Source organism: Caryophanon latum (assembly GCF_001700325.1).
GTDB classification, from domain to species: domain Bacteria; phylum Bacillota; class Bacilli; order Bacillales_A; family Planococcaceae; genus Caryophanon; species Caryophanon latum.
In genome coordinates this window covers 1-44,041 of record NZ_MATO01000050.1, presented here as the reverse complement: position 1 = coordinate 44,041, position 44,041 = coordinate 1, and the positions used below count along the sequence as shown (strand labels likewise).

The following is a 44,041-nucleotide window of genomic DNA, read 5'->3' as shown; positions in this document are numbered from 1 at the left end:
GTTCTTTCCCATGCTCCCTTTTCTTTAACGCCACTTTCACATCTCTCCCTATTAACCGCGCTCGTTCACGCTCTGTTTTTTAATTTCCCCTCTGTGTTCCTCTTCGTTGTACGCGGATCAACACCCCTGTGTCCGCTTCTCTTTCATACAATGCCGCAAAATAAATGTAATCCTTTTACCGCTAGAAGAACATCTTCCTTATACAGTTAAAACTTCATTACCTCCTTTTTTCTATTATTCTGATAATTACTAAAGCTATCGTAACCCGCCATTTATAAGGGATAAAACGACATATACATATATCTAAAGGAATAATTTCCCTACAATTAATTCTATACTAAAAAATAACTTAAATCTACAAGAAAAATGATTTTTAGAGATTTTTCGTTAATAAAATAGCGAAATAATATTCTCGTATAGAAAAACGACTTCTCCACATAGTGTGAAAAAGTCGTTTTGTTATCTATTTTGAAGCGACTAAAATTTTAATTTGCTCTTTATCGTTCACTAACGTTTCGAAGCCTTCTGTCACGACGTCGTCTAACGTAATGCGTTTTGTCACTAGCTGCTCGGCTGGGAAGTACCCTTTTGTCATTAAGTTCATGACCGCTGGGAAAATATCACGGTATGCAATAATACCTTTGACGCTGCGCTCTGATAGTACGATATTGTTCGGCTGAATCGACGCTTCCGTTTCCCAAATCGATACGATAATCGTTTCGCCTTCAAATGAAGTGGAATCAATCGCTTGCTTTAGAACAACCGGTACGCCTGTTACTTCAAACGCCACATCTGCACCGCCGTTTGTTAACTCATGAATTTTCGCTGCAACGTCCGCTTCTTCAGCCGGATTAATAACCGCCGTTGCGCCAAGCTCTAACGCCTTTTCGCCGCGCGACTTCGATAATTCGACCGCGTAAATTTCTGCCGCACCTGCTACTTTTAATGCTTCGATCACAAGTAAACCAATCGGACCAACGCCAAACACAACCGCTTTATCGCCCGCTTTTAGCTTACTCATACGAACAGAATGTAGTGCTACTGCAGCAGGCTCTACTAAAGCACCTTGCTCTAGCGATAATCCTTCTGGCATTTTATGTACCCAACGCTCATCGACTACAGTAAATTCAGAGAAACCACCGCCGCCACCTGATAACCCGTGGAAGCCTAAATGCTTACAAATATTATATTTCCCTTTTAAACATGCAGCACATTCGCCACAAGCTAAAATCGGTTCAACGACAACTAAATCACCAACATTGACGCTCGTTACACCTTCGCCTACTTCAACAACCGTTCCCGAAAACTCATGCCCCATCACAACCGGTGCAACTTCTTTACTTACTGGGTGAGGCGCGTCCACTGGAACAAAAATTGGTCCTGCTACATATTCATGAAGGTCACTACCGCAAATCCCTGTCCATGCGACTTCGATTTTCACACGACCAGCCGTTACTTGTGGCTCTTCAATATTTTCAACGCGAATATCCTTTGCTTTATACCAACGTGCAGCTTTCATCAACATCACTCCGTTAAAAGTAGTTACCGCCTATGCAGTACTTCCTTAATTATACATAAATCCACCAACCAACTTTATGAATATAATGTTAATTTTTGATAAATAAAAAGAAAAAACAGTATCTTTTTAGCAGGAAAAAGCAGCTGTATGCGAGAATAGATTCGCATGCAGATGCTAGGATTTGGGAGTGATATAGGTTTAATAACGTAAAGCCTCTTTCATCTTTAAGAGAAAATGGCTGACGTTTACGAATTTAAATTATTAATCTAAGTTGTTTTCTTTTAGGAATTTATTAATAATAACGTGTTTTGGATTTTGCCGTTTCACCACAACACTTAATTAGCTATAGCAACTAAAATTTTAAGTTAATCTTTATCGTGCACTAACGATTCAAAGCCGTATATTTACGTTGATAAGCACTCTTCTATCTTTTAAAGTATATATTATTTTGGCTTTATTCTAAAATCCATGCTTTCTATATCTGAATGCGTTTCTGAAATGTAAGCGTCGGCTGCTACAAAAACAGCACGAGCCATAAGTTTACCAACAAAGACTAACTTTCTCACGTTCACCCAAAGGAAAGAAACATCTAGAACATATTTTGATCAAAATCCATTATTTTTAGAGAAATAACCATAAGTATAGTAAAATATTCAAGAGGTGATTTTATGGCTGCCCATTCGGAAAACACTACAGAAGAAAGTACTTATACATCTGTTGAAATTTACTATGATGAAGCTAAGGCTGTTTACGAATATGAGCGAGAGCGAAAAAAAGAACTCGAAACCCGAGCTGGCATATTTATAGCAATAATAGGAGTATTGATAAGTATAATGATTACTACTCTAAATTATGATCTTTGGCTTCAAGGAGTCTCAATTTTAGAAAAAACATTTTTAATAATATTACAAGTTTTAAATGCTTCTCCACTCATATTTGTTTTACTAGCTTTTCACAAATTTATATTGGTGTTAAAAACCGAACAATATTTTTCTATAATGCCCAATAAATTTAAAGATACAGATTTAGAAAATCCAATTGAAGTTAGCCAACAGAAATTATTTAAAAGCTATCAAGCTTTATATGAACGTAACTATTTAGTCATTGAAGAAAAAGCAAAAAACTTTAATAAAGGTGTATTTTGGATATCTTTTTCTGTATTCTATTATTTAAGCACTTCAATTCTTTTTAATATCATAAAGGAGGTTCTAATTTATGCAAAATGATGACGAATTATATATCGGCTCTAACTCTCCAGTTGATCATCCTAATAATACAAGTACATCTGATTTACCTATCGGAAGTGTAACAGAAGGAACTGAACATACAACCGATTTCCTAGGCTTATCTACTAATTCAAAAAATAATAATAACTTAGAAAAGAAATAATTCATGTGTTGAAACATCAGTTTGCTTAATACAAGTTGTACATAACTAATATTTAAAAGCAGATTATTTAGTAATACATTTTATTGTTTCTAAATAATCTGCTTTTTTACCAATAAATATTCTTTTAAAGGAGTTTATATATGCCCAAAATTATCCCATCTCCCAAAAAAAGTGGTGAATTTGCGGAATATTTAGTTTTCTTGGAATTATCATTAAAGGGACACATACTTAAATTTCCTAAAGTCAATCAACCAGGATATGATTTAAAAATATTAAATAAAAATTTAAAAATTGAAATAAAGCATATTCAATATACAGCTGATAGTAGCAAAGATAGTTTTAAACTTTCTAAATTACAAGTAAATAAAAATGCGTTCGATTTCCTTATATTAGTAATAAGTGACTGCACCCTTAATACCATTTCCAATATAAGCTATTATATTTTTTCTCAAGCAGAAATTCTTACCATTAAAAATCATTCCGGTCGATCACGAGAATACACATATAACTTAAAACAAGATGGTCTTTCATTATCTGGTGAGTTATTAGATCCATATCATAACAAATGGAATAAGATATAAATTAATCAGCTAACTCCAACCACGCCACTGCTTCACAATGCCTTGAGTGCTGAGGGTGGATAAATAAATAAAATAGATGTAGTAGAAAACACCTTAATTTAAATTTGAGAATCAGATATACGCTTTTTTCTACTCATTTTTTCTATCTTGATTTCAATATAAAAATCATATAGACCTTTCTATTTTTATAACATCTAGCATTCCATCAAGAATTTCGTTTCTCTTTTGGTCCGATATGTATAACTCAAACCTTACTAATCTATCTAACTTAGACACCATCAAAGTGCCTTTAATTTTCATTATACTGTTCTCTAGTTGGTTTTTATATTTATTAGGCAGTATGATATAAATCTCTCTAAATAAAGATTTAGAATAATCATCCCATGTATATATACCTTCATTATCTTCAATGAATTCTTGCAACTTTTTTAAAATTGAATTATAAAGTTTATTTTTACTAGACTTATCGCCATGTCTCCTTGTTCTAACTGATTTAGTAATAAACAAAACAATATAAAGATCATCTAACTGTCTTATCTTATTCGATTTAATCTCAGTAACCAAGTCATCTACTAATTCAGATTTCATAATTTCTTTAGCTAAAAATGTAAGTATACTGTCTGCTCTTTTGTTTGTAAGAAAATAATTTATTAACATTTCAGCTTTGAAGTTTAATGGTATATCATCAAATATTACATTAAAATTATTTACTTTATTATTAAAATCAGTCTTTGATTTTCTTGAATTTACACCAGTCGCTACAATTCTTTCAATCGGTTCTATGAGTATATGAAACCCTACATTTCTTCTTAATCCACAAGTTTCATTCTTTAAAAGTCTCTTTATAAATCCTTCACTAATAATCCAACCTTCTTCTCCATGTAAAAAGTTTAATAACAAGAGATTAGTAGAATCTTTGATCAATAGATTTTCGAATTTTTTCGAATCTGTTTCTATTAATATTGAGGATGTAATAATTAAATCTATAAAATTCCAATGTTCGGGTACTGGAAATCTTTCAATAAATTCATATTTATTTTCATAAGAATCATAATTCCATTGAATTTCAATTTTAAAGGTTTCCGATTTACCATCTAATAGTTTTATTAATCCTCCATAAAGTAAATTAATTAAATTATAGTCACTTAATAAGTTTTGTAATTCATGTTTGCAATCCAAGTCTCTTCTAATTAATGCTAACGTAGTTATTAGAACTGCTTTATTTTTATCTGCAAAAACACCAGTTTTTATAGCTTCAGATAAATTTAATATAACTTTTCTATTAGATCTTCTTCTCAATAAACCATTGAGTGTTTTTTTTATATTAATGTCTCTTTCTTTCCAATTATTTTTTAGTTGGTCATTTAACTTTTGTAGTAATTCTCTATCCATAAACTATCCCTCTCAAATTTTAAAAAATCCCTTCACGTTTTCATCATCTAAAAAATCACTTAATTCATTTAAAATCGTTTTTGTGGAGTTATGATTCAAATGGTTAATACAAAAATGATTGGTATCAACTGAATTTAGAGATGTACCTACAGTTATCCCTGAAAATTGACCATCGCTAGCTTTAGTTAAAATAAATCTATCATGTATAGCTGACTTCGTTTCTATAAATGTCCAGTTCAACGTTTTATTTTCTATTATGTTATCTAATAATGCATTTTCTACTACTTCTGTCTCTAATGCATTATAACTGTATGCGTTGTCCTCATTCTTACAGTAAAAAAGAAAATTAATTTTCTTTAAAGGTAGTTCACTAAAGATTTTTAACCAATCAAAGGTTTTATTAAAACGAGTTCTATCTGTAAAGTATGGATCAAAAATCCATACTTCTTCAAAATTTTTATTTAAAAATTCAGTTATTTCTTTCAAAGCTCTATTTGTCTCACCAGGTTTTATAAACGTAATGTTGTTTACTTCTTGTTCATTCCTAATCTTTCTAGACATTTCAAAGTTGGACTTTGCATATAAATCTTCAATTTGATTAATTTCTTCACCAATAACTGACTCAACCCTGGTAGGTTCAGTTGGTATATCTAAATACGAAGATAAACTATTCAATTTTACACTTTTAGGTCTGTTAGAAATGCCCATACTTAAACGCATTGATCCAAAAAAAAATAAATCTGAATCACAGAAAATCAATTCATTGTCCTTATAAAACTCAATATCAAAGAATGTCCAATCTATCTCTGGATTTATTTCTACTTCTAAAACTTCATCTTCAAACAATCGTTTATAAGCATAAACTATCATGCCGTTATTTCTAAATCTTATAACGATTTCAGAATGTGCTTCTATGTTTCTTATAGTTAGGCCTTTACTTTCATTCTTACATAGATCAATCTCAATCGGTTCAAATATAAATGTATCACCATAAAAAATAGGATTTTTATTTAAATCTAATCCAGTATATTTTTTTATAAACTCATTGATATTAATTATTGTTTCTATAGACAAATTGAATTCGAATTTATCTTCTAAAGTTTTTATAATCTTTCTAGGCTTAACAGCTGAAACATACCTTGTAACTCTTGCACACACTCTGCTTGAATAAATATTTAAATTATCCTTAGGTGTTAAAAATCCCTCTTGTACTGATAATGTGGAAGTTATATTATTTAAATCATCTACATTCACTTTATATTGTTCAAAACATAAATTATATTGATTTATTTTTTGCTTAATTATTTTTCTTTCATAAGACTCTACTTCATCTTCAATTCCTCTATGATAAACTGTAACTAAGTTTTCCCCACCATAAGATACTTTATTAACTATCAACTTTTTACCTCCTATGCGGTAATTATTAAAAAATCGACTATCCTTTAAAACTTGAACATTTCAATGAACAATTCCCTAAAAGGCTCATCAAGAGTTGCACAGACAAGTTTACTCCAAGTGCTTATTTCAATGGTTTCACTTTCAACACACCATATTTTATAATGCTCATCACCATATTTATCAATAGGTATATCTGTATCTGTCACAGCGTCTTTATATTTTTCTTCAAAAATACCTGCTGAATATTGATTTACCGAAAAATCGATATGATTAAATATCCTTTTATCCGGATAATACTTTGCATGCACATAATTTGTAAGCACAAAATTATCTTTAACCTTTTCAGGGTTCCATAATTCCTCAACCTCAATATGATAAAAATTCCTACCATCTGGATCTCTATCTGGTTTAATTATCATAACTACTTTATCCAAAAATTTAGGATCATAATGTACTATAATTTCTTTCTTGTTGATTAGTTTTTCTAAATCACCAAAATCAACTGTTATACCACGATATTTTTGGAAATCTATAGTTGCAGTGCTTATCATTTTATCTGCTGGTACAGCAACTTTTTCATCACACCTGAAATATAAATTAGCTTTAGAAATCTCCTTATTTATTATCTTAATAGTATATGGAACGTCATCATTAGCTGCTCCGATAGTAGTATCAAAAAATATATTGTAAAGATAGTATCGATTTTCAAGAACAAATCCTTGCCTCAAAAATTTCGCATCATTTACTAAACTTAATCCGTATTTGTTATGTGGAGTCCGTAACACTTCATATCTTCGAATTTCTTCAATACCTTTTATTTCAATCATTCTACTTTTTATTAAATAACATACTAATGCATATATTAAGAGCTTATTATCTAATTCAAAATAATCTTGAAATCTTGACTTCGATGATATAACAGAACAGATTAGCGGTACATTTTTATTCCTCTCTTCAAACTCTTGTTTAGGTATCAATAATCGGAAACCAACATACCAAAAATTATCGTCATCAAAACATAACCAACATAATTCTTCAATATCTACTTCACTCGTTAGATATTTATAATAAGCTTCCTCAACTAGTGCTGTTAAAAAATATGGAATATTATATGGTTCATGAGTAAATAAACGAAATGTATCTGCTGTATAATATTTCAAATATACGTTTGGATGGAGTATACGTGCTACCCCACCATGTGGCTGCTTCTTCATACTCCTAAAATAATAATTTGCCTCTCGAAATAAATCGGAGGATACTATTCTATCAATCAAATAAGATAAATCTTTATTATCATCCATTTTTAAATATCCTCTCTTTACACATTTAATTTTTTAGTATATATTACTACAATTACCTATATTATTACTTTTAGAGAAAAAACTTAATTGATTCATTATTTGGCTCAACGCCAAAATCTGTTCTTGATTTAAAAAAGCATACAAAAAAACATCTGTACCCGTTAATGTTGAGAGTACGACCAAACAACAGAACGAGGTATACAGATGCATTCCCATTCTATCAAGGATTTACTCGATTTACCAGAGTTAAATGTACGTACGATTCAAAAAGAACAAGATCAAGTGCTCATTAAAGTGGCACCAGTTGATGTGACACAGCCTTGTCCGGTTTGTGCATCGACGCAAACGATTCGTCGTGGCACGGCTTATGTGCGAAAGGTGCGTCATCTCGATGCGTTTGGTCAGCGTGTGTATTTGCTGCTGCCCGCCATCCGTTTAACCTGTAAAGATTGCCGTGCTCATTTTGTGTGGCTATACGACTGTGTGGCACCTAAAAAGCGCTATACAAAGGCGTTTGAGGCGACATTACCGAAACAAGCGATTGGCGCGACCATCACGCATGCAGCACGCCTTTCGGAAACACCACCAACAACTGTTCATCGTGTTGTGCGTCAGTGGATGGCAACGGAATCGGTTCTCGTTCAAAATCAGTGCGCACAACAGGCGAAAGCGAGCACAGGACTTGTACTGGGCATCGATGACTTTGCGATTCGTAAAGGGCATCGCTATAACACCGGCTTACACGATTTACGTGGCGGCACCTTTTTAGACGTCATTCCCGGTCGTACCATTGCGGAATTACAGACTTATTATCAAGAACAGCCGATTTGGCAAACACTGAACCCAGTCGCTGTCGTCATGGACTTAGCACAGGGCTATCATACGTTTGTGAAGGAAATGTACCCAGATGCCCTTCGTATTGCCGATCGTTTTCACGTCAATCGTTACGTAACGGACGCCCTACAAATGATGCGAAAACACGTTCAGAAAAGCCTTTCTCCCTTTGCGAAAGCTGATTTAAAGCAGCACTTCCGTATTCTTGGGAAGCGCCATGATCAGCTGACAAACGACGAACACGTGATTTTAAACCGACTGTTAGGTTATGCGTCATTACTTCGCCAAGTGTATGAATGGAAGGAAGCCTTCATTGTCTGGTATGACTGTAGTCCAACCTATACCATCGCGCAAAGAAGCTACAAAAAATGGCTAACACAAGGCGAGGCTATTGGTCATCCGATTATCGAGACGTGTTTAAAAACGATGCATAATTGGCAGGAAGAAATCTGTAATTATCATCAATTGCGCTTTACGAATGCGGCTGTTGAAGGCAAAAACAATAAAATCAAAGCACTTCAGCGTCGCCACTATTTCACGCGCAATCCAGCGTGCTATAAGCAGCATATTTTACTGGAGTGCAATGAAGAATGGATTCAATACGGCTCTTAGTCAAGAACATGTTTTGGTAAAGAGCCCATTATTTCTATCTTAAAATATTGACTGTTCATTAATTTAACTAAATCATCAACGAAAACTGGTTCATCATACCCAATAAGGTTTATCAATAGTTTTAAAAATCCTTTGACTCCTCCTCGTTCTATTAAGTCCTCAATGAATATATTCTTTTTCAGATGCTTAGATTCCTTTGTTTCAAATAGGTTCTTTTTATTAGTGAGATAAACTTTTTGAAATTGAAAACTGAATTAGCTCTTTTAATTTAATTGCACGATGTGAGGTTATAAATAGTTTATTCGAAGAAGCTCATATACAATCACACTTAGATTCAAAAGAATTATTAACTGAACTGACATCAGAAATTATGGCTCGCTTCATCAAAGTAATAAAAGTAAAAGCAAACGGTTTAGAAGTGCATTATCGCACTTCTAAACCGTCTGCTTTTTTATGTTTCAACAAATATTCAATTACCTATACCTAAGAATCGGCGTGAAAATCGGTCTTAAATTAAATTTAATCAGCTAGTTCAAGCCACGCCACTGCTTCACAATGCGCGGTATGTGGGAACATATCAACTGGCTGTACTTCCTGCGTTTTGTAGCCGCCGTCCTCGAGTGTGCGTAAGTCGCGGGCAAGGGTTGCTGGGTTGCACGATACGTACACGACACGCTTTGGCTTTTGTGTCAGGATTGTTTGTAATAGGGCGTCGTCACAGCCTTTACGTGGTGGATCGACGACAAGTACGTCTGCCCCTTTACCTTCTTTGTACCAGCGTGGGATGACTTCCTCAGCTGCGCCTGCTTCGAAGTACGTGTTCGTAAAGCCGTTTAGCTCGGCGTTGCGTTTGGCGTCCTCGATTGCTTGTGGCACGATTTCTACGCCTGCTACGTGCGCAGCTGTTTGGGCAAGGAATAGTGAAATGGTACCGATGCCGCAATAAGCGTCAATGACACGCTCGCCGCCTTGAAGTTGTGCGTAGTCAAGCGCTTGCTTGTATAGCACTTCCGTTTGCGTTGCGTTTACTTGGTAGAACGAGCGCGCTGAAATTTCGAACTGCACGTCGCCGATCGTATCGACAATTGTTTCTTTGCCGAAAAGTACGACTGTTTCTTCACCGAAAATGACGTTCGTTTTTTTGTTGTTAATGTTTTGTACAATCGATACGACGTTTGGTACGATGTCGCGAATCGCTGCGATAACCGCTTCTTTTTCAGGTAATGCAGCTGTACGTGTTACGAGTACGACCATCACTTCGTTCGTTGCGTCGCCTTTACGAATGACAACGTGGCGCAAAATGCCTTTATGTTTTTCTTCGTTGTACGGGCGAATGCCAAGCGTTTGAAGCTCTAGCTTTAAGTCGCGTAAAATGGCGTCGGATTCCGTGTTTTGGATTAAGCAGCGATCCATGTCGACGATGTCATGTGACTTCGTTTTGTAGAAGCCTGCCATAATGCGTCCGTCTTGCTCGGCGAATGGGATTTGCGCTTTGTTGCGGTAGCGCCACGGTTCTGCCATGCCTTTCGTTGCGTGAACAGGTGCGTCGATTTTACCGATACGGCGCATCACGTTTTCGACCATTTTTTGCTTCCATTTTAATTGCCCTTCATACGTCATGTGCTGCAATTGACAGCCGCCGCATTGTGCGAAATATTCACACGGTGCGTCGACGCGTTCTGGTGATGGCGACGTAATGCGCACAATTTTTGCGAAGCCGTAGTTTTTTAATGTTTTTAAAACGTGCACTTCTGCCGTTTCGTCAGGGAGTGCACCTTGAATGAATAACGGGTAGCCGTCGACTTTAGCGACACCGTTTCCGTCATGTGTTAAATCTTCTATCGTTACCGTTAAACGGTCGTTTTTTTGTACTGGTGTAGACATCATATATCCTCCATTTCAATTTTTTTATTGTAACATGTTTTCGGAGGAACTTGAAACGTAAAAGAGGATTGTGCTTCGTCCGCACAACCCTCTTTTGTTTACATATCAATACGATCCTCGTCACGAATGTCTTTTAGTGAGACGAACACATCGAGGTGACGGTATAAGTTATCAAACACGACTGGTGCGTCACCGCCATACTCCCCGTCTAAATTAATGTGTACCGTCTCATCTGATTCGACTTTCACGCGCTTTGCTTTGACGTAAATGAGGTTCGGGTTTTCTAAATGCTCCCCACGAACGGCATCTGAAACGATTTTCAGCATTTCAGCTAAGCTGCACTTCTTTAAAATGAGCAGTGTGAAATGACCGTCGTTAATGCTTGCGTCTGGTGCTAGTTTTTCAAAGCCGCCGACTGAGTTTGTCAGTGCGCATAAAAACATGAGCGCCTCGCCTTCAAATACGTTGTCGTCGTACTCGATGCGCATATGCGTCGCCTTAATTGACGGTGCCATTTCGACCGCCTTTAAGTAGTACGCAAGCTGACCGAGCATCGTTTTCATTTTGCTTGGTACTTCATACGTCAGCTCGGTAATGCGTCCACCTGCTGCGATGTTAATGAAGTAGCGATTGCCATCGACAACACCGACGTCGACTGGAATCGTTTCACCTTTAATGATGATGTCGAGTGCATCTTCAATTTTGCGTGGAATTTGTACAGCTCGCGCGAAATCGTTCGTCGTCCCCATTGGAATAACACCGAGCTTCGGTAGCTTTCCTTCGTATGGACTCATGCCTGCCACGACTTCATTTAGCGTACCGTCACCACCGACTGCGATAACGATATCATAGCCTCGCTCGACCGCGATCGCTGCTGCTTTCGTCGCATCACCTTCACCTGTTGTGGCGTGACAAGACGTTTCATAGCCTGCTACTTCTAGTTTCTCTAACACTTCAGGTAAATGCTTTTTAAATAGTTCACGACCTGACGTTGGATTATAAATAATTCTTGCTCGTTTTAGTTCAGTCATATGATTTCTCCATTACTGCGTTTCTCCAAAAATACATGCGACCGCTTATAACGCTTGCTCCACTGTACGTTTCACATCGTCATATACATACGCCCACATGCTTGGGTCTTCTACATATTGTTGACGTAATTTTCCATACATCGTTGCTTGTGCTTCGTCAAACGTCGGGTCTTCCTTATCCGGTAACGTCGCGCGTGCGTCCATTACCATTTGCTGAAGCTGTGGTGCGCGCGGTCCCCATTTTGCTACAACGTCGCCTGCTTCATTGAAAAATAAATAAATCGGAATCGCACGTCCACCGTTCGTTAAATAACGGTCGATTAGCTCTGTATCGGCATCGCGGTAAGCTGCGCGCATGTCGATGTGTGCTGCTTCTGCAATTTTTTGCACGATTGGGTTGTTCAGCATCGCATCGCCGCACCAATCTTCGGTAATCGCTAACACACGTAAGCCGCTTAATTTTTCCGCAAAGCCGTCTTGTGGCACTGTGAACGCGTTATAAATTTTTTCGCTGCCTGCTTTTAAATCGTCTTGCGTCATGCGTGCAACGTACTCCGTCATCGGTAACGCTTCGTTGAAAAATTCGATATCTTTCTTCATCATTCATTCCCCCAATTTCGATTGTTTCTCATTCTATAATGCCTGTTTCGGCGGCAAAAAACAATTATTCGTACGAAAAAACTATGTTGCTATGAAAGGAGTTATGTAGCCGTTGATTGTCACTATTCGTTCTTTTGTTTCGGCGGACGCTTTTCGCGGGCGCTGCCTCAACTAATTTTTGTCGGACAAGCCGCCAAAAATGGATTTTCGGCTAGGTGCTCCTGCGATTACTCGTCGCAAAAAAATTTCGCTGTTCCCGCAGAAGTCGCCGCCTACACGTCAGAACGATACTTTCCTCATACCATATTTAAAAGTTCAATCTATTTAGCTACCTTTTCATAGCACCATCTTTATTGCGATCACCTACTTGTAAAAACGCACCACATTATTAGCAAGCCCGCCAACGATGTGGAGTGCAGTAGCTGTTGCTCGAAGCGAGAGGCGGACTCCTGCGGGAAAAGCGTGAGCGAGAGACTACAGGCTCGAGCCACGCCCGCGGAAAGCCTGCCTCGACACGTAGAGCAACTGATGATACTCACTGGTAATGGAGTCAACTCACCTAGCGCACATATAAGCGTGCCTCGACGCGTAGAGCAATATTTCGTCCACGCAAAAAAACTGCCTAGCACGTAGCTAGACAGTTGTTTGCAATTAGCGTTTATTAATTTCTTCAAGAAGAATTTGGTTCGTTAATTGTGGGTTCGCTTGTCCTTTAGACTCTTTCATAATTTTACCTAAAAGGGCTTTCAGGGCACGCTCTTTACCACCTTTGTAGTCTTCTACAGATTGTGGGTCTGCATCAAGTGCAGTCGTTACGAATCCGCGGATTACTTGTGGGTCAGAAATTTGAACTAAGCCTTTTTCTTTCACGATTTTCGCCGCATCGCCACCGTTAGTCACTAATTCAGTGAATACTTTTTTCGCGATTTTAGACGAAATTGTACCGTCAGAAATTAACTTGATCATACCTGCTAAGTTTTCTGGCGTTAACGCTGTATCTTTTAATTCTTTTTGCTCAGCGTTTAAGTATGCAGAAATATCACCCATTAACCAGTTAGACGCTAATTTCGCGTCAGCACCAGCGTTTACTGTTGCATCGAAGAAATCAGAAATGTCTTTGTTAATAACTAATACGTTTGCATCGTAAGCTGTTAAGCCAAGCTCAGAAATGTAGCGCTCTTTACGTTGGTCTGGAAGCTCAGGAATTTCTTTACGAATGCGCTCGATCCACTCGTCAGAAATTGAAAGACGCACTAAGTCTGGCTCTGGGAAGTAACGGTAATCGTCCGTACCTTCTTTAACGCGCATTAAAATTGTTTTACCTGTTTTTTCATCGAAGCGTAATGTCTCTTGCTCGATAATGCCGCCTGAAGATAACACTTCTGCTTGGCGAATTTCTTCGTACTCTAAACCTTTACGCACGAAGTTGAATGAGTTTAAGTTTTTCAGCTCTGCTTTTGTACCGAACTTTTCTTGACCATATGGACGTAATGAAATGTTGGCGTCACAGCGAAGTGAACCTTCCTCCATACGCACGTCAGAAACGCCTGTATATTGGATGATTGATTTTAACTTTTCTAAGTATGCATACGCTTCGTCTGGCGTGCGGATGTCTGGCTCAGAAACGATCTCAACTAATGGCGTACCTTGACGGTTGAAGTCAACTAATGAGTAGCCGTTTGCGTGCGATAATTTACCCGCATCTTCTTCCATGTGTAAACGTGTAATACCGATTTTTTTCTTGTAACCAGGTTTTCCGTCTTTTTCTGGAATTTCGATTTCGATCCAGCCGTTTTTACCGATTGGCTTATCGAATTGTGAAATTTGGTAAGCTTTCGGATTGTCCGGGTAGAAATAGTTTTTACGGTCGAATTTCGTTTCTTGCTCAATTTCCATGTTTAATGCTAAAGAAGCGCGAATTGCGTAATCAACAACTTGCTTGTTTAACACTGGTAAAACACCTGGGTAACCTAAGTCGATTACAGATGTGTTTGAGTTCGGCTCAGCACCGAAATGGTTTGGTGAGCTAGAGAAAATTTTCGACTGCGTTTTTAATTCAACGTGCACTTCTAAACCGATAATCGTTTCAAAGTTTGTCATTTATTTTCCCTCCCATAGTGCTGGTGTTTGTTTTGCAAAATCTGTGTTTTGCTCGTAAGCGTAAGCAACGCGGTATAACGTTTCCTCGTCGAAGTGCTTACCGATTAATTGTAAACCTAATGGTAAACCGTTTTCGAAACCACATGGGATTGAAATAGCTGGTACACCTGCTAAGTTCATTGGAATTGTTAAAATATCGTTTGCGTACATTGTCATTGGATCATCTACGTTTTCACCGATCGCGAATGCTGGTGTTGGTGCAGTAGGTCCGATAATTACGTCGTAGTTTTCAAACACTTTGTCGTAGTCCGCTTTAATTAACGTACGTACTTGTTGTGCTTTTTTGTAGTAAGCGTCATACGTACCTGCTGATAATGAGTACGTACCAAGCATGATGCGGCGTTTAACTTCGTCACCGAAACCTTCAGCACGCGTTTGTTTGTAAAGCTCCATTAAGTTTTTCGCACCTTCTGCACGGTAACCGTAGCGAATACCGTCGAAGCGAGAAAGGTTTGAAGAAGCTTCTGAAGATGAAAGAATGTAGTAAGCTGCTAATGCGTATTTAGAGTGAGGAAGAGATACTTCTTCAACTGTTGCGCCTAAGCCTTTTAATACTTCGATTGCATCAAGTACAGATTGCTTCGCCGCTTCGCCAACGCCTTCACCTAGGAATTCTTTCGGTAATGCGATTTTTAAGCCTTTAATGTCGCCGTTTAATGCTGCTGCGTAGTTTGGTACTGGCACGTCAGCTGAAGTTGAATCGTGCTCGTCCACACCTGCGATTGCTTCAAGTAATAAAGCGTTGTCGCGTACGTTGCGAGTAAGCGGCCCGATTTGGTCTAATGAAGATGCGAATGCAACTAAACCGAAACGTGATACACGTCCGTAAGTTGGTTTCATCCCTACAACGCCACAGTAAGCTGCTGGTTGACGGATTGAACCACCTGTATCAGAACCTAAAGAAAATGGCACTTCGCCTGCTGCTACTGCTGCTGCAGATGCACCTGAAGATCCACCTGGTACGTGGTTTAAGTTCCAAGGGTTTTTCGTCGCTTTAAACGCTGAGTTTTCGTTTGAAGAACCCATTGCGAATTCGTCCATGTTTAACTTACCGACCGTTACCATGCCTGCTTCGCGTAATTTTTTTACAACAGTTGCATCGTAAATTGGCATGAAGCCTTCTAAAATTTTAGACGCACAAGTTGTTTCTAAGCCTTCTGTTACGATGTTGTCTTTTACGCCAATTGGCATACCGAAAAGTGGTCCGCGGTTTTCAGTTGGCACTTTATCCATTTCAGCCGCTTCTGCTAATGCTTTTTCTTTGTTTAACGCTAAGAAAGCTTCTACGTCGCCATCTAATTTCTCGATGCGGTCAAACGCTTCTTGTGTTAATTGTGTAATTGTTAACTCACCATTATGTAAGCCTTCTTGTAGTTCTGTTGAAGAACGTTCAAATAATGTCATGGTCTGCGCCTCCTATTCTAAAATTGATGGTACTTTTACTTGTCCAGCTTCTTGCTCTTTTACGTTTAGCATCATTTTTTCACGAGCTAACCCTTCGCCTGCTACGTCTTCGCGCATTACGTTTACGATTGGGAATACGTGTGAAGTTGGTTCAACGTTCGTTGTATCTAACTCGTTTAATTGCTCTGCAAAGTCTGTAATTTTACCTAGCTGCTCCGCAAATTTCTCCGCTTCTGCATCTGTAATTGCAAGACGTGCTAAATGAGCAACGTGCTTTACTTCTTCTGTTGATAATTTCGCCATGTTTTTACACCTCCGAATTTTAAAACCTGCCAATAATCATATCATTTTTTACATGAAAAGAATAGTACAGTATGCGCTACTGCACTATTCTACTAAAGTAAAATTGACGTGCCGATGTCAAAAAATTTCGACGCTTTTGCGACGACAATTAGTTATAAATATGCACGAGTGGCTCCTCTACATCTGGCTCTTTTAAAATAAGCGCCTCCGCTCCGTTAATCGAATGAATATCGACTTCAATCGTTAAATCATTTGGGAACTCGCTATAAAGCACACCTGTCAAATATTGCGTAAAGCCGATAATTTCTGCCTTGCTGAAAAACTGCACCGGCACTTCAATCGTTAAATATTTCGCCTCGTTATCTTTGTAGAAAGCACGTCCGATGACACTCGTATAGTTTGAGAAGTACTCGTCGATATCTTGCTTAAAGTTACGGAAGCTCGTATTTAGCTCGCGGAAGTAATCGCCTGGACTTGACATCGGAAACGTTACGTACTGCTCGTTTAACGTCGTCCATTCGCCAACTTGCTCGTTGCCGCTATCTGCTACAGCTGTTGCCATATACGTACCTGGCACAATCGAGTTACGAGATAGCTGCTTAAATAAGCCGACCATAATTGGCACATCGCCGACACCTTCCATGTCACGCAAACGCTTCACGACTTCATTTGCCATACGCTTCCCTTCTTCTAACAGCTTCGCATCTGGAATTGGTTCCTCGTAATACTCACCGTACTGCTCTTTTTGATAATAATAAATCGAGTTCAGCGCAAGCCCAATCGAAATACCGCCGAGTGCAACTTTGCCTTCCTCTGTTTTCGTTAAATAATTTTGCTCCACGATATGCGCTAAATATTTCGGTGCTTCCTTCGCGCGCGTCGTCGGATCCATTCCTTCTGGTACGGCAGGGTTTAACCCCATTTCCTTTTGGCTAAGCGGCGCTAACCATTCATACACCGCATCATACGAAATGAACTGCCCTTCTTGAAAGTAATAATTGTCTGTATCGAACACATTTTGTGATAAACGCATTAAGCTCGTTTCTGACTCCGCCACGTCGTACTTCGTATAAATGTTCGATACGACCGCGCCTCGTGCAGCACTTTCCTTATATGGCACGAGCGTTTTGTAATACGTCACATCCAGCTGATTGCTCGGTATAATCGTCGTCTCAACTGTTTCTTTATTTTGTATAACTTCTTCCTCTTCTTGTTGCTTTGGCGCACATGCTGACAGCAATAATGCAGAAGCAAGTGCGATTGGTACGATTTTTTTCATAGCCTTCTCCTTACGCAAATTGTTCAATTAAGCGTGCTTCATCCCACACTTCAATGCCTAGCTGCTCCGCCTTTGCGAGCTTAGAACCCGCATCCTCACCAGCGACAACTAAATGTGTCTTTTTGCTAACACTGCCTGACACCGTTGCTCCGAGCGCCTCTAGCTTTGCCTTTGCCTCGTTGCGCGTTAATTGCGTCAGCTTTCCTGTTAGTACGACCGTCTTCCCTGCAAAGAAGCTATCGATTGCTGAAACATCGACCTTTTTACCAGTATACGTCATGTTGACATTCGCTGCCGCTAGCTTTTGTAACAATTGTTGAACATCTTCGTTTTCAAAGTATGCTACGAGCGACTGCGCCATTTTATCGCCAATTTCATGGATCGCAATGAGCTGCTCAACGTCTGCCTCACGCAGTGCATCAAGCGTTTCAAATTCCGCTGCTAATATTTTGGCCGCCTTCTCGCCGACGTGACGAATGCCTAAGCCAAACAGCAAACGCTCTAGCGAATTTTCTTTTGATGCGGCAATCGCTTCGACTAAGTTCGTCGCCGATTTTTGCCCCATACGCTCAAGCTCAAGTAACGGCTCGACTTCAAGCGTATATAAATCTGCCACGTCGGCAATGTAATTCTCTCGCAGCAACTGCTCGACAACTTTTTCACCGAGCCCGTCAATGTTCATCGCATTGCGCGACACGAAATGCTTAATGCCCTCTGCTAGTTGTGCTGCACATAACGGATTGACGCAGCGCAGCGCCACTTCTCCTTCAGCTCGCACAAGCTCACTATTACACGCTATACAATGAGACGGCATTTCGTACGGCTTTGTTTCGTCTCGTCGCTGCTGTAGCACGACTGACACAACTTCTGGAATGATGTCGCCTGCCTTACGAATAATGACCGTATCGCCAATGCGGATATCTTTTTCACGAATTAAATCTTCATTATGGAGTGATGCACGCTGCACGGTCGTTCCGGCAACTTGCACCGGCTCTAAAATGGCAGTCGGTGTGAGCACGCCTGTACGCCCAACCGTTAGCTCAATATCGAGCAGCGTCGTCATCACTTCTTCAGCAGGGAATTTATACGCAATTGCCCAGCGTGGACTTTTCGCCGTAAACCCGAGCTCATCCTGCTGCGCGAAGCTATTTACTTTCACAACGATGCCGTCAATTTCATACGGTAAATTCGGGCGCGCATCTGTCCACTTTTCGATGTACGTCAGCACGTCGTCAATTGTGTCACATGCTAAGCGTTCGTTATTCGTTTTAAAGCCGAGCTCACTTAAATAATCGAGCATTTTTGCGTGGCCGCTAATGCCGTACTGCTCCCCATCTCCACCGACGCTATAAATGAACGTCGATAAGTTACGGCTTGCCGCAATTTTCGGGTCGAGCTGACGAAGCGAGCCTGCTGCGGCGTTACGTGGATTCGCAAACAGCTCCTCGTCCTGCTCTGCTCGGCGCGCGTTTAGCTGCTCAAACGATGATTTTGGCATAAACGCCTCGCCGCGCACTTCAATTGTCACCGGCTTTGTTAGGCGAAGCGGAATCGCATTGATCGTCTTTAAGTTCGCTGTAATGTCCTCGCCGACCGTGCCGTCACCGCGTGTTGCCCCTTGCACGAATATACCGTTTTCATAGCGCAGCGCAATCGCTAAGCCGTCAATTTTTAGCTCACATACGTATGAAAAGGCATCACCAATCGCTTGTCGAATTTTACGGTCAAAGTCGCGTAAATCATCTTCGTTAAACGCGTTTGAAAGACTGAGCATGCGCGTTGAGTGCGCCACTTTTTCAAACCCTGCAAGCACCGCCCCACCGACACGCTGCGTTGGCGAATCCGGTGTGACGAATTGTGGATATTGCTCCTCTAACGCGATTAACTCATGCAATAGTTGATCATATACGCTATCGGCAACGAGCGGCTTATCGAGCACGTAATACGCATGCCCGTACTTGTGCAGCAGTTCGTTTAATTCGTTTACTCGTTGTTGAATTTTCTCCATCGTTGTCACCTACACTTTCTCAATCGGCGCAAATTTCGCAAGTAGTCGTTTAATACCTTCACCTGGGAATGCGATGTCGAGCTCTAAATCATCGCCCTCACCCCGCACACTTACGACCGTACCGACACCCCATTTTTTATGCGATGCTTTACTGCCGACTTGCCAATTTGCACTCGGCTTCGCAGCAGGCTTGGCAAACGACGGCGATGCAGTTTGCTGTGGCGAACGGTAACGATCAAACGTCGCTGCTCGGCTCGGTGCCTTCGATACGTGTTCAATGAGCTCCTGTGGAATTTCATTTAAGAAGCGAGATGGTCGATTGTACTGGCTGCGACCGAAAATGGTACGCGAGCCTGCGCAAGAAAGGTAAAGACGTTCCTCTGCGCGCGTTGTGCCGACATACATGAGGCGACGTTCCTCTTCCATCTCATCGTCATCATCAAGCGAGCGCGCATGCGGGAAGATGTTTTCCTCTAAACCGATAATGAACACGACTGGGAACTCAAGCCCTTTTGCGGCGTGCATCGTCATTAAAATAATCGTCCCTTGCTCCTTCGCTTCTTCATCGAGTGAATCGATGTCGGCAATGAGCGCTAAGTCCGTTAAAAATGCGACGAGCGATTGATCCTCGCTGCGCTCTTCAAATGCTTTCGTTACCGTTAAAAATTCTTGTAAGTTTTCTAATCGGCTTTGTGCTTCAATTGATTTTTCCGCTTCTAACATCGCGCGGTAGCCCGTCTTTTCAATCACTTGTTCAACAAGCTCTGTCACCGATAAAAACTCTGACTGCTGCGTGAAGTTTTCGATTAACGTGCGGAATTCCAATGCCGCATTGGCTGCGCGCTTCGTCAGCCCCATAAAATCGACTTCCTGCAACGCATCGAAAATCGAACGGTCGTATTGCAGCGCGAAGTCTAGCATTTTATCAAATGATGTGCCGCCGATGCTGCGCTTTGGCTCGTTAATAATGCGAGCAAGCGACAAGTCATCATCATTGTTCGCAATTAAACGTAAATACGCCAAAATGTCTTTAATTTCTTTTCGGTCATAGAACTTCGTGCCGCCGACGATTTGATACGGTAAGTTCGATTTCACGAGCGTTTCTTCCATGCCGCGTGACTGCGCATTCGTGCGGTATAGCACCGCAAAATCATCGAGCTTGCGACCTTCCGTTTTCATTAAATGCTTAATCGTTTCAACGACGTGGCGCGTTTCTTCAAACTCATTTGACGCTTTAAATAGCTGAATGCGCTCACCTGTTGCGTTTTGTGTACGCAGCGCCTTTTTGTAGCGACTTTTATTATTTTCAATGACCGCGTTCGCCGCTTCTAAAATCGTTTTCGTCGAGCGATAGTTTTGCTCAAGTAAAATAACTTTCGCGTTCGGGTAGTCTTTTTCAAACGATAAAATATTGCCAATGTCCGCCCCTCGCCAACGATAAATTGATTGATCCGAGTCACCTACGACGCAAATGTTTTCGAACTTTTGCGCAAGCAGCTGCACGAGTTGATATTGGGAATTATTGGATATGGATAGGTAAGCCTTTGAAGTTATCTCCAGCTTTTCCCCCCATTCACACCGTACGTGAGAGTTTCCCCTCATACGGCGTTCCATCAATTGTGAATCTTTAAACTAATATTTCATTTCCAGCTATAACTCGAAGTTTGTTTACTTTGTCTTTACTTTCTTGTGTTAATTTAAAAAGTTGAAGGTATTTTGTTATTGTTTCTTTTGTTGTTGCGTGTATCAGTTTGTGTATGGATTTAGTAACGAATACTAAGTTGTTATATTCATCTGTTCCGCCTAATGCTTTTGGCTTTTTGTGATGTAATTCCATATTGTTTAGAAGAAGTGGTTCACCTGTAACGAAACATATCCCCTTTTGAGCGATATATTTTGAGATACGATTGTCATTGTATTCAATACTTTGATTGATTACAGGATTTCTGACTAAGTATCTGACGATTCCTTCTGACACTGATTTTTGCGTTTTGTGTACAAGACTTCTACCTTCTACCGTGTAATTATTTATTTCTTGTGTAAAGTTCTTCGGGTTTTTGTGTTTTACACCATCAATCGGGAATATTGCTACTTTAGCGACAAATATTTTCTTTTTGCCTAGGTAGTCTTTGTAATGTGTTTTGTAATATTTGCTAGGCTCCCCGTTTTCAGATGACACATGTTTTAAGCTGTTATATAAGGTTCGTTTGACTGAGAATGCAATTTCACTAAAGTCCTTCGATACCATTGTTGCTTGCTGATAGAAATTTTGAAGACCTAATATTGTTGCGTTAAGTTTGGACACTTCTACAGCGGTGGTATTTTTCTTAATTCTTTTAATGTGTGTTTTAATCTTTTGTTTCGCATTCTTTTTTGCCTTTTCCGTCATAAATGATTTTACAGTGTGCTTTTCTTTGTTCCTCATTACTTTCATTTTAAATCCGAGAAACTCCGAAAAGTTTTTTCTTAAATTAATTACCTTCGATTTTTCGTTACTAATCTCAAGATGTAATCGTTCTTTTAACCATTTCTTTACGCCTTCAAATATTTTGAATGCACTTTTATGGTCACGACAGAAAATTTTAAAGTCGTCTGCGTAGCGAACGATGAACATTTCTTTTAATTTTGAGGCTCTTTTTAAGGCGCGGTATTTGGAAGACCTGTCAAGTCGCCTTTTACCACTGATAATTCGTTCTGTTTCATAGTTTTTCTTTGTTTCAAATGTCTCCCATTGATTGCTTATCCACCAATCTAATTCATTTAGAACGATATTAGATAGTAATGGTGATAAAATACCACCTTGTGGAGTGCCCTTTTCTGGCTTACCTAATCCCACAATTTCTGCTTTCAATAGTTTACTTATGATAGAGATTACTTTCTTATCTTGAATTCCCATACTCCACATTTGTTTTAGAAGTTTGCCGTGATTGACATTATCAAAAAATCCTTTGATGTCTATGTCAACTACATAATGCAGTTTGTTGATGTTTGCTAATGTCACTGCTCTTGAATATGCATGAAGTGTTCCTCTGTTAGGTCTGAAACCATAACTGTGATTGTGAAATTTCGCTTCGCATATCGGTTCAAGAACTTGTTTGATACATTGTTGTATAATGCGGTCTTCGATTGTCGGAATACCGAGTGGTCGAATGCCGCCATTAGCTTTTGGTATTTCTTTTCTTCTAATTTTGTGTGGAATAAAGTTTTCCAATCTTCTTCTAACATACCTCACGAGTTTTTCGGGTTCTAATTCACCTATTGTAACGATTGTTGATTCGTTTATACCTTTCGTAAATGACCCTTTATTTTTCTTGATGTTTCTATATGCTAGTAAGATATTTTCTCTATCTACTATGAGTTCGTAGAGATTTTTGAATTTCTTGTTGTTTTGACTATCTTTGTAAAGCTTGTCGAAGGTTTCTTGCATACTGTAATACTCATTATTTCGTAAAGACTGTCGTTTTAAAACTTTTTCGTTTGCTGTATCAGTCAATACTTTCACCACCCATTTAGAGTTTGGTGATTGCATTTCTTTTAGTCATACGAGAACCTGATAAGATAAAATATTGTTTTAGTTATCCATTCAATTGACTAGTGGCTATCCCTCCACCGCTTATTATCACGGCTTCAACGGTACTGTGCCACCACTTTCACGGGCTTAAAATAGGTTATACAAATGAGCTTTCCCTATACCTTTTCATCGAGTGCAACCTCTCCAAGTAGCCTCGCTTACCACGTTCCAAGAAATCATATCTGTACATATAATACTTTTAGGTCGTTCCTCTAACCCTGTTAGCTTGATCGTGCCTGTAACACGATAAGGTGTTTCATAAAGACAACTCTTACTCCACCTCACTAACCCAAACAATGTTGGACTGCCCTTTCGAACAGCTATATCTCTAGAGCCGTACATTCGGAACTTCGTCAGCAGGAAGTTTTGTTTCCTACATTCTAACCATGAGCATTTTTATAGAACCCCAGCCTATCTACCACACAAAGTGCCTCCACTCCGCTTTCCTGTAATTAGGGTGATATTCAGCTGACTTCACCGAGCTTATAACATGTTCAATGTTGCAATTTACTTATGCTATTCGGAGGATTAGGTCGAGCCTTTCAGAGCGTTACCTCATCATTCGACTCATCTGATTTCTTAGTTCTCCTAACGAAATGACGTTAGTGGCTAATCTTTTCAATTAGCAACGTGTCGCACTATCTTGATACTCGTCGACATGAATGTACTGAAACTTATTTTGATAAAACTCTAGTACGTCTGGCGCTTCCTTGAATAAACGAATCGTCATCATAATGAGGTCGTCGAAATCTAATGATTGATTGCGCTTTAATCGTTCTTGATAGCTTTCGTACACGCCCGCTGCAATTTTTTCAAACGGATTGTGCGCGTTCATGTTTTCCTTGAACGTACGCACGTCAATGCACTCATTTTTCGCCGAGCTAATCGTATTTAAAATGGCGCGTGGGTCGTATTTTTTCGGGTCGATATTTTGCTCTTTCAACACGTTTTTCACAACCGTTAATTGGTCGGTCATATCTAAAATCGAGAAGCTTTTTGAAAAGCCAAGTCGATCGATGTTGCGTCGTAAAATGCGTACGCACATCGAGTGGAACGTCGATACCCACATGCGCTCGCCCGTTCCCGCACCTAAAATTGAATCAATTCGCTCGCGCAGTTCACGCGCCGCCTTATTCGTAAATGTAATCGCTAAAATGTTAGAAGGATATACTTCCTTTTCAACAATTAAATAAGCAACGCGATGTGTTAACACACGCGTTTTCCCTGAGCCTGCCCCTGCCATAATGAGCAGCGGTCCTTCCGTCGTCTTTACTGCTTCTGCTTGCTCTGGATTCATACCGGCTAACAAATTATTCGTAATATGCTCCATATGCACACCTCTTTCACGTTTAAAATCGAACATTCATTCTTATTTTAGCACATCTTTTACAGCTTTTACGGTTTTCAATGCTGCCTTTAAGTCGTCGTAAATAATGTTGCCGACTACGACTGTATCTGCAAACTTCGCCATTTCTGCTGCCTGCTGTGCGCTCGTAATGCCACCGCCGTAAAACAATTGCGTGTTCTCTAATACGTTGCTTACCGCTTCGACATACGACACATCGCCGTACGCCCCGCTATATTCCATATAAAAAATCGGCAGCTTGAAATAGTTTTCCGCTAGTCGCGCATACGCAACAACGTCGTCTACATCTAAATCCGTTTTCGCACTCGTCGCATGTGCCACTTTACAATCAGGGTTTAATACGCAATACCCTTCCGCAAACAACTCGTCCCATACCATAACGTCACCGAACTGCTTCAGCGCCTCGTGATGCATTCCTTTAATCCACGTCGGGTCCTCGCTGTTTAACACAGTCGGAATGAAGTAATAGTCAAACGCTGGTGTAATCGCGTCGATCGTTGAAATTTCAAGCGCGACTGGCACACTGTAACGGCGCACGCGCACTAAAATGTCGAGCACGTTGTCGAGCGTAATGCCGTCCGTGCCGCCGACAAGGATTACGTCCGTGCCTGATTCACACACTTGCTCAAGCGCCTCGTCTGAAATTGTTTTTGCTGGGTCTATTTTGAAAACATGTCGCCATTGTTTAAAGTCCATTGTTGTTCCCTACCTTTATCCATTTATCATGTATGTTGAAAGCTACTGCATTTCATATTAAACATACTTAATCCCATCGTTTTTATAAAAGCGGTGTAATGCCTCGTCTGTTGATTAGCCATTCACTTGAAAGGCGCGTTGGCAGTTCGCGTATTGCGGCTCGCGTTCCTGGGGCTCGCCGCACGCTTACTGCCATTAACATGCCGCATTTATTTCCAATTCGTTGCTAAAAACAGCTAACTCGACTGTATATAAATGGATAATCAACAAATCTGATGCCGTACATTACTTTGTCTATAGAGCGAAGGTGGCGACTCCAGCAGGAAAAGCGCGAGCTGAAAATCCATTTTTGGCGGCTTGTCCGACAAAAATTAGTTGAAGCCGCGCCTGCGGAAAGCGTCCACCGAAGCGAAATAGACAGCTTGCACACTTAACCTTTATAAAACGGAATGTATGTTACTTGCATTAGTATAGCGGAATTTGTGCTCAGATGCATTTGTGTAAAACGCATAAAAAAGAGCCGCACTAACATGACGTTAGTACAGCTCTTCATTTTATTTCGTCCCTTTGCCTGGCTGGAACGGCTTTTCATCTGGATACAGTCGCCCGAGCATTTCGTCGTATGTATCGTTACCATAATCGAAGCAACGGCGTACACGTGAAATCGTCGCTGTTGACGCACCTGTTTCTTTTTTAATCGTTTCATACGTTTTCTTTAAACGTAATAAATGCGCGACTTCAAATCGTTGCGCGAGTGATTGAATTTCACTAATTGTGCATAAGTCATCGAAAAATTTATAGCATTCTTCAATATCTTTTAGCTCTAACACAGCTTTAAATAATTGCTCTGTTTGATGCCCGCGAATTTTTTCAACTTGCATGCGCTCTTCCTCCTCTAGTTACTGTATAAAGCAACTACATATCAATATGAGCAGCGCGTTTTTACTGCTCCACCACTTTAACTGTTCGTTCTTATTCTAAATCATCACTTTAACATAATAAAGTAAAATAGCTTCTGATGCAAAATTTACATAATTGCAGCAACATATTGTGGAAGCTGCCTCATGCGACTCGCTCCATATATTCATTATTCACGCATCATCGCAGGTAGTAAAATATTTTTCTTCATGACATCGTACAAGCCTTTTGGTGTAATGCGAATGTATGGCAAATGCGTCGATTGTAAAAATAATAAGCTATAAATTGCATCACCTTTATCAAAGCCACGTTCTCGCAGTTTTGCAATGAGCTCCTTCTCCTGTTCAATAAGCTGCTCCATCGGTAAATCGCTCATTAAGCCACCAACTGTTAGCGGAATGCTCGCGATTACTTGCTCGTTCTCAATTAACACGATCCCACCGCCCAGCTTTTTCACCTCGTTAAACGCTTGCATCATCGCCTCGATGCTTTTACCGATCAAAATAACGTCGCCCGTTGTCGAATACGTCGATGCAAAGCCTTGTACGTTTTTCGCAAAGCCTTTTAAAAACGTGTTCACATGCCATTTGCCAAACTTATCAATTAACATTAAGTAGCATTCGTCCTCGTTTTGTACGACTGCTTGCTTATTTAAATGTAAGTTCACGCTGTACGGCTTCGTAATAACATCGTTCACAAGCTGAATGCCAAATGGAATTGAAAATTGGAAGTCGCTTTCATGCAGCTCAAAATCGAGTGCAAGCGGCGCAAATTCCTCAAAGCGTTCCTCTGGCCAATCGAACACTTCCTCGCCATCGCGCACCATCCATTGCCCTTTCGCCATAACCGCTTCTGGCACTGGCGTAAACTCGTCAGTTAACACGTTAAGCGTCGCAAATCGCCCTGTCGCAATCATGCCGTGCAAGTTCGATACGCCGTAATATTTCGCCACATTGTAGCTTGCCATATTGTACGCATCGATTGGAGTAACTCCGGCTGCTAACGCGGCGCGAATACACTTATCCATTACGCCGTCTTCATGAAACATCGGCGTTGAACCGTCCGTCGTCATCATTAAATGGTGGAAAATGTTCCAGCCTTTCTCAACAATATCTTTTAAAATGTTCGGCAAATCTGGGCGAATCGACGAATAGCGCAGCGTCACCGCATAGCCTTGGTTCAGGCGCTTTTCGACATCGTCAACCGTTATCGCCTCGTGATCGCCGTTTGCCCCAAATAAACGCATTTTCGCTAATGTTTTTTCCGATGCCCCTGGTAAATGCGCCTCAATTTTTTTGCCTTTTAACTTCGCTGCTTGAATCCAATACAGCATTTCGTCGTCGCCTGCCATTAAACGTGGCCAGCCCGTCACCTCACCGCCCATTAACACATCTGGGCGCTCAATCCACTCAAGCACATTTTCCATCGAGAATACGTCATGCTCATGCTCAAGCTGCGTCTGCGAATCGAAGCGCACCCACCAATATAGCTGCGTCGGTAATGTTTTCCATCGATCCATCATTGAAAACGCTTTCTTATTTTGTAAAGCTAAAAACATCGCTAAATTATCGCAAAGCATTGTCGAAGTGCCCGTCTTCATCGCATAGCGTGCAAACGACACCGGATTATATAATTGATGCGGGTGTACGTGCGGCTCAATGTATCCTGGCACGATCGTTTTCCCCGTCATATCGATTATTTCTGTATTTTTTGTATTTTGTGGTAACTCATCGCCAACGTAGACGATGCGGTCTTCTGCTATCCAAATGTTTCCATGACGCCAATCGCGGAATACACTATGTAAATATCGCGCGTTTTGTAGGACGATTGTTGGTGCGCGAAGCCCATCAATTACAGCTACTTGATTTCGAATATCATTCATTTTCCAAATTGGTTCAAACACACAACAGTCCCCCTTTTGTCGGTTCTTTTCTTCATAGTACCATACCGCGCTTTATCATAGCAAAGTACGATGAATAACAATATGAAAATTTTACATATAGTATACATAGTCTGTTGATTAGCAAATTAATTAGCAGGAGCGTATTGCGGCTCGCGGTGCTCCTGCGGTTACTCGTCGCAAAAGTCCTGGGGCTCGGCGCACGCTCCATGCCATTATAAAACCACATGTATTTCTGTTTTACTGCTAAAAATAAGCAATGTAGCTGTATACACTGGACTAATTAACCAACCTGATAGTATACGAGAGTAACTGCTTATCATTCATTAAGCTCATCGAATTTCATGAAACAAATAAAACAGAGCTGCGTTGAAAGTCTATTCGACTCCTAACACAGCTCCACTCATCATTTATTTAAATGTACGCCAGCCGATATCTGTGCGGCAGAAGAAGTTGTCCCACTTCTCGCTGTTAATACCTGCGTATACTTTTTCTTGCGCTTCTTTTAACGTCGCTGCTTTTGCACCAACTAATAGTACGCGTCCGCCATTTCCAACGAATGTGCCATCCACTTCTTTCGTACCTGCGTGGAATACTGCGTGTGATGCGCTCAGTGCGTCTAAATTCGGTAATGCATTGCCTTTTTCCACATCACCTGGGTAACCTTCTGATGCGATGACAACACCTAGCATCGCTTCTTCAGACCATTGTAAGTCAAATTTTTCTTCGTTCATTAATGCTGTCATAAATAAACCGAAGTCTGAAGCCATACGTGGTAATACTACTTGTGTTTCTGGGTCGCCAAAGCGCGCGTTGAACTCGATTACTTTCGGACCGTTTTTCGTTAAAATAAGACCTGCGTATAAAATACCTGTGAATGATACGCCTTCTTTTTCCATCGCTTCAACAGTTGGTACAACGATTTTGTCGTATGCAACGTCAATTACATCTTGACCAATTTGTGGCACTGGAGAGTACGCACCCATACCGCCCGTGTTTGGCCCTTTGTCGCCATCGTATGCGCGTTTGTGGTCTTGTGCAATGACCATTGGGTAAATTTGTCCTTTATGTACGAATGACATGAATGAGAACTCTTCGCCATCAAGGAATTCTTCTACTACTACTTTCGATGAAGAATCACCGAAGCGTTGGTTGCCGATCATATCTTGTACAGCGTCGATTGCTTCTTCTTCTGTCATCGCAACGATTACACCTTTACCTGCTGCTAAACCGTCTGCTTTAATTACGATTGGTGCGCCTTGCTCTTTAATGTACGCAACCGCTTTGTCAGCCTCTGTGAACGTTTCGTGCGCCGCTGTTGGAATGTTGTATTTGTTCATAATGTCTTTTGCGTACGATTTTGAACCTTCAATTTGCGCTGCTGCCTTCGTTGGACCAAAAATGACTAAACCTTGCTCATTGAAGTAGTCTACAATTCCTTCTGCAAGTGGTTGCTCAGGACCTACGAATGTAAGTGCTACGTCGTTTTCCTTTGCGAAGTTCGCAAGTGCCGCAAAATCAAGTGCGTCGATTGCGACTACTGTTGCGTCGCGCTTCATGCCGTCGTTGCCTGGTGCTACGAAAACGTTTGTTACTGATGGTGACTCGTTAAACTGTTTTGCGATCGCATGTTCACGACCGCCGCTTCCGATTACTAAAATGTTCATATGTTTTCCTCCTGTTTTCTATAAATACTAACGTAACTTATGCTTTTCACGTCGAGGCAGGCTTTCCGCGGGCGTGGCTTGAGCCTCCTCGCCACTCCTATGTCGTGGCTGTGGGGTCTCAAGTCTCATGCTCCTGCGATTACTCGTCGCAAAAGAAACTTTCGCTTTTCCCGCTGGAGTCCGCCTCTCGTTTCAAGCAACTATGTTTCGCTACTTTTAGCTATTTTTAGTGCAAAAAAATATAGTACCTTGTAATTTTACATATAAAAAATGCCCGCCTAATAACTAGGCGAGCGTTTTTTATTATGAGCGATGCATGCGTAGTATCCGACCAGAATAGTATGCATACACCACTTATAATAGTTACTACGGTGCAATCCCCCGACCAAAGTTGATTGCAGTAGTAGTTGCGGTTTGATTGAACGTCCGGCCAAAGCCGTTCAATCGAGAGTGCGAACACTCCGTTTGTGAAACGCTTCTGCCACTATCCGGCCAGAATAGGTGCGAAACATTATTCTATTATACTGTGAATGTGTTGTTGTTGCGAGAAGTTTTACATTTTTTCATGCGTGCCGACAATACGTCGACTATTCGCGTATTACGGCTCGCTTTACTTGAACATGTAGTTTCAAGCTCATGCTATTTCCCTAAAAGTTTAGTTGCCACATATCACTGCTTAAAAATTAGTGCTTGAAGTGACGTACGCCTGTGAACACCATTGCGATACCTGCTTTGTTTGCTGCATCGATTGAGTCTTGGTCTTTTACAGAGCCACCTGGTTGAATAATTGCTGTAATGCCCGCCGCTGCTGCTGCTTCAACTGTGTCGCTCATTGGGAAGAACGCGTCAGATGCAAGTGCTGCACCGTTTGCTTTTTCGCCCGCTTGTTCGAACGCGATTTTCGCTGCGCCTACGCGGTTCATTTGACCAGCGCCAACACCTAATGTCATTTGCTTGTCTGTTACAACGATCGCATTTGATTTTACGTGTTTTACTACTGCCCAACCTAATTTTAACGCTGCCCACTCTTCTTCTGTTGGCTCGCGGTCTGTTACAACTTTAATGTCTGCGTCTTTGAAGCCTGCGCGGTCTGGCTCTTGTACTAATAAGCCACCTTCAACTGATACAACGTTGAAGTCGTCTTGCTTCGCTTGAGAGAAGTCGATTGTCATTAAGCGAATGTTTTTCTTCGCTGTTAAAATCGTTAACGCTTCTTCTGTAAATGAAGGCGCGATGATGATTTCTAAGAAGATACCAGCTAATTGCTCAGCTGTTGCTGCATCGACTTCTTTGTTTAACGCAATGATGCCACCGAAAATTGACGTTGGGTCTGCTTCGTACGCTTTGCCGAATGCTTGTGCAATCGTTTCGCCCGTACCAACACCACAAGGGTTCATATGCTTCACTGCTACCGCTGCTGGAATATCGAATTCCTTCACGATTTGTAGCGCTGCGTTTGCATCTTGAATGTTGTTGTAAGAAAGCTCTTTACCGTGTAGCTGTGTAGCGTACGCGATTGAGAAGTCAGAGCCTAAGCGCTTTTGGTAGAACGCCGCTTTTTGGTGTGGGTTTTCGCCGTAACGTAAATTTTGTTTTAACTCGTATGTAAGCGTTACGTTTTCTGGGAATTCTTCACCGATTGCTGCTGTTAAATGGTTTGAAATGTATGAATCGTACGCTGCTGTATGACGGAATACTTTTGCTGCTAAACGTTGACGAGTTGCAAGCGTCGTTTTGCCGTCTGCTTTTAATTCACCAAGTACCGCTTCGTAGTCGTTTGCATCAACGATTACTGTTACGTATGCATGGTTTTTCGCAGCAGAGCGTAACATCGTTGGACCACCGATATCGATGTTTTCAATTGCATCGTCCCACGTTACGTTTGGCTTTGAAATTGTTTCAACGAATGGGTAAAGGTTTACACATACGATTTCGATTGGCTCGATGCCGTGCTGCTCCATTTGTGCAACGTGGCTAGGCTCGTCAAATTTCCCTAAAAGACCACCGTGGATCATTGGGTTTAACGTTTTTACACGTCCGTCTAAAATTTCAGGGAATTTTGTTACTTCGTCAACAGCTGTTACAGGTACGTTGTTGTCTTGTAATAATTGCTTCGTACCGCCTGTTGATAATACTTCATAGCCAAGAGCGACTAGTTCTTTGGCGAATTGTAAAATACCATTTTTATCTGAAACACTAATAAGTGCACGTTTCGTCACGATGACGACCTCCTTAAAGTTTGTTGCTTAGTTTATCGTTATGTTGCTTGTCGCTTTCGAGGCAGGCTTTCCGCGGGCTCGGAGGCTAACACGATGTTAGTCATGAAGGTGATGCCACATGGACGTGGCGCTTATCACCTTCCTCAAGCCTCCTCGACACTCCTACGTCGTGTCTGTGGGGTCTTGAGACGCGAGCTGTTCCCGCTGGAGTCCGCCTCTTTCGCTCCAAGCAACTTTCTATAATAACACTTCGATCAATCATTTCTGCAAACATATTGAAAAACCGCGCTGAACTTTCACAGTACTGTTACCGTTTCATCACAGCGATACTTTCAATGAGTGCGAACTAAAATGGAGGGTGCGCGGCGGCGAGACTCCTTGGGGATAAGCGTGAGACTTGAGACCCCGCAACCGCTTGCGGTGAGGAGGCTCAAGCCACGCCCCAGGAACGCGAGCCGCAAAGCGCGACCCTCCATTAAATTATTTCGCTTGCACTTTACCTGCAAATAGCTGCTGTAGTGCGGCTGTGTATAGGGCGTGCTCTGCTTTATGAATCGCTTCTTCTGTTTGCTCGCGGTCACCGTCAATTACGTTCACAGCTGTTTGTGCGATAATTGGACCTGTATCCATTCCTTCATCGACAAAGTGCACTGTCACACCTGTTACTTTTACGCCGTGTGCAAGCGCTTGTCCGATTGCATCTTTTCCTGGGAACGACGGTAAAAGTGACGGATGAATGTTCACGATTTTTGATTGGTATGCACCAAGTAACGTTTCCGATACTAAGCGCATATAACCTGCTAACACGATCCACTCGATGTCTTGCTTGCGTAACTCGTCGACAATCGCTTGCTCGTATGCCGCTTTTGAATCAAAGCTTTTTGGGCTAAGTGCAAGCACAGGAATGTCAAACTGAGCGGCGCGTGTTTCGACGTAAGCACCTGGCTTGTCTGTTACAACGAGCTTAATGTTTGCTTGTAGCTCGCCACGCACGATGGCTTCTTGAATCGCTTGGAAGTTTGAGCCGCTTCCTGAAGCAAATACAGCAATGTTCGTCATTACACTAAGCTCCCGTCATGCTCCCCGTTGAAAAGAACCCCTTCGCCTTTTACAACGCGGCCGATTGTGTATGCTTTTTCACCATTTGCTTCGATTGCTTCGATAATTTTTGCTGCTTCAGCTTCTGGTGCTGCGATCACGAAACCGATGCCCATGTTGAAAACGTTGTATAAATCTTTATCTGCAAGCTGTCCTTTTTCTTTTAGGAATTCAAAAATGCGTAGCACCGGCCAAGAGCCTAAGTCGATCTCAGTTGCTAAACCTGCTGGCATCATGCGTGGTAAGTTCTCGTAGAAACCGCCACCTGTTACGTGTGCACAGCCGTGTACATCTGCTGCTTTTAACGCTGCAAGTACAGGTTTTGCATAAAGCTTTGTTGGAACTAATAGTGCTTCGCCAATTGGACCTAAATCTTCATAGCCTTCCACTACTGCATCGACTGCATAGTCATGATCTGCAAATACAACTTTACGCACTAATGAATAACCATTTGAATGTACACCGCTTGAAGCGATGCCGATTAATACGTCACCTTCTGCAATGCGCTCACCTGTTACGATGTTTGCTTTCTCACAAGCACCTACTGCAAATCCTGCTAAATCGTACTCGTCTTCTTCGTAAAGACCTGGCATTTCTGCTGTTTCTCCACCGATTAATGCTGCACCTGATTGTACACAACCATCCGCTACACCTTTAACGATTTGTTCAATTTTTGCTGGTACTGCTTTGCCTACTGCTACGTAGTCAAGGAAGTAAAGTGGCTCTGCTCCTTGTGCAACAATATCATTTACACACATTGCTACACAGTCGATTCCAATCGTATCGTGTTTATCTACCATAAACGCTAACTTTAATTTTGTTCCAACGCCGTCTGTACCTGAAATGAGTACAGGCTCTTTTAAGTTTAATGCTGATAAATCAAACATGCCGCCAAAACCGCCGAATGTTCCCATAACTCCTAAACGATTTGTGCGCTCCACGTGTGATTTCATACGTTGAACTGCTTCATAACCTGCTTCGATATTTACGCCTGCTTGTTCATATGCTTTAGACATCTGAATCCTCCTAAATTTTAAAAAGCATGTAGTACTTTAAAAAAACGCATTCGTGCACGACGCACGAATGCGTTTAACTTAACATTCTTTTTCGTGTGGTAAAACTGTATCTGAGAAAATTTCTGTTGGGTATTCGCCTGTGAAGCATGCTAGGCAAAGACCGCCATTTGGATCGTTAAATGGACGAGCTGTTGCACGCACCATGCCTTCTGGTGTTAAAAACGTTAATGAATCTGCTTCAATCGCAACACGAATTTCTTCGACGCTATGGCTTGAAGCGATTAATTGCTCTGACGTTGACGTATCAATACCGTAGAAGCAAGGGTTTGTCATTGGTGGTGACGTAATCATTACGTGTACTTCTGCCGCACCTGCTTCTTTTAACATGCGTACAATACGTTTTGACGTCGTACCGCGAACGATTGAGTCATCTACCATAATAACGCGCTTATCTTTAACAACTTGCACAACTGGCGATAGTTTCATTTTTACGCCGCGCTCACGTAGCTCCTGCGTCGGTTGAATGAACGTACGACCAACGTAGCGGTTTTTAATTAACCCAAGCTCGTACGGAATGCCGCTTTCTTCTGCAAAACCGATTGCCGATGATAACGATGAATCCGGTACGCCTGTTACAACGTCTGCTTCAATGCCCGCTACTTCACGTGCTAGCTCGCGACCCATACGTTTACGCGCCATATGGACGTTTACTGTATCGATGTTTGAGTCTGGACGCGCGAAGTATACGTACTCCATTGCACACATTGCGCGTGGTGCCGCTACTTCGTCAGTAATGCGGTCTACTTCAATACCGTTGTTTGTAATGTATAATAGCTCACCTGGTTCTACATCGCGCACGTATTCTGCACCGATTAAATCGAATGCACACGTTTCTGATGCAACGACCCAAGCATCGCCTAATTTACCTAATGATAGAGGGCGTAAACCATTGCGGTCACGCGCGACAATCATCATGTCTTTCGTTAAAATCATAAGGGCAAAGGCACCTTTCAATAAAGAAAGCGCATTTTTCACCTTTGCTCGAAACGGCGAATGTGACGACTTTTTAATTAAATGGATTACTACTTCTGTATCCGATGTCGAATTGAAAATACTGCCCGAACGCTCTAAGTTTTGCTTTAAATGATTCGCATTCACTAAGTTCCCGTTATGCGCAATCGCAAGTGAGCCTGTTGATGAACGGAATAATAACGGTTGAACGTTTTCGATTCCGCCACCACCAGCTGTTGGGTAACGTACGTGTGCGATCGCTGCATGACCTGTAGCGGCACGTAATTTTTCCTCGTTGAAAATGTCGTTGACTAACCCTTCACCTTTGATCGGGCGCAAAGAATTGCCGTCTGTTACGACAATTCCTGCTCCTTCTTGACCTCGGTGTTGTAATGCGTGTAAGCCGTAATAGCTTAGTTGCGCACTTTCAGTATGTCCCCATATGCCAAAGACGCCACATTCCTCGTTTAAGCCTCTGATTTCAGTAAACATGGGATTGCTCCTTTCCAAGCAGAACGGAATTCCTCCACTGAACCTTCTACTAACACGCCAGCGTCTCCGTTAATTGTTAGTGTTGCATCATTTGTTACGACACCAATTTCTTTTGCATCTGTTACGATTTTTTCAAATGCTTCTTTGTTTTCTGGTGCTACTGTTACGATGAAGCGAGATTGTGATTCTGAGAATAAAGCAGTTGTCGCTGAGCCTGTTAATGTAACGTTTACACCTAAGCCTTTTGCGCCAAATGTTTTTTCTGCAAGTGCCACTGCTATGCCGCCTTCAGATACGTCATGCGCTGATGCTACTACGCCTGCACGGATTGCAGTAAGTAACTCCTCTTGACGTTTCGCTTCTACTGTTAAGTCGATTGATGGTGCTTGACCGAAAATGCGACCTTCCACTAATTTTTGAAGCTCTGATCCACCGAACTCCGTTTTCGTTTCGCCGATTACGTAAACGATGTCGCCAGCATTTTTCGCATCTTGTGTCGTTACGTGAGCTAAGTCTTCTACTAAGCCGACCATACCGATTGTTGGTGTTGGGTAAACCGCTTCACCTGAACGCTCGTTGTACATCGATACGTTACCGCCGATTACTGGTGCGTCAAGTGCTAAACAAGCTTCCGAAATACCGTCAGCTGATTTTTGGATTTGCCAGAAGATTTCTGGTTTCTCTGGGTTACCGAAGTTTAAGCAGTCAGTAATTGCTAACGGCTTACCACCAGTTGCTACGATGTTACGAGCAGCTTCTGCAACGGCAATTTTACCACCAGTTGTTGGATCTAAATAAATGTAGCGAGAGTTACAGTCCGTTGTCATCGCTAACCCTTTGTTCGTACCACGCACGCGAACTACTGCCGCGTCAGAACCTGGTGCTACAACTGTAGACGTACGTACTTGGTAGTCGTATTGGTCGTAAACCCACTCTTTAGATGCTACTGTTGGTGCTTGTAATAACGCTGATAACGTTTCTTTGTAGTCTGTTACAGCTGGCTCTGCGTTTTCCATCGCTTGATATTCAGCGAAGTATGCAGGCTCTTCGTCTGGCATGTTGTACACTGGTGCGTCTTCTGCTAATGCGTCTGCTGGCACTTCTGCAACAACTTCACCTTTGTGTAATAAACGAAGCATTTTGTCGTCTGTTACGCGACCTACTGATACTGCGTCTAAATCGTATTTTTCAAAGATCGCTTTAATTTCTTCTTCACGACCAGCTTTTACAACGATTAACATGCGCTCTTGAGATTCAGAAAGCATCATTTCGTAAGCTGTCATACCTGTTTCACGTTGAGGCACTAAGTCTAAGTTCATTTCTACACCAGTACCAGCTTTAGAAGCCATTTCTGCTGAAGATGAAGTTAAGCCTGCTGCACCCATATCTTGAATACCAACAAGTGCGTCTGATTTTACAACTTCTAAACAAGCTTCAAGTAATAGTTTCTCCATGAATGGGTCACCAACTTGAACTGCTGAACGTTTTTCGTCCGCTTCTTCTGATAATTCTTCAGATGAGAATGTTGCACCGTGGATACCATCACGACCAGTTTTTGCACCTACGTACATTACTGTGTTGCCAACGCCCGCTGCTACACCTTTTTGAATGTCTTTATGGTCGATTAAACCAACACACATTGCGTTTACAAGTGGGTTACCTTCGTAGCAAGGGTCGAATTGAATTTCGCCGCCTACTGTTGGAATCCCGATACAGTTACCGTAACCTGCGATACCGGCAACAACTTCTTCAAATAAATATTTACCACGCGCTGATTTTAATTCACCAAAGCGTAATGAGTTTAACATCGCGATTGGACGCGCACCCATTGAGAATACGTCACGGATAATGCCGCCTACACCTGTTGCTGCACCTTGGTACGGCTCAATTGCTGAAGGGTGGTTGTGTGATTCCATTTTGAATACAACCGCTTGCTCATCACCGATATCCACGATACCAGCACCTTCACCAGGACCTTGTAATACTTGAGGACCTTTTGTCGGGAACTTGCGAAGTACCGGCTTTGATTTTTTGTATGAGCAGTGCTCAGACCACATTACTGAGAAAAGACCGATTTCTGTCCAGTTTGGCATGCGACCTAATTTTTCTACCGCTAATTCATACTCTGCATCTGTCATACCCATATCTGCGTACAGACGTTGCTCTTTAATTTGCTCCGCTGTTGGCTCGAAGTTAGTTGTTGACATGTTGTTCCCTCCACTGCTTAACAATTGATTTAAATAATTTTAGACCGTCTGCGCCACCAACGATTTCGTTTGCTGCACGCTCTGGGTGAGGCATCATACCAAGTACGTTACCTTGTTCGTTAATGATGCCTGCGATGTTTTCTAAAGAACCATTTGGGTTGTTATCGTAAGTGAAAACGATTTGCTTGTTCGCTTGTAACGTCGCTAACGTTTCATCATCACAATAGTAGTTCCCTTCGCCGTGTGCGATTGGAATGTTAATTTGCTCACCTGCTGCGTATTCATTTGTAAATAACGTGTTGTTATTTTCAACTGTTAACGTCACTGGGCGACACATGAATTTTAAGTTTTTATTACGTAATAACGCGCCTGGTAAAAGACCAGCTTCCGTTAAAATTTGGAATCCGTTACATACACCTAACACTGGTTTTCCAGCTGCTGCAAATTCCTTTAACGCCTTCATAATGTTTGATTGGTTAGCCATTGCACCACAACGTAAGTAGTCACCATATGAGAATCCACCAGGTACTAATGCGCCATCAAATCCGTCTAAGCTCGTTGCTGTATGCCAAACATACTCCACTTCTTCGCCTAGCTCGTCTTTAATTGCATGATACATATCTACGTCACAGTTAGACCCTGGGAAAACGAGTACTGCAAATTTCATCTGTCTTATGCCTCCTCGATTTCGTAACGGTAGTTTTCAATTACAGTGTTTGCTAACATTTTTTCGCACATTTCTTTAACGATTGTGTCGATATCACGGTCTGTGTCTGCGATTGTTACTTCTAAAAATTTACCAATACGTACGTCTGCTACTTCACCATAACCGATTTTTTCTAATGAACCTTTTACAGCTGAGCCTTGTGGATCTAAAATGCTTTCTTTTAGCGTTACGTAAACTTTAACCTTTTTCATGACTTTATTTGCCTCCAAGTTTTTCAAGAATAATTTCGTATACTTCTGTTAAACTGCCTAAATCGCGTCTGAACACATCTTTATCGAGCTTTTGCTTCGTTTTCGCATCCCATAAGCGACACGTATCCGGAGAAATTTCATCGGCGAGTAATACATTGCCATCAACGTCGCGACCGAACTCCAATTTAAAATCGATCAGCTGTACGCCGACTTGCTCAAAAATTGGCTGTAGTACGTCGTTTACTGCAAGTGCTTGCTTGTACAGCGCATCGACCTCCTCAGCAGTTGCAATGCCTAAAATGTCGATATGCTCTGTCGTAATGTGCGGGTCACCAAGGTTATCGTCTTTGTAATAAAACTCAACGATTGTACGCTCTAGTGGCGTGCCTTCCTCATACCCAAGACGTTTTGCTAAGCTACCTGCTGCAATGTTTCGTACAACGACTTCGATCGGAATAATATCGACTTTACGCACAAGCTGTTCGTTATCTGAAATGCGTTTTACGAAATGTGACACAATTCCAGCTTCTCGTAATTTTTCGAATATTCTCGTCGTAATTTGATTGTTCAAATTACCTTTGCCGTCAATGTCTTGCTTTTTCTCACCGTTAAATGCTGTTGCGCTATCTTTATATTCAACAAACAGCACCTCAGCATCATCTGTTGCGTATAAACGCTTTGCTTTTCCTTCGTATAAAAGCTCACCCTTGTTCATGTGTTCGTCCCCCTCAAAAATGATTAGTTTAGTCCAAGTCGCTCAAAAATCATATCCACTTGCTGAATGTGATAGTTGTAGTCAAAGCAGTCGTCAATTTCCTCCGCTGTTAAATGCTTCGTAATCGTCTCGTCTGCTTCTACTAATGGACGGAACTGTATTTGCTCATCCCATGCGCGTGCTGTTAATGGCTGTACTGTATCATACGCTTCCTCTCGCGCTAACCCTTTGTCGATTAGTGCTAGTAAAATGCGCTGTGAGTAAATTAAGCCGAACGTACGCGTCATGTTGCGCTTCATATTTTCAGGGAACACCGTTAAGTTTTTCACGATGTTCGTAAAACGGTTTAACATGTAATTTAACGTAATCGTTGCATCTGGAATGATGACACGCTCTGCTGATGAATGTGAAATGTCACGCTCATGCCATAGTGCGACGTTTTCAAACGCTGTTACCATGTAACCTCGCATTAAACGTGCCATGCCTGTCATATTTTCAGAGCCGATTGGGTTACGCTTATGTGGCATTGCTGAAGAGCCTTTTTGACCTTTCGCAAATGCTTCTTCCACTTCGCGTGTTTCTGATTTTTGTAAGCCGCGAATTTCCGTTGCAAACTTTTCAATCGATGCAGCAATTAATGCAAGCGTCGACATGTATTGCGCGTGGCGGTCACGCTGCAATGTTTGCGTTGAGATTGGTGCTGCTGCTAAGCCTAAATGCTTGCACACGTAAGCTTCTACGTGCGGATCAATGTTCGCATACGTTCCGACTGCACCTGACATTTTCCCAGTTTCAATTACTTTTGCTGCTGCTTCAAAGCGCTCTTGGTTACGCAGCATTTCTTCACGCCATAGGGCAAGCTTTAAACCGAATGTTGTCGGCTCGGCATGCACACCGTGTGTACGCCCCATCATAACGGTGTTTTTATGCTCCTTCGCACGCGCTTCAATAACATCGATAAAGTTTTGAATGTCTTTACGTAAAATGTCGTTTGCTTGTTTAATTAAATATGATAAAGCGGTGTCGACTACATCTGTTGACGTTAATCCGTAGTGAACCCATTTGCGCTCTTCTCCCAGTGTTTCAGACACAGCACGCGTAAATGCTACTACGTCGTGTCGTGTTTCTTGCTCAATCTGTAAAATGCGGTCAATATCGAACGAGGCGTTTTCGCGAATGCGCTTTACGTCCTCTTTCGGAATTTCTCCAAGCTCGGCCCATGCCTCGCAAGCTAAAATTTCTACCTCTAACCATGCTTCATAACGATTTTGCTCTGTCCAAATTGCGCCCATCTCGGGTCTCGTATAACGTTCAATCATCTGTAGTACGCTCCTTTTACTCTGGCCAAATACCAGATTGCTCAATTTCAATTAATGTTTTCTCAACATCATTAGTCATAATTGTAACATGTCCCATCTTACGGTTAACTTTAGCTTCTTGCTTGCCGTACAGATGTAAGGACCAATCAGGGTACTTCGAAATCGAATTGCTAAGGGGCATTACGTGCTGACCTAGGACATTCACCATAATGGATGGTGCCCATAATTGTGGCTTGCGCAGCGGCCAACCACATACAGCGCGAATATGCTGATGGAACTGTGAAACGTTGCATGCTTCAATTGAATAATGTCCTGAATTATGCGGACGTGGTGCAAGCTCGTTAATCACGATCTCACCGTCTTCTAATACGAACATTTCAACTGCTACTGTGCCGACTAAATTTAAATAGTCTGCAATTTTTGTTGCGGCTTTTTCTGCCTTTTGTGCTGTCGTGTCGTCAATGCGTGCTGGCACGATTGTTTCGTGTAAAATGTGATGAACGTGAATGTTTTCTCCAACTGGTAAACAGCACGTCTCGCCATTGCCATTACGCTGAACGATCACTGAAATTTCTTTTTCAAATGGTACAAAGCCTTCTGCAATACACTCCGAATGCTCAAATAAACTTTCTGCAAGTGCTAAGTCGTCTGCTGATTTTAACAGCTGTTGACCTTTGCCATCGTAGCCACCACGCGCCGTTTTCACGATGCATGGGTAGCCGATTGTATCGATTTGTGCCACTAGCTCTTCATATGTACGTGCAACTACATACGGTGCGACTGGGCATCCTGCTTCCACAATCGCTGCTTTTTCTGTTACGCGATTTTGAGTAATGCGTACAAGCTCTGCCCCTTGAGGAACGTAAGCAATTGTCGTTAAACGCTTTAAGCCTTCATAATCAATGTTTTCAAACTCATATGTGATAACATCGCTCACTTCTGCAAGCTCTTCAAGCGCCGCCTCATCATCGTAATTTGCGACGATGCGAATGTCGGCTACTTGCCCACAAGGTGAATCCATTGACGGCTCAAGCACGGCTACTTTAAAGCCTGCTTCCTTCGCGGCAAGTGCCATCATACGACCTAATTGACCGCCTCCGATGATACCAATCGTTTGACCTGGATAAATCATCTTCGTCACACTAAGTCACCTGAGCTTTCTAACACTTGCTGTTTTGTTGCTTCACGACGTGCGTCTAAACGCGCTGCAAGCTCTGCATCTGTCGTTGAAAGAATTTGTGCTGCAAGTAATCCTGCGTTTGTTGCTCCTGCTTTACCGATCGCAACTGTCGCAACAGGTACACCACCTGGCATTTGTACAATCGATAGTAATGAATCTAAGCCATTAAGTGCGCGTGATTGCACTGGTACACCGATGACTGGTAATGTCGTTTTTGCCGCAACCATACCTGGTAAATGCGCCGCCCCACCAGCACCTGCAATGATGACGTGAATACCGCGCCCACGTGCTGCCTCAGCATACTCAAACATTAAGTCTGGTGTGCGATGTGCAGACACAACTTGCTTTTCATATGGCACTTGTAATTCGTCTAAAATATCACATGCATGCTTCATCGTTTCCCAGTCACTTGAACTGCCCATAATGACGCCAATTTTCGGATTCATAAATTACGCTCCTTTAAGGTTCCATAAATGTAGATGTTAAAGTTGATCTTGTTCATTAATGAATCTCACGTGTAGTAAAGAAAACAAAAAACCTCAAATAATCTGTATCTCATCATAATTCTATGACGAGAAAGCAGACTACTTGAGGATTGTTCGAGATAATAAAGTTCGTGAATACATAATCACACACTCCTATCATTTACTACACCAAAAGTTGCTTTCCCACATAGTCCAGCATTACGGTGCCAGGTAGAAACACTAGAGCCTATTCTCTAGCATATATGAGGGATTCAATAATGTTTTCCTTTTCACATTTTAACAACACATTTGCAGTGCGTCAACGAAAAAATGCGAACGATAAATTTTCAGAAAACAATATTGTTCGGTTTTTAACATATAGAACATTTATTCTTCTACTTTTAACCCTTTAAATTGTATTTTTTGACGTAATACTGTCGGTTCTCCATTTACGATATGAAAAATAGGCTCTTCTCTTCGCCCAATCGGCATATATCCTTGCTCCTTCATTCTTGCTAAACAAGCATCGAGCGTCTCATGCTCTTCCACATCAAACCAAAGTTGTTTCTTACTCATATGCTGCCTCGTCTCTAGTAGTTTTGTTCATTATAGCAAGAATTATTTCAAAGAAGTACGACGAAATAATACGAATTATGTCTGTTCATTGTCACGTTGCTACCGAAATGCCTCTTCGTTCTTTTATAAACCTATATATATACAATTTAGAATGCGAACGAGGCTCGAAACAAGAGGCGGACTCCAGCGGGAATAGCGAAAATTCTTTTTGCCTCGAGTAATCGCAGAGGTATGAGCATGACACGAAAGGCTCACGCCACGCCCGCGGAAAGCCTGCCCCGCTGTGGAGAGCCGACGAATAAAACGCTAAAATACATTCACTAAAAAACCGCAATAATCCCCATTTTGCTGTTCAAAACAAACGATTCAGCTGTATAAAAGTGGCGAATCAACAGACCTGATATATTATAATAGTAGTCCGTCTATTTTTTAGCTGCGTACATACGAATTCCCCATGTAAAACGCTTGCCATACATATGTTACCGTTATTTTCTCTTTTTAACGATTTATAGAGCGCTATATCAATACTCAACTAACAATTTAACGCATCACCTACATTGCCATCATTATGTGATAAATGTTACGTTGATCTTTTACTACTTATTACTAAGCGAGCAAGATACGACATAAACGACGCTAAAAAACGAAAAAACACGATGCAAGACGTGTAAGTCGCATCGTGTTACATATACATATTGTTTTTAAAAAAGCGCAAAGAAAAACGAGGCACGAACTAAATTCGTACCTCGTTCTTTGCGAAGCGACGTCCTACTCTCACAGGGGGAAACCCCCAACTACCATCGGCGCTAAAGAGCTTAACTGCTGTGTTCGGTATGGGAACAGGTGTGACCTCTTTGCCATCATCACTTCACTATATTACGGTTTCCAATCTACGGCGCAATTCATTGTCAACTTGCGTGTAGTATGTTGAAACCTTTACGTAGAAAATTCATTCTACTTAATTGAAAGATTGTTCTTTCAAAACTGGATAAACGCGATATCATTGAAAACAG

Annotated in this window: 33 protein-coding genes, 1 rRNA gene, 2 pseudogenes and 1 riboswitch; of the genes and pseudogenes, 4 read left to right on the top strand and 32 right to left on the bottom strand. The window is 41.4% G+C overall.

All coding sequences use genetic code 11. From position 1 onward, the window contains the following. Positions 1-463: 463 nt before the first annotated feature. Positions 464-1,519 (bottom strand): 2,3-butanediol dehydrogenase, encoded by a 1,056-nt coding sequence (locus A6K76_RS12570; RefSeq protein ID WP_066465623.1) that lies wholly within the window; start codon positions 1,517-1,519, stop codon positions 464-466. Positions 1,520-2,187: 668 nt separating this feature from the next. Here A6K76_RS12570 and A6K76_RS12565 point away from each other — a divergent pair. The 3 genes from A6K76_RS12565 (at position 2,188) to A6K76_RS12560 (ending at position 3,489) form a co-directional block, all read left to right on the top strand. Next, the gene (locus A6K76_RS12565) at positions 2,188-2,745 is read left to right on the top strand and encodes a hypothetical protein (RefSeq protein WP_066465622.1); all 558 of its coding nucleotides are present in this window, start codon (positions 2,188-2,190) and stop codon (positions 2,743-2,745) included. Continuing rightward, positions 2,735-2,908: a hypothetical protein gene (locus A6K76_RS16820; RefSeq protein ID WP_169818023.1), complete on the top strand. Its 174-nt coding sequence runs from the start codon at positions 2,735-2,737 to the stop codon at positions 2,906-2,908. The genes A6K76_RS12565 and A6K76_RS16820 overlap by 11 nt, the downstream gene beginning before the upstream one ends. Before the next feature lie 140 nt (positions 2,909-3,048). After that, a complete protein-coding gene (locus A6K76_RS12560) occupies positions 3,049-3,489 on the top strand; it encodes a hypothetical protein (protein WP_066465621.1) in 441 nt (146 codons plus the stop codon). A gap of 165 nt (positions 3,490-3,654) precedes the next feature. On the opposite strand, the gene A6K76_RS12555 is transcribed toward A6K76_RS12560, so the two are convergent. The 3 genes from A6K76_RS12555 to A6K76_RS16545 are packed head-to-tail and all read right to left on the bottom strand — an operon-like array spanning position 3,655 to position 7,580. Next, positions 3,655-4,881, bottom strand: a complete 1,227-nt coding sequence (locus A6K76_RS12555; RefSeq protein WP_066465619.1) for a hypothetical protein — start codon at positions 4,879-4,881, stop codon at positions 3,655-3,657. Between the two features lie 12 nt (positions 4,882-4,893). Further along, the gene (locus A6K76_RS12550) at positions 4,894-6,279 is read right to left on the bottom strand and encodes a hypothetical protein (protein ID WP_066465617.1); all 1,386 of its coding nucleotides are present in this window, start codon (positions 6,277-6,279) and stop codon (positions 4,894-4,896) included. Between the two features lie 44 nt (positions 6,280-6,323). Beyond that, positions 6,324-7,580 carry a hypothetical protein gene (locus A6K76_RS16545; RefSeq protein WP_083995434.1) on the bottom strand — a complete coding sequence of 419 codons (1,257 nt, stop codon included), beginning with the start codon at positions 7,578-7,580 and terminating at the stop codon, positions 6,324-6,326. Between the two features lie 204 nt (positions 7,581-7,784). Between A6K76_RS16545 and A6K76_RS12540 the strand changes: the two genes are divergently transcribed. Then, complete coding sequence (locus tag A6K76_RS12540; protein WP_066465615.1) at positions 7,785-9,026, top strand: ISL3 family transposase; 1,242 nt, start codon at positions 7,785-7,787, stop codon at positions 9,024-9,026. A 519-nt stretch (positions 9,027-9,545) separates the two neighbouring features. On the opposite strand, the gene rlmD is transcribed toward A6K76_RS12540, so the two are convergent. From rlmD to rrf, 28 genes and pseudogenes are all read right to left on the bottom strand, one after another. After that, complete coding sequence (gene rlmD, locus A6K76_RS12535) at positions 9,546-10,910, bottom strand: 23S rRNA (uracil(1939)-C(5))-methyltransferase RlmD (RefSeq protein ID WP_066465613.1); 1,365 nt, start codon at positions 10,908-10,910, stop codon at positions 9,546-9,548. Between the two features lie 98 nt (positions 10,911-11,008). Then, entirely contained in the window at positions 11,009-11,941 is a 933-nt protein-coding gene (locus tag A6K76_RS12530; protein WP_066465612.1) for a diacylglycerol kinase, read from the bottom strand. A 45-nt stretch (positions 11,942-11,986) separates the two neighbouring features. After that, complete coding sequence (locus A6K76_RS12525; RefSeq protein WP_066465610.1) at positions 11,987-12,541, bottom strand: thioredoxin family protein; 555 nt, start codon at positions 12,539-12,541, stop codon at positions 11,987-11,989. Positions 12,542-13,192: 651 nt separating this feature from the next. Further along, a complete protein-coding gene (gene gatB / locus A6K76_RS12520) occupies positions 13,193-14,641 on the bottom strand; it encodes an Asp-tRNA(Asn)/Glu-tRNA(Gln) amidotransferase subunit GatB (RefSeq protein ID WP_066465608.1) in 1,449 nt (482 codons plus the stop codon). Then, positions 14,642-16,105 (bottom strand): Asp-tRNA(Asn)/Glu-tRNA(Gln) amidotransferase subunit GatA, encoded by a 1,464-nt coding sequence (gene gatA, locus A6K76_RS12515; protein WP_066465606.1) that lies wholly within the window; start codon positions 16,103-16,105, stop codon positions 14,642-14,644. It lies immediately after the preceding gene. Between the two features lie 12 nt (positions 16,106-16,117). Beyond that, positions 16,118-16,408 (bottom strand): Asp-tRNA(Asn)/Glu-tRNA(Gln) amidotransferase subunit GatC, encoded by a 291-nt coding sequence (gene gatC, locus A6K76_RS12510; protein WP_066465604.1) that lies wholly within the window; start codon positions 16,406-16,408, stop codon positions 16,118-16,120. A gap of 148 nt (positions 16,409-16,556) precedes the next feature. Continuing rightward, complete coding sequence (locus tag A6K76_RS12505; protein WP_066465602.1) at positions 16,557-17,687, bottom strand: CamS family sex pheromone protein; 1,131 nt, start codon at positions 17,685-17,687, stop codon at positions 16,557-16,559. 10 nt (positions 17,688-17,697) lie between these two features. Next, positions 17,698-19,695: an NAD-dependent DNA ligase LigA gene (gene ligA, locus A6K76_RS12500; protein ID WP_066465600.1), complete on the bottom strand. Its 1,998-nt coding sequence runs from the start codon at positions 19,693-19,695 to the stop codon at positions 17,698-17,700. Between the two features lie 9 nt (positions 19,696-19,704). Beyond that, positions 19,705-21,222, bottom strand: a pseudogene (locus tag A6K76_RS12495) (3'-5' exonuclease); the annotation flags it as partial. Positions 21,223-21,322: 100 nt separating this feature from the next. Then, positions 21,323-23,122: a group II intron reverse transcriptase/maturase gene (gene ltrA, locus A6K76_RS12490; protein ID WP_066465595.1), complete on the bottom strand. Its 1,800-nt coding sequence runs from the start codon at positions 23,120-23,122 to the stop codon at positions 21,323-21,325. 781 nt (positions 23,123-23,903) lie between these two features. Continuing rightward, a pseudogene (locus tag A6K76_RS12485) lies at positions 23,904-24,596 on the bottom strand (UvrD-helicase domain-containing protein); the annotation flags it as partial. 39 nt (positions 24,597-24,635) lie between these two features. Then, positions 24,636-25,328 carry a heptaprenylglyceryl phosphate synthase gene (gene pcrB, locus A6K76_RS12480; protein WP_066465592.1) on the bottom strand — a complete coding sequence of 231 codons (693 nt, stop codon included), beginning with the start codon at positions 25,326-25,328 and terminating at the stop codon, positions 24,636-24,638. 554 nt (positions 25,329-25,882) lie between these two features. Beyond that, on the bottom strand, positions 25,883-26,209 hold the full coding sequence (locus A6K76_RS12475; RefSeq protein ID WP_066465591.1) for a YerC/YecD family TrpR-related protein: 327 nt from the start codon (positions 26,207-26,209) through the stop codon (positions 25,883-25,885). 206 nt (positions 26,210-26,415) lie between these two features. Continuing rightward, positions 26,416-28,149 (bottom strand): adenine deaminase C-terminal domain-containing protein, encoded by a 1,734-nt coding sequence (locus A6K76_RS12470; RefSeq protein WP_139108694.1) that lies wholly within the window; start codon positions 28,147-28,149, stop codon positions 26,416-26,418. Positions 28,150-28,556: 407 nt separating this feature from the next. Next, on the bottom strand, positions 28,557-29,813 hold the full coding sequence (purD, locus tag A6K76_RS12465; RefSeq protein WP_066465588.1) for a phosphoribosylamine--glycine ligase: 1,257 nt from the start codon (positions 29,811-29,813) through the stop codon (positions 28,557-28,559). A gap of 683 nt (positions 29,814-30,496) precedes the next feature. Next, on the bottom strand, positions 30,497-32,032 hold the full coding sequence (gene purH, locus A6K76_RS12460; protein WP_066465586.1) for a bifunctional phosphoribosylaminoimidazolecarboxamide formyltransferase/IMP cyclohydrolase: 1,536 nt from the start codon (positions 32,030-32,032) through the stop codon (positions 30,497-30,499). Positions 32,033-32,512: 480 nt separating this feature from the next. Further along, complete coding sequence (purN, locus tag A6K76_RS12455) at positions 32,513-33,091, bottom strand: phosphoribosylglycinamide formyltransferase (RefSeq protein ID WP_066465584.1); 579 nt, start codon at positions 33,089-33,091, stop codon at positions 32,513-32,515. Further along, positions 33,091-34,146, bottom strand: a complete 1,056-nt coding sequence (gene purM, locus A6K76_RS12450) for a phosphoribosylformylglycinamidine cyclo-ligase (protein WP_066465582.1) — start codon at positions 34,144-34,146, stop codon at positions 33,091-33,093. The genes purN and purM overlap by 1 nt, the downstream gene beginning before the upstream one ends. A gap of 78 nt (positions 34,147-34,224) precedes the next feature. Beyond that, positions 34,225-35,649 (bottom strand): amidophosphoribosyltransferase, encoded by a 1,425-nt coding sequence (gene purF / locus A6K76_RS12445; protein ID WP_066465581.1) that lies wholly within the window; start codon positions 35,647-35,649, stop codon positions 34,225-34,227. Next, on the bottom strand, positions 35,625-37,856 hold the full coding sequence (gene purL / locus A6K76_RS12440) for a phosphoribosylformylglycinamidine synthase subunit PurL (RefSeq protein ID WP_066465579.1): 2,232 nt from the start codon (positions 37,854-37,856) through the stop codon (positions 35,625-35,627). Before purL ends, purF begins: the two co-directional genes overlap by 25 nt. Continuing rightward, the gene (gene purQ, locus A6K76_RS12435) at positions 37,843-38,523 is read right to left on the bottom strand and encodes a phosphoribosylformylglycinamidine synthase subunit PurQ (RefSeq protein ID WP_066465577.1); all 681 of its coding nucleotides are present in this window, start codon (positions 38,521-38,523) and stop codon (positions 37,843-37,845) included. The genes purL and purQ overlap by 14 nt, the downstream gene beginning before the upstream one ends. 5 nt (positions 38,524-38,528) lie before the next feature. After that, a complete protein-coding gene (purS, locus tag A6K76_RS12430) occupies positions 38,529-38,774 on the bottom strand; it encodes a phosphoribosylformylglycinamidine synthase subunit PurS (RefSeq protein WP_066465575.1) in 246 nt (81 codons plus the stop codon). A gap of 4 nt (positions 38,775-38,778) precedes the next feature. Continuing rightward, positions 38,779-39,489, bottom strand: a complete 711-nt coding sequence (gene purC / locus A6K76_RS12425; RefSeq protein ID WP_066465573.1) for a phosphoribosylaminoimidazolesuccinocarboxamide synthase — start codon at positions 39,487-39,489, stop codon at positions 38,779-38,781. A 23-nt stretch (positions 39,490-39,512) separates the two neighbouring features. Beyond that, on the bottom strand, positions 39,513-40,808 hold the full coding sequence (purB, locus tag A6K76_RS12420) for an adenylosuccinate lyase (protein ID WP_066465568.1): 1,296 nt from the start codon (positions 40,806-40,808) through the stop codon (positions 39,513-39,515). Between the two features lie 16 nt (positions 40,809-40,824). Further along, the gene (gene purK / locus A6K76_RS12415; RefSeq protein ID WP_066465566.1) at positions 40,825-41,949 is read right to left on the bottom strand and encodes a 5-(carboxyamino)imidazole ribonucleotide synthase; all 1,125 of its coding nucleotides are present in this window, start codon (positions 41,947-41,949) and stop codon (positions 40,825-40,827) included. Then, entirely contained in the window at positions 41,946-42,434 is a 489-nt protein-coding gene (gene purE / locus A6K76_RS12410) for a 5-(carboxyamino)imidazole ribonucleotide mutase (RefSeq protein ID WP_066465564.1), read from the bottom strand. The genes purK and purE overlap by 4 nt, the downstream gene beginning before the upstream one ends. Before the next feature lie 207 nt (positions 42,435-42,641). Continuing rightward, positions 42,642-42,739: riboswitch (purine riboswitch) on the bottom strand. A gap of 100 nt (positions 42,740-42,839) precedes the next feature. After that, complete coding sequence (locus A6K76_RS12405; RefSeq protein ID WP_066465563.1) at positions 42,840-43,028, bottom strand: NETI motif-containing protein; 189 nt, start codon at positions 43,026-43,028, stop codon at positions 42,840-42,842. Between the two features lie 755 nt (positions 43,029-43,783). Next, positions 43,784-43,899, bottom strand: a 5S ribosomal RNA gene (rrf, locus tag A6K76_RS12400). Positions 43,900-44,041: the final 142 nt, after the last annotated feature.

Bases quoted from the DNA above. Each gene is read 5' to 3' on its own strand.
- ligA (WP_066465600.1), bottom strand. From the start codon at position 19,695: ATGGAGAAAATTCAACAACGAGTAAACGAATTAAACGAACTGCTGCAC.
- purF (WP_066465581.1), bottom strand. From the start codon at position 35,649: ATGTTTACTGAAATCAGAGGCTTAAACGAGGAATGTGGCGTCTTTGGC.
- purS (WP_066465575.1), bottom strand. From the start codon at position 38,774: ATGAAAAAGGTTAAAGTTTACGTAACGCTAAAAGAAAGCATTTTAGAT.
- A6K76_RS12505 (WP_066465602.1), bottom strand. From the start codon at position 17,687: ATGAAAAAAATCGTACCAATCGCACTTGCTTCTGCATTATTGCTGTCA.
- purL (WP_066465579.1), bottom strand. From the start codon at position 37,856: ATGTCAACAACTAACTTCGAGCCAACAGCGGAGCAAATTAAAGAGCAA.
- A6K76_RS12570 (WP_066465623.1), bottom strand. From the start codon at position 1,519: ATGAAAGCTGCACGTTGGTATAAAGCAAAGGATATTCGCGTTGAAAAT.
- pcrB (WP_066465592.1), bottom strand. From the start codon at position 25,328: ATGGACTTTAAACAATGGCGACATGTTTTCAAAATAGACCCAGCAAAA.
- A6K76_RS12540 (WP_066465615.1), top strand. From the start codon at position 7,785: ATGCATTCCCATTCTATCAAGGATTTACTCGATTTACCAGAGTTAAAT.
- A6K76_RS16545 (WP_083995434.1), bottom strand. From the start codon at position 7,580: ATGGATGATAATAAAGATTTATCTTATTTGATTGATAGAATAGTATCC.
- purM (WP_066465582.1), bottom strand. From the start codon at position 34,146: ATGTCTAAAGCATATGAACAAGCAGGCGTAAATATCGAAGCAGGTTAT.
- A6K76_RS12560 (WP_066465621.1), top strand. From the start codon at position 3,049: ATGCCCAAAATTATCCCATCTCCCAAAAAAAGTGGTGAATTTGCGGAA.
- rlmD (WP_066465613.1), bottom strand. From the start codon at position 10,910: ATGTCTACACCAGTACAAAAAAACGACCGTTTAACGGTAACGATAGAA.
- gatA (WP_066465606.1), bottom strand. From the start codon at position 16,105: ATGACATTATTTGAACGTTCTTCAACAGAACTACAAGAAGGCTTACAT.
- A6K76_RS12555 (WP_066465619.1), bottom strand. From the start codon at position 4,881: ATGGATAGAGAATTACTACAAAAGTTAAATGACCAACTAAAAAATAAT.
- ltrA (WP_066465595.1), bottom strand. From the start codon at position 23,122: ATGCAAGAAACCTTCGACAAGCTTTACAAAGATAGTCAAAACAACAAG.
- A6K76_RS12405 (WP_066465563.1), bottom strand. From the start codon at position 43,028: ATGAGTAAGAAACAACTTTGGTTTGATGTGGAAGAGCATGAGACGCTC.
- purD (WP_066465588.1), bottom strand. From the start codon at position 29,813: ATGAACATTTTAGTAATCGGAAGCGGCGGTCGTGAACATGCGATCGCA.
- A6K76_RS12530 (WP_066465612.1), bottom strand. From the start codon at position 11,941: ATGACTGAACTAAAACGAGCAAGAATTATTTATAATCCAACGTCAGGT.
- gatB (WP_066465608.1), bottom strand. From the start codon at position 14,641: ATGACAAACTTTGAAACGATTATCGGTTTAGAAGTGCACGTTGAATTA.
- purC (WP_066465573.1), bottom strand. From the start codon at position 39,489: ATGAACAAGGGTGAGCTTTTATACGAAGGAAAAGCAAAGCGTTTATAC.
- purQ (WP_066465577.1), bottom strand. From the start codon at position 38,523: ATGAAATTTGCAGTACTCGTTTTCCCAGGGTCTAACTGTGACGTAGAT.
- A6K76_RS16820 (WP_169818023.1), top strand. From the start codon at position 2,735: ATGCAAAATGATGACGAATTATATATCGGCTCTAACTCTCCAGTTGAT.
- purE (WP_066465564.1), bottom strand. From the start codon at position 42,434: ATGAATCCGAAAATTGGCGTCATTATGGGCAGTTCAAGTGACTGGGAA.
- gatC (WP_066465604.1), bottom strand. From the start codon at position 16,408: ATGGCGAAATTATCAACAGAAGAAGTAAAGCACGTTGCTCATTTAGCA.
- A6K76_RS12565 (WP_066465622.1), top strand. From the start codon at position 2,188: ATGGCTGCCCATTCGGAAAACACTACAGAAGAAAGTACTTATACATCT.
- purN (WP_066465584.1), bottom strand. From the start codon at position 33,091: ATGACGAACATTGCTGTATTTGCTTCAGGAAGCGGCTCAAACTTCCAA.
- A6K76_RS12525 (WP_066465610.1), bottom strand. From the start codon at position 12,541: ATGAAGAAAGATATCGAATTTTTCAACGAAGCGTTACCGATGACGGAG.
- purB (WP_066465568.1), bottom strand. From the start codon at position 40,808: ATGATTGAACGTTATACGAGACCCGAGATGGGCGCAATTTGGACAGAG.
- A6K76_RS12475 (WP_066465591.1), bottom strand. From the start codon at position 26,209: ATGCAAGTTGAAAAAATTCGCGGGCATCAAACAGAGCAATTATTTAAA.